Origin of the sequence: Microbacterium saccharophilum, assembly GCF_007992455.1 — a bacterium.
GTDB classification, from domain to species: domain Bacteria; phylum Actinomycetota; class Actinomycetes; order Actinomycetales; family Microbacteriaceae; genus Microbacterium; species Microbacterium saccharophilum.
The window spans coordinates 1-52,906 of sequence record NZ_BKAH01000015.1; the positions used below are offsets into that span (position 1 = coordinate 1).

55 protein-coding genes and 1 tRNA gene are annotated in these 52,906 nt (G+C 72.3%); 32 read left to right on the top strand and 24 right to left on the bottom strand.

What is annotated here, in order from left to right; all coding sequences use genetic code 11:
- Positions 1-101 precede the first annotated feature (101 nt).
- The 4 genes from MSA03_RS12415 to MSA03_RS12430 form a co-directional block, all read right to left on the bottom strand.
- Positions 102-920, bottom strand: a complete 819-nt coding sequence (locus tag MSA03_RS12415) for an SURF1 family cytochrome oxidase biogenesis protein (protein WP_028495811.1) — start codon at positions 918-920, stop codon at positions 102-104.
- Positions 917-1,120, bottom strand: a complete 204-nt coding sequence (locus MSA03_RS12420) for a hypothetical protein (RefSeq protein ID WP_028495810.1) — start codon at positions 1,118-1,120, stop codon at positions 917-919. Before MSA03_RS12420 ends, MSA03_RS12415 begins: the two co-directional genes overlap by 4 nt.
- Positions 1,121-1,130: 10 nt before the next feature.
- Entirely contained in the window at positions 1,131-1,478 is a 348-nt protein-coding gene (locus MSA03_RS12425) for a DUF3099 domain-containing protein (RefSeq protein ID WP_028495809.1), read from the bottom strand.
- Between the two features lie 61 nt (positions 1,479-1,539).
- A complete protein-coding gene (locus tag MSA03_RS12430; protein WP_244946422.1) occupies positions 1,540-1,989 on the bottom strand; it encodes a DUF4190 domain-containing protein in 450 nt (149 codons plus the stop codon).
- 108 nt (positions 1,990-2,097) lie between these two features.
- Between MSA03_RS12430 and fabG the strand changes: the two genes are divergently transcribed.
- Complete coding sequence (fabG, locus tag MSA03_RS12435) at positions 2,098-2,808, top strand: 3-oxoacyl-ACP reductase FabG (protein ID WP_028495807.1); 711 nt, start codon at positions 2,098-2,100, stop codon at positions 2,806-2,808.
- A gap of 15 nt (positions 2,809-2,823) precedes the next feature.
- Here the strand turns inward: fabG and MSA03_RS12440 are convergent, their stop codons facing one another.
- From MSA03_RS12440 to glgC, 3 genes are read right to left on the bottom strand one after another with little or no spacing between them, the layout of a single operon-like run.
- On the bottom strand, positions 2,824-3,531 hold the full coding sequence (locus tag MSA03_RS12440; protein ID WP_147051240.1) for an alpha/beta fold hydrolase: 708 nt from the start codon (positions 3,529-3,531) through the stop codon (positions 2,824-2,826).
- A 31-nt stretch (positions 3,532-3,562) separates the two neighbouring features.
- On the bottom strand, positions 3,563-4,198 hold the full coding sequence (gene serB / locus MSA03_RS12445; protein ID WP_028495805.1) for a phosphoserine phosphatase SerB: 636 nt from the start codon (positions 4,196-4,198) through the stop codon (positions 3,563-3,565).
- Between the two features lie 25 nt (positions 4,199-4,223).
- Complete coding sequence (glgC, locus tag MSA03_RS12450) at positions 4,224-5,468, bottom strand: glucose-1-phosphate adenylyltransferase (protein ID WP_028495804.1); 1,245 nt, start codon at positions 5,466-5,468, stop codon at positions 4,224-4,226.
- Positions 5,469-5,514: 46 nt separating this feature from the next.
- On the opposite strand from glgC, the gene glgA reads away from it, so the two are divergent.
- The 4 genes from glgA (at position 5,515) to MSA03_RS12470 (ending at position 8,412) form a co-directional block, all read left to right on the top strand.
- Positions 5,515-6,708, top strand: coding sequence for a glycogen synthase (glgA, locus tag MSA03_RS12455; RefSeq protein WP_028495803.1), 1,194 nt, complete (start codon positions 5,515-5,517; stop codon positions 6,706-6,708).
- A gap of 10 nt (positions 6,709-6,718) precedes the next feature.
- Positions 6,719-7,504, top strand: a complete 786-nt coding sequence (locus MSA03_RS12460; RefSeq protein ID WP_028495802.1) for an ABC transporter ATP-binding protein — start codon at positions 6,719-6,721, stop codon at positions 7,502-7,504.
- 86 nt (positions 7,505-7,590) lie between these two features.
- On the top strand, positions 7,591-7,842 hold the full coding sequence (locus MSA03_RS12465; RefSeq protein WP_028495801.1) for a type B 50S ribosomal protein L31: 252 nt from the start codon (positions 7,591-7,593) through the stop codon (positions 7,840-7,842).
- A gap of 69 nt (positions 7,843-7,911) precedes the next feature.
- Positions 7,912-8,412 (top strand): hypothetical protein, encoded by a 501-nt coding sequence (locus MSA03_RS12470; RefSeq protein WP_028495800.1) that lies wholly within the window; start codon positions 7,912-7,914, stop codon positions 8,410-8,412.
- Between the two features lie 160 nt (positions 8,413-8,572).
- On the opposite strand, the gene MSA03_RS12475 is transcribed toward MSA03_RS12470, so the two are convergent.
- Positions 8,573-9,340 (bottom strand): exonuclease domain-containing protein, encoded by a 768-nt coding sequence (locus MSA03_RS12475; protein ID WP_147051241.1) that lies wholly within the window; start codon positions 9,338-9,340, stop codon positions 8,573-8,575.
- A gap of 65 nt (positions 9,341-9,405) precedes the next feature.
- On the opposite strand from MSA03_RS12475, the gene MSA03_RS12480 reads away from it, so the two are divergent.
- Entirely contained in the window at positions 9,406-10,305 is a 900-nt protein-coding gene (locus tag MSA03_RS12480) for an alpha/beta fold hydrolase (RefSeq protein ID WP_028495798.1), read from the top strand.
- Here the strand turns inward: MSA03_RS12480 and MSA03_RS12485 are convergent.
- Complete coding sequence (locus tag MSA03_RS12485; RefSeq protein ID WP_028495797.1) at positions 10,265-10,825, bottom strand: CGNR zinc finger domain-containing protein; 561 nt, start codon at positions 10,823-10,825, stop codon at positions 10,265-10,267. The genes MSA03_RS12480 and MSA03_RS12485 overlap by 41 nt on opposite strands.
- Positions 10,826-10,972: 147 nt before the next feature.
- Between MSA03_RS12485 and MSA03_RS12490 the strand changes: the two genes are divergently transcribed.
- Complete coding sequence (locus MSA03_RS12490; protein ID WP_147051270.1) at positions 10,973-11,938, top strand: EamA family transporter; 966 nt, start codon at positions 10,973-10,975, stop codon at positions 11,936-11,938.
- Here MSA03_RS12490 and MSA03_RS12495 read toward each other — a convergent pair.
- A complete protein-coding gene (locus MSA03_RS12495; protein ID WP_028495795.1) occupies positions 11,886-12,359 on the bottom strand; it encodes an Lrp/AsnC family transcriptional regulator in 474 nt (157 codons plus the stop codon). The two genes, MSA03_RS12490 and MSA03_RS12495, sit on opposite strands and share 53 nt — an antisense overlap.
- 169 nt (positions 12,360-12,528) lie before the next feature.
- Here MSA03_RS12495 and pdhA point away from each other — a divergent pair, with 169 nt between their 5' ends.
- From pdhA to MSA03_RS12510, 3 genes are read left to right on the top strand one after another with little or no spacing between them, the layout of a single operon-like run.
- Positions 12,529-13,659 (top strand): pyruvate dehydrogenase (acetyl-transferring) E1 component subunit alpha, encoded by a 1,131-nt coding sequence (gene pdhA, locus MSA03_RS12500; protein WP_147051242.1) that lies wholly within the window; start codon positions 12,529-12,531, stop codon positions 13,657-13,659.
- Positions 13,656-14,666 (top strand): alpha-ketoacid dehydrogenase subunit beta, encoded by a 1,011-nt coding sequence (locus MSA03_RS12505; protein ID WP_028495793.1) that lies wholly within the window; start codon positions 13,656-13,658, stop codon positions 14,664-14,666. Before pdhA ends, MSA03_RS12505 begins: the two co-directional genes overlap by 4 nt.
- A complete protein-coding gene (locus MSA03_RS12510) occupies positions 14,663-16,048 on the top strand; it encodes a dihydrolipoamide acetyltransferase family protein (RefSeq protein ID WP_147051243.1) in 1,386 nt (461 codons plus the stop codon). Before MSA03_RS12505 ends, MSA03_RS12510 begins: the two co-directional genes overlap by 4 nt.
- 11 nt (positions 16,049-16,059) lie before the next feature.
- On the opposite strand, the gene MSA03_RS12515 is transcribed toward MSA03_RS12510, so the two are convergent.
- Positions 16,060-16,698, bottom strand: coding sequence for a TetR/AcrR family transcriptional regulator (locus tag MSA03_RS12515; RefSeq protein WP_147051244.1), 639 nt, complete (start codon positions 16,696-16,698; stop codon positions 16,060-16,062).
- Positions 16,699-16,808: 110 nt separating this feature from the next.
- Between MSA03_RS12515 and MSA03_RS12520 the strand changes: the two genes are divergently transcribed.
- Genes MSA03_RS12520 through MSA03_RS12540 form a run of 5 tightly spaced genes read left to right on the top strand, consistent with a single transcriptional unit; the run spans position 16,809 to position 22,785 of the window.
- Positions 16,809-18,413 (top strand): carboxyl transferase domain-containing protein, encoded by a 1,605-nt coding sequence (locus tag MSA03_RS12520; protein WP_147051245.1) that lies wholly within the window; start codon positions 16,809-16,811, stop codon positions 18,411-18,413.
- A gap of 4 nt (positions 18,414-18,417) precedes the next feature.
- On the top strand, positions 18,418-20,325 hold the full coding sequence (locus MSA03_RS12525; protein WP_147051246.1) for an acetyl/propionyl/methylcrotonyl-CoA carboxylase subunit alpha: 1,908 nt from the start codon (positions 18,418-18,420) through the stop codon (positions 20,323-20,325).
- Entirely contained in the window at positions 20,315-21,478 is a 1,164-nt protein-coding gene (locus MSA03_RS12530) for an acyl-CoA dehydrogenase family protein (protein ID WP_147051247.1), read from the top strand. The genes MSA03_RS12525 and MSA03_RS12530 overlap by 11 nt, the downstream gene beginning before the upstream one ends.
- Positions 21,479-21,496: 18 nt before the next feature.
- Positions 21,497-21,976 carry a MaoC family dehydratase gene (locus MSA03_RS12535; RefSeq protein ID WP_028495787.1) on the top strand — a complete coding sequence of 160 codons (480 nt, stop codon included), beginning with the start codon at positions 21,497-21,499 and terminating at the stop codon, positions 21,974-21,976.
- An 11-nt stretch (positions 21,977-21,987) separates the two neighbouring features.
- Positions 21,988-22,785 (top strand): HpcH/HpaI aldolase/citrate lyase family protein, encoded by a 798-nt coding sequence (locus MSA03_RS12540; RefSeq protein WP_147051271.1) that lies wholly within the window; start codon positions 21,988-21,990, stop codon positions 22,783-22,785.
- 378 nt (positions 22,786-23,163) lie between these two features.
- On the opposite strand, the gene MSA03_RS12545 is transcribed toward MSA03_RS12540, so the two are convergent.
- On the bottom strand, positions 23,164-23,769 hold the full coding sequence (locus tag MSA03_RS12545; RefSeq protein ID WP_147051248.1) for a histidine phosphatase family protein: 606 nt from the start codon (positions 23,767-23,769) through the stop codon (positions 23,164-23,166).
- A 34-nt stretch (positions 23,770-23,803) separates the two neighbouring features.
- Positions 23,804-24,661 carry a Sir2 family NAD-dependent protein deacetylase gene (locus MSA03_RS12550; RefSeq protein ID WP_147051249.1) on the bottom strand — a complete coding sequence of 286 codons (858 nt, stop codon included), beginning with the start codon at positions 24,659-24,661 and terminating at the stop codon, positions 23,804-23,806.
- Between the two features lie 61 nt (positions 24,662-24,722).
- Between MSA03_RS12550 and MSA03_RS12555 the strand changes: the two genes are divergently transcribed.
- Complete coding sequence (locus MSA03_RS12555) at positions 24,723-25,523, top strand: TrmH family RNA methyltransferase (protein WP_147051250.1); 801 nt, start codon at positions 24,723-24,725, stop codon at positions 25,521-25,523.
- 89 nt (positions 25,524-25,612) lie between these two features.
- Here MSA03_RS12555 and MSA03_RS12560 read toward each other — a convergent pair whose 3' ends face one another.
- Positions 25,613-26,473: an SGNH/GDSL hydrolase family protein gene (locus tag MSA03_RS12560; protein WP_147051251.1), complete on the bottom strand. Its 861-nt coding sequence runs from the start codon at positions 26,471-26,473 to the stop codon at positions 25,613-25,615.
- Positions 26,474-26,540: 67 nt separating this feature from the next.
- On the opposite strand from MSA03_RS12560, the gene MSA03_RS12565 reads away from it, so the two are divergent.
- The 5 genes from MSA03_RS12565 (at position 26,541) to MSA03_RS12585 (ending at position 31,932) form a co-directional block, all read left to right on the top strand.
- Complete coding sequence (locus MSA03_RS12565) at positions 26,541-28,361, top strand: DEAD/DEAH box helicase (RefSeq protein WP_244946425.1); 1,821 nt, start codon at positions 26,541-26,543, stop codon at positions 28,359-28,361.
- A 123-nt stretch (positions 28,362-28,484) separates the two neighbouring features.
- Complete coding sequence (locus tag MSA03_RS12570; RefSeq protein WP_147051253.1) at positions 28,485-29,558, top strand: VIT1/CCC1 transporter family protein; 1,074 nt, start codon at positions 28,485-28,487, stop codon at positions 29,556-29,558.
- A 72-nt stretch (positions 29,559-29,630) separates the two neighbouring features.
- Positions 29,631-29,715 (top strand) — tRNA-Leu (locus MSA03_RS12575).
- Between the two features lie 75 nt (positions 29,716-29,790).
- A complete protein-coding gene (locus MSA03_RS12580; protein WP_147051254.1) occupies positions 29,791-31,089 on the top strand; it encodes a M20/M25/M40 family metallo-hydrolase in 1,299 nt (432 codons plus the stop codon).
- A 9-nt stretch (positions 31,090-31,098) separates the two neighbouring features.
- Positions 31,099-31,932: an undecaprenyl-diphosphate phosphatase gene (locus tag MSA03_RS12585; protein WP_147051255.1), complete on the top strand. Its 834-nt coding sequence runs from the start codon at positions 31,099-31,101 to the stop codon at positions 31,930-31,932.
- A gap of 12 nt (positions 31,933-31,944) precedes the next feature.
- On the opposite strand, the gene MSA03_RS12590 is transcribed toward MSA03_RS12585, so the two are convergent.
- Positions 31,945-32,805 (bottom strand): PAC2 family protein, encoded by an 861-nt coding sequence (locus MSA03_RS12590; protein ID WP_028495778.1) that lies wholly within the window; start codon positions 32,803-32,805, stop codon positions 31,945-31,947.
- A 103-nt stretch (positions 32,806-32,908) separates the two neighbouring features.
- Here MSA03_RS12590 and MSA03_RS12595 point away from each other — a divergent pair, with 103 nt between their 5' ends.
- The 9 genes from MSA03_RS12595 (at position 32,909) to lnt (ending at position 42,798) form a co-directional block, all read left to right on the top strand.
- Positions 32,909-33,598 (top strand): HAD family hydrolase, encoded by a 690-nt coding sequence (locus MSA03_RS12595; RefSeq protein WP_147051256.1) that lies wholly within the window; start codon positions 32,909-32,911, stop codon positions 33,596-33,598.
- Complete coding sequence (locus tag MSA03_RS12600; RefSeq protein WP_147051257.1) at positions 33,595-34,608, top strand: tRNA (adenine-N1)-methyltransferase; 1,014 nt, start codon at positions 33,595-33,597, stop codon at positions 34,606-34,608. Before MSA03_RS12595 ends, MSA03_RS12600 begins: the two co-directional genes overlap by 4 nt.
- A gap of 4 nt (positions 34,609-34,612) precedes the next feature.
- Positions 34,613-35,560 carry an FKBP-type peptidyl-prolyl cis-trans isomerase gene (locus MSA03_RS12605; RefSeq protein WP_147051258.1) on the top strand — a complete coding sequence of 316 codons (948 nt, stop codon included), beginning with the start codon at positions 34,613-34,615 and terminating at the stop codon, positions 35,558-35,560.
- A 56-nt stretch (positions 35,561-35,616) separates the two neighbouring features.
- Complete coding sequence (locus MSA03_RS12610; RefSeq protein WP_147051259.1) at positions 35,617-36,609, top strand: helix-turn-helix transcriptional regulator; 993 nt, start codon at positions 35,617-35,619, stop codon at positions 36,607-36,609.
- Positions 36,606-37,565: a helix-turn-helix transcriptional regulator gene (locus MSA03_RS12615; protein ID WP_028495773.1), complete on the top strand. Its 960-nt coding sequence runs from the start codon at positions 36,606-36,608 to the stop codon at positions 37,563-37,565. The genes MSA03_RS12610 and MSA03_RS12615 overlap by 4 nt, the downstream gene beginning before the upstream one ends.
- 57 nt (positions 37,566-37,622) lie before the next feature.
- Entirely contained in the window at positions 37,623-37,889 is a 267-nt protein-coding gene (locus MSA03_RS12620) for a twin-arginine translocase TatA/TatE family subunit (protein WP_028495772.1), read from the top strand.
- A 66-nt stretch (positions 37,890-37,955) separates the two neighbouring features.
- On the top strand, positions 37,956-38,723 hold the full coding sequence (gene tatC, locus MSA03_RS12625) for a twin-arginine translocase subunit TatC (protein WP_028495771.1): 768 nt from the start codon (positions 37,956-37,958) through the stop codon (positions 38,721-38,723).
- Entirely contained in the window at positions 38,723-41,194 is a 2,472-nt protein-coding gene (locus MSA03_RS12630) for a DEAD/DEAH box helicase (protein WP_174799886.1), read from the top strand. The genes tatC and MSA03_RS12630 overlap by 1 nt, the downstream gene beginning before the upstream one ends.
- A 38-nt stretch (positions 41,195-41,232) precedes the next feature.
- A complete protein-coding gene (gene lnt, locus MSA03_RS12635; protein WP_147051261.1) occupies positions 41,233-42,798 on the top strand; it encodes an apolipoprotein N-acyltransferase in 1,566 nt (521 codons plus the stop codon).
- Positions 42,799-42,801: 3 nt separating this feature from the next.
- Here lnt and MSA03_RS12640 read toward each other — a convergent pair whose 3' ends face one another.
- The 4 genes from MSA03_RS12640 to MSA03_RS12655 all read right to left on the bottom strand — a co-directional run bounded on the left by MSA03_RS12640 (position 42,802) and on the right by MSA03_RS12655 (position 45,528).
- Positions 42,802-43,176 carry an RNA polymerase-binding protein RbpA gene (locus MSA03_RS12640; RefSeq protein ID WP_028495768.1) on the bottom strand — a complete coding sequence of 125 codons (375 nt, stop codon included), beginning with the start codon at positions 43,174-43,176 and terminating at the stop codon, positions 42,802-42,804.
- Positions 43,177-43,281: 105 nt separating this feature from the next.
- On the bottom strand, positions 43,282-44,055 hold the full coding sequence (locus MSA03_RS12645; protein WP_028495767.1) for a glycerophosphodiester phosphodiesterase family protein: 774 nt from the start codon (positions 44,053-44,055) through the stop codon (positions 43,282-43,284).
- Complete coding sequence (locus MSA03_RS12650; protein ID WP_147051262.1) at positions 44,052-45,059, bottom strand: SPFH domain-containing protein; 1,008 nt, start codon at positions 45,057-45,059, stop codon at positions 44,052-44,054. The genes MSA03_RS12645 and MSA03_RS12650 overlap by 4 nt, the downstream gene beginning before the upstream one ends.
- Positions 45,052-45,528 (bottom strand): NfeD family protein, encoded by a 477-nt coding sequence (locus tag MSA03_RS12655; RefSeq protein ID WP_028495765.1) that lies wholly within the window; start codon positions 45,526-45,528, stop codon positions 45,052-45,054. The genes MSA03_RS12650 and MSA03_RS12655 overlap by 8 nt, the downstream gene beginning before the upstream one ends.
- A 121-nt stretch (positions 45,529-45,649) precedes the next feature.
- Here MSA03_RS12655 and MSA03_RS12660 point away from each other — a divergent pair, with 121 nt between their 5' ends.
- Positions 45,650-46,414 (top strand): SDR family oxidoreductase, encoded by a 765-nt coding sequence (locus MSA03_RS12660; protein WP_147051263.1) that lies wholly within the window; start codon positions 45,650-45,652, stop codon positions 46,412-46,414.
- A gap of 2 nt (positions 46,415-46,416) precedes the next feature.
- Positions 46,417-48,399, top strand: coding sequence for a S9 family peptidase (locus MSA03_RS12665; RefSeq protein ID WP_147051264.1), 1,983 nt, complete (start codon positions 46,417-46,419; stop codon positions 48,397-48,399).
- Between the two features lie 12 nt (positions 48,400-48,411).
- Here MSA03_RS12665 and MSA03_RS12670 read toward each other — a convergent pair whose 3' ends face one another.
- The 5 genes from MSA03_RS12670 to MSA03_RS12690 all read right to left on the bottom strand — a co-directional run bounded on the left by MSA03_RS12670 (position 48,412) and on the right by MSA03_RS12690 (position 52,892).
- A complete protein-coding gene (locus tag MSA03_RS12670; RefSeq protein ID WP_147051265.1) occupies positions 48,412-48,963 on the bottom strand; it encodes an HdeD family acid-resistance protein in 552 nt (183 codons plus the stop codon).
- Between the two features lie 90 nt (positions 48,964-49,053).
- A complete protein-coding gene (locus MSA03_RS12675; RefSeq protein WP_147051266.1) occupies positions 49,054-49,974 on the bottom strand; it encodes an AEC family transporter in 921 nt (306 codons plus the stop codon).
- 414 nt (positions 49,975-50,388) lie between these two features.
- Positions 50,389-51,636, bottom strand: coding sequence for an RNA polymerase sigma factor (locus MSA03_RS12680; RefSeq protein WP_147051267.1), 1,248 nt, complete (start codon positions 51,634-51,636; stop codon positions 50,389-50,391).
- On the bottom strand, positions 51,633-52,052 hold the full coding sequence (locus MSA03_RS12685) for a YciI family protein (protein ID WP_147051268.1): 420 nt from the start codon (positions 52,050-52,052) through the stop codon (positions 51,633-51,635). The genes MSA03_RS12680 and MSA03_RS12685 overlap by 4 nt, the downstream gene beginning before the upstream one ends.
- A gap of 96 nt (positions 52,053-52,148) precedes the next feature.
- Positions 52,149-52,892, bottom strand: a complete 744-nt coding sequence (locus tag MSA03_RS12690) for a formylglycine-generating enzyme family protein (RefSeq protein ID WP_147051269.1) — start codon at positions 52,890-52,892, stop codon at positions 52,149-52,151.
- Between the last annotated feature and the right edge of the window lie 14 nt (positions 52,893-52,906).

Sequence of the window (52,906 nt, forward strand, 5' to 3'; positions counted from 1 at the left end):
GGTCCGGCACCCTGGCGTGACGCGGTCCGGCACCCTGGCGTGACGCGGTCCGGCACCCTGGCGTGACGCGGTCCGGCACCCTGGCGTGACGCGGCGCGCGGTCAGCGCGCGGAGTCGAGCAGGGCGTCCTCTTCCTGCATGTCGCGGTCGCGGCGGCGCTCCGTCCGCGCGGCGCGCTCCTCGGCATCCTCGCGACGGTGCCGGCGCTCGGTGCGGATCATGTACCAGATGAAGACGAAGCCCATGATGGCGAAGAGGATCCACTGGATCGCATAGGACAGGTGGGGTCCGGGGTCTTCCGAAGGCGGCTCCAGCGCGGACGGCGCGGTCGCCGGTGCCGGGTCCTCCGAGACGAGGAGGCCGTACGCGCTCGTGACGACGTCATCGCCCGGCATCGCGTCGGCGATGAGGGGGAGGTGGATGGTGGGCACCTGCCCCTCCGGCGCGGACCGGCCGGAGTTCGGCAGCGGTTCGCCGGGCTTCAGCCGTACCACGACCTCCGTCGTCCCGGTGGGTGCCGCCGGGACCTCGTCGGGCTCGGGCTGGTCGGCGCCCGGCGCGACCCAGCCGCGGTCGACGATGAAGACGCGGCCGTCGGCGGTGCGGAACGGCACGAGCACCTCGAACGCGCTCGTCCCGCCGTGCGCGCGGTTGCGGGCGAGCAGCTGGTCGTCCGGCAGGTATTCGCCCTGCAGGATGACGGGGCGCCATTGATCGTCCGGGTCGAGTTCGGCTCCGGCGGGGAGCAGCTCGGCGAGCGGCACGGGGTCGGCGTCGTAGTTGTCGGCGATGAGCCGCAGCTGGGTCGAGCGGCTGGCGTCGCGGGTGAACTGCCAGTTCGAGAGGAACCCGCACGCGATCGCGAACGCGACGGCGATGGCGACGTACCCCGACCATCGCAGCGCGGTCTGCCGGTTCACGAGGTCACCGCCTCATCGAGCGGGCGCACCTCGACCGGGAAGTCCCGGGTCGCGAGGAAGGAACGCAGGTAGTCGACGTGCTCGTCGCACGCCGTCCAGACCTTGCGGCGCTCCGGGCCATGGATGCGCGGATTCCGCCAGAGCACCTGCCAGTTCGCGCCCGCCCGGCAACCGGCGCGGGAGCAGATCGCCCCTGTCATGATTCGTCCGTCACGACTCGTCCGTGCGATCGGCTTCGCGGATGCGGATGACCGGCGGAGCGGCCGGCTCCGGCGCGGCGGGGGGTGCACCCGATTCGATCTGCCGCTCCGGCGGCACGAGCCGCGGCTCGTCCTGCCCCGAGCTGACGTTCGCGATCACGACGGCGAAGTACGGCAGGAAGATGGCGCCCGCGGCGAAGACCCAGGTGTACCAGGAGTACGGCGTCACCACGACCATGAGGATGAAGCACGTGAGACGCACCGCCATCATGGCGAAGTACTTCGTCATGCGGGTGTGGGCCTCGTCCCGCGGCGCGCGAGGGAGCGAAGTCGCCGATTGCGGCGTGTGCGGTTTCACGGTGTATCCCGACGTGTTCTGGTGCTTCCAGCGTACGCCTGCGCACCGGGCATGGCTCCGGTCAGGAGGTGGAGAAGCCGGTCGTCGAACCTGCCACGGCGATCAGACCGAAGAAGATGATGACGCCGATGATGACGAGCGCGAGTCCCGCCCAGCCGACGATGACGCCCGCGAGCGCCATGCCCCGACCCTTCTCGCCGGTCTGCTTGATCTGGTTCAGCGCGATGTGGCCCATGATGGCGCCGGCGAGCGATCCGACGAACGGCAGGATCCAGATGAAGCCGGCGATCGAGGCGATCAAGGACACGATCGAGAGCGTGTTCGTCTTCTGCGCCGCCGCGTACCCGCCGTAGGCGTACGGGTTGGCCGTGCCCGGGTAGGCGGGCGGCTGGTAGGCGCCGGGCGCCGCGTATGGCGGGGTCTGGGCGGCCGGCGGGTAGGCCGGCGGAACGTAGGCCGGGGGCGCGGCGGGCGGCTGTGTGTTCTGGGGCTGCGGGGTGGGCTCGCTCACGGGACTGCTCCTTCTGACCGGGATCTCCAGCGTACCGGTGGGCGCTCACCTGCGCCGCGCGGCGCCGCGGATAGGCTGGTGCGGATTCACCACGAGCAGGGAGCAGCCATGTCCACGGATCGCGTCGTCCTCGTCACCGGCGGAAACCGCGGCATCGGCCGCGCCATCGCCGAGCGCTTCGTCGCCGCCGGATACCGGGTCGCCGTCACCGCCCGCTCCGGCGAGGGCCCCGAGGGGACGCTGACGGTCCGCGCCGATGTCACCGACGCAGCCGCCGTCGATGCGGCGTTCACCGAGGTGGAGCAGCAGCTCGGCCCCATCGGCATCGTGGTCGCGAACGCGGGCGTCACGAAGGACACCCTCCTGCTGCGGATGACCGAGGACGATTTCGACTCCGTCCTGGCCACGAACCTGGGCGGCACGTTCCGCGTCGTCAAGCGCGCCGCGAAAGGGATGCTGCGCGCCAAGTGGGGGCGCGTCATCCTCATCTCCAGCGTCGTCGGCCTGTACGGCTCGGCCGGACAGGTCAACTACTCCTCGTCCAAGAGCGGACTCGTCGGCTTCGCGCGATCGCTGACACGTGAGCTCGGCGGCCGCGGCATCACCGCCAACGTCGTCGCCCCGGGCTTCATCGAGACGGACATGACCGCGGAGCTGCCGGAGGCGACTCAGGCGGAGTACCGGAAGAACATCCCGGCGGGACGCTTCGCGACCGCCGACGAGGTCGCCGGGGTCGTCGCATGGCTCGCGTCGGATGACGCCGCGTACATCTCCGGCGCGGTCATCCCCGTCGACGGCGGCCTGGGCATGGGGCACTGAACCTGCATCGTCGCCTCATGGGGTGTCGTCGTCGCCGATCGCGGCGATGATCGCCTGCGCCAGCCGCTCCGGCTGCGTGAACTGCGGCCAGTGCGCCGTGCCGAGCTTGACGACCCGTGCGTTCGCGATGGCGCCGAACTCCGCACCGTACGCTCCCCACCCCGCGACCGCCTGACGGAACTCATCCTCCGCCATCCCGCCCATCAGCAGGGTCACCGGGACGCCGAAGCGCCGATCGCCGGTCAGGGCGAGCGGATCGGTCGGCACCCGCGCGGGCACCGACCGGGTCCGCGGCGCCGTCGCGGCGCGGGTGGCCTCATCGATGTCCCACACGTCCTCGTCCTCGAAGAAGTCCCACCCCGGGAAGGGGATCACGCCGTCGACCACGGGGAACTCCGAGATCCCGGAGCCCGGCGGAGGCGGGACGGTGTCGACGAAGACGACCCGGTGGACGCGGTCGGGGCGGGCGTCGGCCGCGCCCCACGCGACGTTGCCGCCGCCGCTGTGACCGACGAGGACCACGGGGCCCGGCAGCGCGTCGATCTCCGCGACGACCGCCGCCACCCAGTCCGCGATGCCGATGCCGTCGCTGTCCGCGGCGGAGTCCCCCACGCCGGGGAGGGTGAGGGCGTGCGGGGAATGGCCGGCCGCGCGCAGGGGAGGGGAGACGTCGTCCCAGGATGATGCGTCGAGCCAGAGACCGGGGATCAGCAGGATGTCCATGACGGGACGTTACCGCCGACCGCCGACACCGTCAGGGCAGGAGCGGGATGACCTCGGCGAGGTCCACGCGTTCGATGACGAGGTCTGCCTGCGCGCGCACGGCGGGCTTGGCGTTGAAGGCCAGGCCGAGGCCCGCGGCGGCCATCATCCGCAGGTCGTTCGCGCCGTCGCCGATCGCGATCGTCCGGGCCAGGGGCACGCCGTACGCCGCGGCCCATCCCCGCAGCGCCGCTGCCTTGCCCTCGGCATCCACGATCCCGCCGTCCACGACGCCGGTGAGGGCGCCGTCCTCGGCGACCAGCCGGTTGGCGCGCCACACGTCGACGCCCAGCGACGGCGCGACGGTGTCGAGCACCTCGTGGAACCCGCCCGACACGACGGCAGCGACGCCGCCGCGCGCGTGGATCGCCTCGATCAGCGGCACGACGCCGGGTGTCGGTTCGACGCGGGCGAGGACCCGCGCGAACGCGGCCACCGGGACGCCCGCCAGTGCCTCGACCCGAGAGCGCAGACTCGTGGCGAAATCGACCTCGCCCCGCATCGCGGCCTCCGTCGCGAGCGCCACTTCGGCGCCGCGGCCGGCCTCGTCGGCGATCAGCTCGATGACCTCGTTGCGGATGAGCGTGGAATCGGCGTCGAACACGACGAGGAAGCGGGCGTCAGGCACCCCACCACGCTAGCGCGGCGCTCGCTCAGCCCGTGACGTGGACGTTCTTGCCGACGACGGTGATGCCGCTGTCGGTCACCGTGAACCCGCGGGCGAGGTCACGCGCGCGGTCGACGCCGACGGTCGCACCGGCATCGAGCACGACGTTCTTGTCGAGGATCGCCCGGTGGACGCGGGCGCCCGCGCCCACGTTGACGTGCTCGAAGAGCACCGAGTCGGTGATGGTCGACCCGCCTCCGGCGAGCGTCCACGGCCCGACGACGCTGCGTTCGAGGTGCGTCCCGGACAGCACGGAGCCGAGCGAGACGATCGAGTCGATCGCGTTGCCGATCCGGCCGACGCCGTCCCGCACGAACTTCGCCGGCGGCGAGTTGACGGACTGCGAGTGGATCGGCCAGTCGGTGTTGTACAGGTTGAAGATCGGCAGCGTCGAGATGAGGTCCATGTGGGCGTCGAAGAACGAGTCGATCGTCCCCACATCCCGCCAGTAGTCGCGGTCGCGATCGGTGGACCCCGGGACGTCGTTGCGCTGGAAGTCGTAGACGGCGGCCTCGCCGCGGTTCACGAAGTAGGGGACGATGTCCCCGCCCATGTCGTGGTTCGACGTCGGCAGCTCGCCGTCGGCCTCGACGGCCTCGATGAGCGCGTCGGTGTCGAAGATGTAGTTGCCCATCGAGGCGAGCACCTCGTGCGGGCTGTCCGAGAGTCCCGTCGGGTTCTGCGGCTTCTCCAGGAATTCGCGGATCGTCAGGTTGTCCGCAGGATCCAGATCGATCACGCCGAACTGGTCGGCGAGGGCGATGGGCTGCCGGATGCCGGCCACGGTGGCGCGCGCGCCGGAGGCGATGTGCGCGTCGATCATCTGCTGGAAGTCCATGCGGTAGACATGGTCGGCGCCGATCACCGCGACGATGTCGGGCTTCTCGTCGTGGATGAGGTTCAACGACTGCAGGATCGCGTCGGCCGAACCGGCGAACCAGCGCTTCCCCAGCCGCTGCTGCGCCGGGACGGAGGTGACGTAGGAGTTCAGCAGCGCCGACATCCGCCAGGTCTGCGACACGTGCCGGTCGAGGCTGTGCGACTTGTACTGCGTCAGCACGACGATCTGCTGCAGCCCCGAGTTCACGAGGTTGGAGATCGCGAAGTCGATCAGCCGGTACTGGCCGCCGAAGGGCACGGCGGGTTTCGCGCGGTCCGTGGTCAAGGGCATGAGTCGCTTGCCCTCGCCCCCGGCGAGGATGATTCCGAAGACCTTCGGCGCTGCGGGCATGCCCCCACCCTAGGCCCGGGTTCGCGCTCTGTACTAGTTTCGACACATGCGCGTCGACATCGTCACGAAGGAGTACCCGCCCGAGGTGTACGGGGGAGCGGGAGTCCACGTGACGGAGCTCGTGAAGGCGCTCCGCACCGCCATCGACGTCGAGGTGCGGGCCTTCGGCGCCGACCGCGACGAGCCCGGGACCACCTCCTACGGGGTGCCGGCGGAGCTGTCCGCAGCGAACGCCGCGATCCAGACGCTCGGCACCGACCTGGAGATCGTCGGCGATGTCGCCGGCGCCGAGGTCGTGCACAGCCACACCTGGTACGCGAACTTCGCGGGGCACGTCGCGTCGCTGCTGCACGGCATCCCGCACGTCGTCACCGCGCACTCACTCGAGCCGCTGCGGCCGTGGAAGGCGGAGCAGCTGGGCGGCGGGTACGCCGTGTCCAGCTACATCGAGAAGACCGCCTACGAGGGTGCCGCGGCCGTCGTGGCCGTCAGCGAGGGTATGCGGCAGGACATCCTCCGCAGCTATCCGGCGCTGGACCCCGCGAAGGTCCGGGTCATCTACAACGGCATCGACGTCGAGTCCTGGCGGCCCGTGTCCGACGACGCGCTGCTGGCGCAGTACGGCATCGACCCGTCCCGTCCCTCCGTCGTGTTCGTCGGCCGGATCACGCGGCAGAAGGGCCTGCCGTACTTCCTGCGCGCCGCCGAGCGCCTTCCGCAGGAGGTGCAGGTCGTCCTGTGCGCCGGCGCCCCGGACACCCCGCAGATCATGGCCGAGGTGCAGGAGCTCGTCCGCGGCCTGCAGCAGACGCGCGAGGGCGTCGTGTGGATCGACGACTTCCTCCAGCGCGACCAGCTGTGCGCCATCCTCACCGCCGCGACGACGTTCGTCTGCCCGTCGGTCTACGAGCCGCTCGGGATCGTGAACCTCGAGGCGATGGCCTGCGGCGCCGCGGTCGTGGGCACCGCGACCGGAGGCATCCCCGAGGTCGTCGTCGACGGCGTGACGGGTCGTCTCGTGCCCATCGAGCAGGTGCAGGACGGCACCGGGACGCCCCTGGATCCGGAGCGGTTCGTCGCCGACCTGGCCGCGACGCTCACCGAGGTCGTCTCCGACCCCGAACGCGCGCGCGCCTACGGCGCCGCGGGGCGGGAGCGCGCCGCGCAGGAGTTCAGCTGGGCCGCGATCGCGGACGCCACGGCCGCGCTGTATCGCGAGGTGACCGCCGCCGGCCGATAGGCTGGACGGCATGCCCCAGGTCCTCGATTTCGCCGACGTCGTCGTCCGCCGCAACGCCCGTAACATCGTCGATCACGTGACCTGGACCGTCTCCGACGACCAGCGCTGGGTCGTGCTCGGACCCAACGGGGCCGGCAAGACGACGATCCTGCAGCTTGCCGCGACCCTCATCCACCCGACCTCCGGCGCCGTCACGATCCTCGACGAGCGGCTCGGCCGCACCGACGTCTTCGAGCTGCGGCCCCGCATCGGCTTCGCCTCGTCGGCGATGGCCAAGCGCATCCCGCCGGAGGAGACGGTGCTCGATGTCGTCCTCACGGCCGCGTTCTCGGTGCTCGGCCGCTGGAACGAGGACTACGAGACGATCGACGAGCGCCGGGCGCGCCGCGTGCTGGCCGAGTGGAAGCTCGAGCACCTCGCCGAGCGCACGTTCGGGACACTGTCCGACGGCGAGCAGAAGCGCGTGCAGATCGCCCGCTCGGTCATGACCGACCCGGAGCTGCTGCTCCTCGACGAGCCGGCTGCCAGCCTCGACCTCGGCGCCCGCGAGGAGCTGCTCGGCCTCCTCGGCGGCTACGCGCAGGCCCCCACCACGCCCGCCATGATCATGGTGACCCACCACGTCGAGGAGGTGCCGGTCGGCTTCACGCACGCCCTGCTCCTGCGCGACGGCGCGATCGTCGCCGCCGGGCCCATCGCCGAGACGCTCACGGGGGAGAACCTCACCGCGACGTTCGGCGTGGAGATCGCGCTCTCCGAGGACGGCGGACGCTTCGCCGCGCGCGCGGCATCCTGAACCTGATAGAATCTCTCTTTGGTGCGTTCGCACCGCAGACTTTGACCGTCCTGGCCAAATCCAGGACACCCGGCTAGAGGACCATCATGAAGACTGACATCCACCCCGACTACCAGGCCGTCGTTTTCCGCGACCTGGGTTCCGGCGACACCTTCCTCACCCGTTCGACGGTGACCAGCGACAAGACCATCGAGCTCGACGGCGTGACCTACCCCGTCGTCGACGTCGAGATCTCGTCCGCGTCGCACCCGTTCTACACGGGCAAGCAGCGCATCATGGACTCCGCCGGCCGCGTCGAGAAGTTCAACCAGCGCTTCAAGAACTTCGGCTCCAAGTAAGCAGCCGTCCTCGAAGGCCCCGCTCCGGCGGGGCCTTCGTCGTGCCCGCGGTCCGTTAGCGTGGGCGGCATGGCCGTCCGTCGATCCGTGCTCCTCGTGCCTCTCCTCGCCCTGCTGGCGCTGACCGCCGGCTGCGCCGTGACGCTGGATGCCGCCCCGTCGGCGTCCGCGTCGCCGACCGCCGCCTGCCCGGAGCAGGACGGCGTGCCGCTCCCGGAAGGCTGCGCGGGCTACGATCCGGATGCCGCGATGGCCCAGAACGACATGTACCGGCAGCGCCTGGCGCTGGGGGCGGAGGCGCAGGCGGCGAACGAACGCCTCGTCGGGCCCATCACCCTCGCCCTCGAGGAGCTCCGCACGGCAGACGGGGGCTTCACCGAAGACGACGTGCGCGCCGCCCTGGCGGAGGCCGGAGCCGCGGCGATCCAGACCCGCACGGGGGCCGGCGACGTCCTGTTCGGGGCGGCGGGACCGGTCGGCGGCTGCGTCTACGGGGCCGTCGAGGCGGAGCGCGTCACCGTCGAGGTGGGCGGCATCATCATGGACGGCGGCTGCCTCCCGGCCCAGTGAGTGCGGGCGGCGGACGGCCGGGTTCAGTCGATCCGCCCGGTTCAGGCGGATTCGTGCCGGATCTGCCTGACTGCGGCGGAATGCCTGACTGCGGCTCGGAGCCCGACGACGGCCGGATGCGCGCCCGGCCGTGTGAGCGCGGGCGCCGGACGGCCGCCGGTCAGCGGATCGGCCAGCTGCCGTCCACGGCGTCCTCGGCGTCGAGCCGGCCGATGCGGATGAAGTACTCCGTCAGGCTCTCCGCCTGCGCCCGGGCCCAGCCGATCTGCTGCGTGTGCAGCTCGTGCACGGTCGGCGGCAGCGCGAAGCGTGCGGCGAGGGCCTGCGCCACCCGTCCCGCGGCGATCGCGTCGGCCGCTGCATCGTGCGCGCCCTCCAGCGTCACGGCGTAGTGCGCCGCGACCACCTCCAGTGTCCGCTTGCCGCGGCGGTACCGGTCGTAGGTCTTGTCCAGGACGAGCGGGTCGATGACCGGTGCGGGATCGAGGATCGGCGGGATGCCGTGCCGGAGCGCCTCGTGCTTGAGCAGGGAGAAGTCGTACGGCGCGTTGTACGCGACGACGGGGATGCCGGCGTCCAGGAGCGCACGGAGGGCATCCACGATCTCCGCGACCACTGCGGCCGCCGGTCGTCCCTCCGCCCGTGCGCGCGCCGTCGTGATGCCGTGCACGGCGGTCGCGCCGGCCGGGATCTCCACGCCGGGATCGGCGAGCCAGCCGTGCGCGCGCACGACGCCGCCGTCGGCGTCGAGCAGCCCGACGTGCGCCGTCACGATCCGGTCGGTCGTGACGTCGACACCGGTCGTCTCCAGGTCGAAGACGCCGATCGCCTGCGCCCAGCCGGGAAGGGCGGGGGCGGGAGCCGGCGCCTGGTCCTGTTCCCACGCGTCGTCCCAGAGGGCGAGCGGCTCGGGCTGCCACATGTCCATGCTCCGACGCTAGGTCCTGACGCCGACACGGCGGGGGAGCCGCGCCGCACTCGTAGACTCGACGGGTGACCGCTCCGCACCCGTACGCCGATCTGCTCGCCGCGATCCCCGTGCGGCGGCGCGAGGTCGCGGTGCTCGGCGGGACCACGGCGTACTGGGTCTACGGTCCGGAGGACGCCGCCGTCACCGTCGTCGCGGTGCACGGCTTCCGCGGCGAGCATCACGGCCTCGAGCCGGTCGTCGCCCACCTCGACGGCATCCGCGTCATCTCACCCGATCTCCCGGGCTTCGGCGAGACCGCACCGGTCCCGGGCCGCCGGCACACGCTCGACCTCTACGCCGAATGGCTCACGGCCTTCGCTGCCGCCGTCGCCCCGGGCGCGGAGATCCTCGGGCACTCCTTCGGCTCCATCGTCGCCGCCGCCGCCGTGGCGCGTGGGCTGCCGACGCCGCGCGTCATCCTCGTGAACCCCATCGGCGCGCCCGCCCTGGAGGGTCCGCGCGGGATCCTCACGCGCCTCGCCGTCTTCTACTACTGGGCGGGCGCGCGCCTCCCGCGTCGCCTGGGTGAGGCGGTGCTGCGCAGCCGCCTCGTCGTGCGGATCATGAGCGTCTCGATGGCCAAGACGAGCGACCGCGCGCTGCGCGCCTTCATCCACGACCAGCACGACACGTACTTCTCCCGGTTCGCCGATCGCGACGTCCTGCACGACGCGTTCGTGGCGTCGGTGTCCAACGACGTGCGCGCCTTCGCGCCGGCGATCGCGCAGCCGACGCTGCTGATCGCCGCCGTGCGCGACGACATCACGCCCATCGAGGCGGAGCGGCACCTGCAGACGCTGTTTCCGCAGGCCGAGCTCGTCGAGATCGACGACGTCGGCCACCTCATCCACTACGAGACGCCGCGGGTCGCGGCATCCGCCGTCAGGCGCTTTCTCGCGCCTTCCGGCGGCGGTACGCGTTGACGTTCATGCGGTTTCCGCAGTTGCCGGTGTCGCAGTAGCGCTTCGAGCCGTTCTTCGAGTAGTCCACGTACACCGATCGGCAGTCGTCGGCGTCGCACACCCGCACCCGGTCGTACATGTCCGAGCGGATGACGTCGACGAACGCCATGGCCGCCTCCACGAGGATGCGCGTGGCGAGCGGGGCGCCCTCGTCGGTGGCGTGGATGTGCCAGTCGTACGAGTCGTGGATGACGAGCTGCGGCAGCGCCCGCCCGTCGCGGAGCATCGCGTTCACGAGCGGGACGGCACCCGCCCGGTCGGCCTGCCACAGGGCGTGCAGGCGGGGACGGATGCCGCGCAGAGCCGCGAGCTCCTCCGCGTCGCGGCGCATCGACCCCGTGTAGGGGAACTCGGTGAGGAACGCGGCCAGATCGGACTGATCGGCGAGGTGGTCGACGCCCTCGAAATCGGTCTCGGGGAGCGTGTTCACGAGGGCGGTCGCGGCTCGGAGGGACAATTCCGTGTCACGGATGAAAACCATCTTGACTCCTGACGCTCGCGGGCAGTACCGTCACCAGTGTAAACACAGTTCACCCCTGACAGTCGAGGACCGACGGTGACCCAGACGGCAGCCCTGCCCCTCATCCCCGCCCCGGGCGCGCCCGCGGGCGCCGTCTCCGTCGCCACCTTGGTCACCACGGCGCCGGACCGCCGGGCGAGCGGCATCGTCCTCGCCGTCGTCTCGGCCCTCGCGTTCTCCTCCAGCGGGCCGCTGGTCAAACCCCTCCTGGAAGCGGGGTGGTCGTTGTCGGCCGCGCTGATCGTGCGGATGGGCCTCGCGGGGCTCATCCTCTCGCCCATGCTGGTCCGGGTCGTCCTGCGGGAGCGGTCCTTCCTGCGGCGGCACTGGCCGTCGCTCCTCGCCTTCGGGCTCATCCCCGTCGCGGGCTGCCAGCTGCTGTTCTTCTCCGCGATGCAGCGGATGCCGGTGGCCGTGGCGCTGCTCATCCAGTACCTCGCGCCGGTGTTCCTCGTCGCCTTCGTATGGCTGCGGACGCGGCGCGCGCCCTCCGCCCTGGTCCTCGCCGGATCCGCCGTCGCGGTCGTGGGGCTCGTGCTCGTCGTCGACGTCGTGGGGGCGCGGTTCGATCTCCTCGGCACCCTGTTCGCGCTCGCGGCGGCGATCTGCGTGTGCGTCTACTTCGTCATGTCCGAGCGCACCGGCGACGACCTGCCGCCGCTCGCCCTCGCCTCCGGAGGGCTGCTCGTGGGGGCGGTGTTCATGGCGGTGCTCGCCGTCACCGGCATCCTGCCCTTCGCCGCTCCCGCCGTCACGGTCGCCTTCCACGGCGTCGCGCTGCCCGGCATCGTCCCCCTGCTGTTCGTCGGCGCCGTCGGGACGACCCTCGGCTACGCGCTCGGCGTCGTCGCCGTTCCGCGCGTCGGATCGCGCCTGGCGTCCTTCATCGGCCTGTCCGAGGTGCTCTTCGCGCTCGCCTTCGCGTGGCTGCTGCTCGGGGAGGCGCCCGCGCCGATCCAGTTCGCCGGCGGTGCGCTCATCCTCGTCGGCGTCGTGCTCGTGCGGATGGATGCCGGGGGGGTCAGCGCTCCCGTCGAGCCTCTTCCAGCAGGGGCCGCACCCGATAGCCGATGACCTCGCCCATGACGAGCGAGGTCTCGGTGCGCTCGACGCCCTCGATCGCGAGGATGCGGGCGTCGACATCGAACAGGTGCTGTGTGTCGCGGGCGGCGACGCGGACCAGCAGATCGACCTGACCGCTGAGGCCGTGCGCCTGCAGCACCTCGGGGATGAGGGCGAGCTCCGTCGTGATCCGCGGGAGGTGGGCCTGGTGCACCGTGACGCTCAGCATGGCCTCGATGGGGAAGCCGAGCTCGGCCGGCGCCATGGCGCGCTCGAAGGAGAGGAACACGCCGGAGCGGTCGAGCTTGGCCATGCGCGCCTGCACCGTGTTGCGCGAGAGCCCGAGGCGCTCGCTGAGCGCGACCACGGTGGCCCGGTGGTCATCGGCGAGCGCGTTCAGCAGCTCCAGATCGACGTGGTCCAAAGATCCCATAGTGCGAAACAATAGCAGGCCTTGCGCGCCGCGCTTTGGCAACATGCTCAACCCCCGACGGGATGCTTGAGCTAGGTGCGATGCGGACGTACTCTCTGGTCAGCCGGCGACGATGCCGGCGCTCTGGATCGGCCGACGTCCACAAGACCCTCGGCCGGGAACAGGAGGGATGACGATGACGCACACCCTGAACCCCTCGGTCGAGACCTCGACCGACCTGGACGACCTCGCCCGGCTGCTCACACCCGACGGGCGGCGCATCTCCGATCGGCAGCTCGACCCGTGGGTCGAGGACCTCGACCCGGAGGCCCTCCGCGGCCTGTACCGCGACATGGCGCTGCTGCGCCGCCTCGACGCCGAGGGCGTCGCGCTGCAGCGTCAAGGGCAGCTCGGGCTGTGGGCGCCCGCGCAGGGCCAGGAGGCCGTGCAGATCGGGACCGCGCGGGCCTGCCGGGCCGATGACTTCCTCTTCCCGAGCTACTGCGAGCTCGGCGTCCAGCTGGTCCGCGGCGCGAAGCCGGCGGACTTCATCCTCGCCTGGCGCGGCGAGATGCACTCGACCTACAACCCCTACGAGCTCAACACCGCCACGCCGCAGATCATCATCGGCGCGCAGACGCTGCACGCCGTCGGCTACGCGATGGGCATCCAGCGCGACGGGGAGGATCAGGTCGCCGTGGCCTACTTCGGCGACGGGGCGACGAGCCAGGGCGACGTCAACGAGGCGATGGTGTTCGCCTCGTCCTTCCGCTCGCCCGTCGTGTTCGTCTGCTCGAACAACCAGTGGGCGATCTCGGAGCCCGTCACGGTGCAGGCGAAGTTCCCCATCGCCGGCCGCGCTCCCGGGTTCGGCATCCCGAGCCTCCGCGTGGACGGCAACGATGTCTTGGCGTGCCTCGCCGCCATGCGGTGGGCCCTCGACCACGCCCGCACCGGCAAGGGACCCGTCTTCATCGAGGCCGTGACCTACCGGATGGGTCCGCACACCACCTCGGACGACCCGACCCGGTACCGTTCCGCCGAGGAAGTCGAGGCCTGGCGCCGCAAGGACCCGCTGACCCGGCTCGAAGCGCTGCTGCGCTCCCAGGGGGCGTTCGACGACGAGTTCGTCGCCGAGGTGCAGGCCGACGCGGATCGGTTCACGGCCGGCATGCGGGAGGCGGCGCTCACCGCCGTCACCCGCCCCGCGATCGAGGTGCTCGACGACGTCTACGCCGAGCCGCACACGGGCCTGGACGAGCAGCGCACGCGGTTCGCCGCGTACCTCGCCGGCTTCGAGAGTGAAGGAGAGGCGTCATGACCCAGCTGACGATGGGCAAGGCCCTCGGCGCGGGACTGCGGCGGGCGATGGCCGACGACGACCGCGTCGTCGTGATGGGCGAGGATGTCGGCAAGCTCGGCGGCGTCTTCCGCATCACCGACGGCCTGCAGGCCGAGTTCGGCGCGATGCGGGTCATCGACACGCCGCTGGCGGAGTCCGGGATCATGGGCACGGCGGTGGGACTGGCCTTCCGCGGCTACCGGCCCGTCGTGGAGATCCAGTTCGACGGCTTCGTGTACCCCGCATTCGACCAGATCGTCTGCCAGGTCGCGAAGCTGCACTACCGCACCCGCGGCAACGTCACCATGCCGATCACGATCCGCATCCCGTGGGCCGGGGGCGTCGGGGCGGCGGAGCACCACTCCGAGTCGCCCGAGGCGTACTTCGTGCACACCTCCGGGCTGCGCGTCGTGGCGGTCTCCAACCCGCAGGACGCCTACGTCATGCTGCGCCAGGCGATCGCCTGCGACGACCCGGTCGTGTTCTTCGAACCCAAGCGGCTCTACCACACGAAGGGCCAGGTCGATCTCGACGGCGACATCGCCGACACCGCCCCCATGGGCGTCGCGCGCGTCGTCCGGGAGGGCTCCGACGTCACGCTCCTCACCTACGGCGCGCAGGTCGCGACGGCGCTGGACGCCGCCGAGGCGGCCGAGGACGACGGCGTCTCCCTCGAGGTCATCGACCTCCGCTCGATCTCGCCGGTGGACTACGCCACCGTCACGGCCTCGGTCCGCAAGACCGGGCGCGTCGTCGTCACCCACGAGGCGGCGCGGGAGGCGGGCGTCGGCGCCGAGCTCATCGCGAGCATCACGGAGAAGTGCTTCCACTACCTCGAGTCCGCCCCCGTCCGCGTGACGGGCCACGACATCCCCTACCCGCCGGCGAAGCTGGAGAAGCATCACGTGCCCGACCTCGACCGCATCCTGGACGGCGTCGACCGGGTGCTGGACCGCCCGAACAGTCTCTCGGAGGTGCCGCGGTGATCGTCGAGTTCCGCTTGCCCGACCTGGGGGAGGGCCTCCCCGAGGCGGAGATCGTGCAGTGGCACGTCGCCGTGGGCGATACTGTGACCCTCAACCAGACCATCGCCGACGTGGAGACCGCGAAGGCGATCGTCGAGCTGCCCTCGCCGTACGCCGGCACCGTCCGGGAGCTGCGGCACGCGGACGGCGACGTCGTCGCGGTGGGCGACGTGCTCATCGCGTTCGAGGTCGCCGGCGCCGAGCCGGATGCCGCATCCGCCGCCCCGTCCGCGCCGGCCGCCCCGGCCACCCCGGCGGAACCCGCCGCAGCCGCGTCGGAGGAGTCCGCCCAGCCGAACCTCGTCGGGTACGGCGCGGCGCCGCGCGGCGCCGCCCGCCCGCAGCGGCGTGCCCGCGTCGGCGCGCGCGCGGCGGCGACCGACACCGCGGTCCTCGAGGCCGCGCCGCACGACGTCGTGACGGCCTCGCCCCCGGACGACACGCGGCACGAGCGGCCCCGGTCGACCCCGCCGGTCCGGAAGCTCGCGAAGGACCTCGGCATCGACCTCGCGCTCGTCGAGGCCTCCGGCGCGACGGGGATCATCACGCGCGCCGACGTGGAGGCGTTCGCCGCCCGCACGGCGCCCGCGGAATCCGCCGCGACCGCCGCCCGCCCCGCCGCGCCGCGCGTCGAACGCGGCGAACGCGAGACCCGCATCCCGATCCGGGGCGTCCGCAAGCACACGGCGGAGGCGATGGTGCGGAGCGCCTTCACGGCCCCGCACGTCACGACGTTCCTGACGATCGACGTCACGGCCACGACGCGTCTCCTCGCCGGGCTGAAGGCCGACCGCCGGCTCGCCGACCACCGGATCGGCATCCTCGCTGTCGCGGCGAAAGCCGTCTGCCTGGCCCTCGCCGCGCACCCCGAACTCAACTCGCGGTGGGACGAGGCCGCCGGCGAGATCGTCCAGTACCACTACGTGAACCTCGGCATCGCCGCGGCCACCGAGCGCGGACTCGTCGTGCCGAACGTGAAGGATGCCGACGGGCTGACCCTCGTCGAGCTGTCCGATGCGATCGGCGACCTCGCCGAGACGGCGCGCGCCGGCAAGGCGGGTCTCGACGTCCTCACCGGCGGGACCTTCTCCATCACGAACTTCGGCGTGTTCGGGATGGATGCGGGAACCCCCATCCTCAACCCCGGGGAGGCCGGCATCCTCGGTCTCGGCGCCGTGCGCCGCCGCCCGTGGGAGCACAAGGGCGAGATCGCGCTGCGGGATGTGCTCACCCTGAGCCTGTCGTTCGACCACCGCCTCGCCGACGGCGAGCAGGGGTCGCTGTTCCTCCGCGACGTCGCCGACGTGCTGGGCGACCCGGGGCGGGCGATGCTGCTGCGGTGACCCGGGCCGGCTCAGTGCGCGGTGGCGAGTGCGGCGTGCGCCATCGTGGCAAGGAGCGCCCGGACGGCGTCGTCGTCCGGCGCGTCGCGGAGGCCGCGCACGCTGTGCGGCGTCGAGTTGATGAGGCCGAATCCGGCGTGCGCGCGCACGCGCAGGTCGCCGGGGGAGCGATGCGGATGCAGGTCCGACAGGACGTCGGTCCACACCTCGACGTACTCCCGCTGCAGGCGGCGGACGCGGTGGCGGTCCTCGTCGTCGAGGCGGGCGAGGTCGCGATCCTGCACGCGGATGACGTCGGCGGCGTCCAGCGCGAAGTCGACGTGGAAGGCGATGAGGCCGCGGAGCCGCCCATCCGCGTCGTCGTGCGCGGCGATGACGGCGCGGCCGCCGGTGAGCAGGTCCTCGCTCGCGCGCAGCAGGATGCGGCCGAGGAGCGCGCGCTTGCTCGCGAAGTGCCGGTACACGGCGGGACCCGTGATGCCCACGGCCGCGCCGAGGTCCTCCAGGCTCACGCCGTCGAACCCGTTCTCGGCGAACAGCGCCGCGGCTGCGCGCAGCAGCGCCTCGTGGCGGTCGGCCTTCGCGCGCTCGCGCGGGGTCGCGGTCACCGCGCCGGTGGCGGTGGAGGGGGACGGAGAACGCCTTGCCATGTCAGTTAATCCTCGCTAACCTAGGTGCTCTCAGTTAGTGCACACTAACCGATGGATCGGCTCGGCGCCACTGTCCGCCGTCCCGGTCCGCCGACATCGATGGAGATGCCATGGCCACTCTCACGAGCGCCCTCGTCCGCGACGCGCAGTTCGCGCGCCGGCAGGAGGCGCAGCAGGAGGCCGCCGACCGGCTGCGCGACCGTCTCGCCGCCGTCGCCCTGGGCGGTCCGGCGGCCTCCCGGGAGCGCCATGTCGCCCGCGGCAAGCTCCTCCCGCGCGACCGCGTCACACGGCTGCTCGACGAGGGGAGCCCGTTCCTCGAGCTGGCCCCGCTCGCGGCGGAAGGGCTCTACGACGGTGAGGCGCCCGCCGCCGGGGTCATCGCCGGTATCGGTCTCGTGCACGGGCGGCACGTCATGGTGGTGTGCAACGACGCCACCGTCAAGGGCGGCACCTACTACCCCATGACCGTCAAGAAGCACCTCCGGGCGCAGGAGGTCGCGCTGGAGAACCGCCTGCCGTGCATCTACCTCGTCGACTCCGGTGGCGCGTTCCTGCCGATGCAGGACGAGGTCTTCCCCGACCGCGATCACTTCGGCCGCATCTTCTACCACCAGGCGCGGCTGTCCGCCGCCGGTATCCCGCAGATCGCGGCCGTCCTCGGCTCCTGCACCGCGGGCGGCGCGTACGTCCCGGCGATGAGCGACGAGACCGTCATCGTGCGCGGCCAGGGCACGATCTTCCTGGGCGGCCCGCCGCTCGTGAAGGCTGCGATCGGTGAGGTCGTGACGGCCGAGGAGCTCGGCGGGGGAGAGCTGCACGCGCGCACGTCGGGCGTCGTCGACCATCTCGCCGAGGACGACGAGCACGCCCTGGAGATCGTCCGCGACATCGTGAAGACCCTCCCTGCACCCGCCGCGCCGGTCTGGGAGGTCCTTCCCACCGCACCGCCGGCCGTGGACCCGACGGAGCTGTACGGCGCCGTCCCCACCGACGTCAACCAGCCGTACGACGTGCGCGAGGTGATCGCGCGCCTCGTCGACGACAGCGCCTTCCACGAGTTCAAGCGCGAGTACGGCGACACGCTCGTCACCGGCTTCGCCCGCATCCACGGGCATCCCGTCGGGATCGTCGCGAACAACGGCATCCTGTTCCGCGAGTCCGCCCTCAAGGGCGCGCACTTCATCGAACTGTGCGATCAGCGGGGCGTGCCGCTGCTGTTCCTGCAGAACATCTCCGGCTTCATGGTGGGGCGGGATGCCGAAGCCGGCGGGATCGCGAAGGACGGCGCGAAGATGGTGACGGCCGTCGCGACGACCCGCGTCCCCAAGCTCACCGTCATCATCGGCGGGTCGTTCGGCGCCGGGAATTACTCGATGTGCGGGCGTGCCTACTCGCCGCGCTTCCTGTGGTCGTGGCCCGCGAGCCGCATCTCGGTGATGGGCGGTCCGCAGGCGGCCTCCGTGCTGTCCACGGTGAAGGCCGATCAGCTCGCCGCGCGCGGCGAGGAGTGGGATGTCGACGCGCGCGCGGCGTTCGAAGCCCCCATCCGCAAGCAGTTCGAGGAGCAGGGCGACCCGCTCTACGCCACGGCACGGCTGTGGGACGACGGCATCATCGACCCGCTCGACACCCGCGACGTGCTCGGGCTCGCCCTCGACGTCGTCTCCCGCGCCCCGCTGCCCGAACCGCGCTTCGGCGTCTTCCGGATGTGACGCGATGACCCTCTTCGACACCGTCCTCGTCGCCCACCGCGGCGAGATCGCCCGCCGCATCATCCGGACGCTCCGGGCCCTCGGCATCCGCTCGGTCGCCGTCTACAGCGACGCCGACGCCGGCGCCCCGCACGTCCGCGAGGCCGACGTCGCCGTGCGGCTGGGGCCCGCCCCGGCCGTGCAGTCCTATCTCGACGGGAAGGCGGTCCTCCGCGCCGCGCGCGAGACCGGCGCGCAGGCCATCCACCCCGGCTACGGGTTCCTCTCCGAGAACGCCGACTTCGCGCGGGCCTGCCGGGCGGCCGGGATCGTCTTCATCGGACCCGACGTCCGTGCCCTGGAGGTCATGGGGGACAAGATCCGCGCCAAGGCGCAGGTCGCCGGCAGCGGCGTCCCGATCGTGCCGGGGTTCAGTGCCGCGGGCCTGGACGACGCCGCGATCGCCGCCCAGGCGGCCGAGGTCGGCCTGCCCCTCCTCGTCAAGCCCTCGGCGGGCGGCGGCGGCAAGGGCATGCAGATCGTCGGGACGCTCGACGAGCTCCCCGAGGCCCTCGCAGCCGCGCGGCGCGTCGCGGCGAGCGCGTTCGGCGACGACACGCTGCTGCTGGAACGGCTCATCGAGAGGCCCCGGCACATCGAGGTGCAGGTGCTCGCCGACGCGCACGGCGGCATCCTGCATCTCGGCGAACGCGAATGCACGCTGCAGCGCCGGCATCAGAAGGTCATCGAGGAGGCGCCGTCGCCGCTCGTCGATCCCGCCATGCGGGCCCGGCTCGGCGCCGCCGCGTGCGCCGCCGCCGCGAGCGTCGACTACCGCGGCGCCGGGACGGTGGAGTTCCTCGTCCCCGGCGACCGGCCCGACGAGTGCTTCTTCATCGAGATGAACACGCGCCTGCAGGTCGAGCACCCGGTGACCGAGCTCGTCACGGGCATCGACCTGGTCGAGCAGCAGCTGCGGATCGCCGCGGGGGAGCCTCTCGCCTTCGCGCAGGATGACGTGCGGTTCCACGGCCACGCGATGGAGGCGCGCGTGTACGCGGAGAGCCCCGAGCGCGGGTTCCTCCCGGCGACCGGCGACGTGCTCACGTGGCGGGCGGCGGCGGGCGTCCGCACCGACGCCGGCGTGGAGTCCGGCTCCGCCGTCACGGCCGACTACGACCCCATGATCGCGAAGGTCATCGCGCACGGCGACGACCGCGCCGTCGCGCTGGACCGGCTCGATGCCGCCCTCGCCGACACGGTCCTCCTCGGCGTCGACACGAACATCAGTTTCCTCCGGCGCCTCCTCGCCGACCCCGCCGTGCGCGCCGGCGACCTGGACACGGGCCTCATCGACCGGATGCCGGCGCCCGAGCCCGACCCGCCGGCTGCGGATGCGCTCGCCGCCGCGGCGGCGGCCCTGCCGCAGCCGACGACGCCCGGGGTCTGGGGCGCGCTCCGAGGCTGGCGGGAGGGCGGGCGGCGCGAGCCCCGCACCGTGCTGCTGCGCGACGACGCCGATGTGCTGCATCGCGCGGTGGCCGGTGCGGACGCGGCGGCCGACGTCGCCGTGGATGCCGACGGCGCCGTCTGGGTCCACGCCGATGGTGCGACGCATCGCCTGCTCCCGGTGACCCGGGAGGCTGCGCTCGCCGAGCGCCTCGCCGACCGAGGCCGCGACGCGGGGGCGGAGAGCCCCGAGCTGCGCGCCCCCATGCCCGGGACCGTCGTGGCCGTGCACGTCGCCGACGGCGCGATCGTGGCATCCGGCGACCGTCTCGTGACGGTCGAGGCGATGAAGATGGAGCACTCCGTGACGGCGCCGCACGCCGGCGTCGCACGCGTGCACGCGGTCGTCGGCGCGCAGGTGCGCCGCGACGAACTGCTGGCCGAGGTGGCCGCCGAGACCCGGGAGGGAACCGATGACGATTGACCTGTCCACGTACGGACTCGAGGAGGAGCAGCTCGAGCTCGCCCGGCTCGTGCGCGCCTTCGCCGACGAGGTCGTCGCGCCCCAGGCGTATGAGGCCGACCGCACGAAGACGCTGCCCCTCGACGTCGTCGCGCAGATGGGCGACCTCGGCCTGTTCGGCCTGCCGTTCCCCGAGGAGGTCGGGGGACAGGGCGGCGACTACCTCACCCTGTGCCTCGCGATCGAAGCGCTCGGCCGCGTCGACCAGTCGGTCGCGATCACCCTCGAGGCCGGCGTCAGCCTCGGCGCCATGCCGGTGTTCCGCTTCGGCACCGACGCGCAGCGCGCCGAGCTGCTGCCCGACCTCCTCGCCGGCCGCGCGCTCGCCGGGTTCGGGCTCACGGAGCCGGAGGCGGGGTCGGACGCCGGCGCCACCCGCACGACGGCGCGGCTGGAGGGCGGCGAGTGGGTCATCGACGGCGCGAAGCAGTTCATCACGAACTCCGGCACGGCCATCACCCGCTTCGTCACGGTCACCGCCGTCACGGGCGAGGCCGGCGGGCGCAAGGAGATCTCCACGATCATCGTCCCCAACGGGACTCCGGGCTTCACGGTCGAGCCGGGCTACGACAAAGTCGGCTGGCACGCGAGCGACACGCATCCGCTCACCTTCTCCGGCGCCCGCGTGCCGGAGGCGAACCTGCTGGGCGAGCGCGGACGCGGGTTCGCGAACTTCCTGCACATCCTCGACGAGGGGCGCATCGCGATCGCCGCCCTCTCCACGGGGGCGGCGGAGGGATGCCTGGAGGCGGCCACCGACTACGCCCGCAGCCGCACCGTCTTCGGTGAGGCCCTGTCCACTCGTCAGTCGATCCAGTTTCTGCTGGCCCGGATGCAGCAGCGCGTGCATGTCGCGCGGCTCGCGTGGCTGCACGCGGCGCGCCTCCGGGACGCCGGGCAGCCGTTCAAGACGGAGGCCGCGATCGCGAAGCTGACCGCGAGCGACGCCGCGATGGACAACGCCCGCGACGCGACGCAGATCTTCGGCGGCAACGGGTTCATGAACGAATACCCGGTCGCCCGGCACTACCGCGACTCGAAGATCCTGGAGATCGGCGAGGGCACCTCCGAGGTGCAGCTGCTCGTCATCGCCCGTGCTCTGGGCGTCGTGTGAAACCGGTACGGTGACAGCGTGACCGAGATCCTGCAGCGCGGCCGGTACGTCGAAGAGCTCGAGGTGGGCGACGTCTTCCACCATCGGCCCGGACGCACCGTCACCGAAGCCGACAACGTCCTGTTCTCCGCCCTCACGATGAACACGCAGGCGCTGCACCTGGATGCCGCGTACGCGGCCACCCAGGAGTTCGGCGAACGCCTCATGAACTCGATGTGGACGCTCGCGACGATGGTCGGGGCCTCCGTCGCGCAGGTGACCCAGGGGACCCTCGTGGCGCAGCTCGGCCTGTCGGACATCTCCTTCCCGGCGCCGCTGCTGCACGGCGACACGCTGTACGTCGACACGGAGATCGTCGACAAGCGGCTGTCGCGGTCGCGGCCCGGTCAGGGCCTCGTGACGATGCGGCACACCGGACGCAACCAGCACGGCACGGTCGTGGCCACCGCGACGCGCGTCGCGCTCATGCTCTGCACGCCCGCGGAGGACGCGTCGTGACGGCCTTCGCGATGGGCCCGGCGCTGCTGTTCTGCCCCGCCGACCGGCCGGAGCGGTTCACGAAGGCGGCGGAGCGGGCGGACGGCGTCATCCTCGACCTGGAGGACGCCGTCTCGGCGGACGCGAAGGCGTTCGCCCGCGGCGCCGTCATGGAATCCGACCTCGACCCGGAGCGCACCGTCGTGCGCGTCAACGCGCTCGACGGCGCGCACATCGAGTCGGACCTCGCGACCCTGTCGCTGACGGACTACCGCACGGTCATGGTCGCCAAGGCCGAGTCCGCCAAGCAGATCGCGCGCCTCGACCCCCGCTTCGCCGTGATCGCGCTCTGCGAGACGGCGCGCGGCGTCGTCGCGGCCGAGAAGATCGCGGCGCTCGAGAACGTCGTGGGGCTCATGTGGGGCGCGGAGGACCTCGTGGCCTCGCTCGGCGGGACGTCGAGCCGCAAGCCCAAGGGCGGGTACCGCGACGTCGCACGGCACGCCCGCGCACGGGTCCTGCTCGCCGCCGGCGCGCGCGGCAAGGCCGCGATCGACGCCGTGCACCTGGACATCGCCGACCAGAAGGGACTCGCGCGGGAGGCTGCGGACGCGGCGGCCAGCGGGTTCGCGGCGACCGCCTGCATCCACCCCGACCAGGTGCCGGTGATCCGCGCCGCCTACCGGCCCGACCCCGGCGCGGTCGCCTGGGCGCGGGAGGTCCTCGCCGCCGCGGAGGGGCAGCGCGGCGTGTTCGCCCACGACGGGCGCATGGTCGACGAGCCTGTCCTGCGGCACGCCCGCACCCTCGTCCGCCGCGCCGACGCCTGACCCTCCGGCGCGCCCGTGACTTCCGGCGCGCCGGCGCGCCCTGTGCGCGGCGTACTGGCCGGCGCGCCTGTCCTGTTCGCGGCGCCTGTGAGCGGCGAACTGCAGGGCCGAGTGTGACTGGTGTGGCGTGGGAGGCGACATCCGTCCCTCGTGTCACACCGCATCCTGCGGTTCGCACCGCGCGGCGGCCGGCAGCCGACGAGCCCGGCCGGCGCGCCGACCCGCCGGCCACCGGGTGCGCGGCGCGCCGGTGCGCGGCGAACTGCAGGGCCGGGTGTGACGGGTGGGGCGTGGGAGGCGACATGCGTCCCTCGTGTCACACTCCATCCTGCAGTTTGCACCGCGCGGCGGCCGGCAGCCGCCGCGACAGCCCCGACGTCAGTGGATGACGCCGGCGTAGGAGAGCAGGCTCAGGCGGTCCCGCTCGACGAGGAACGTGTGCGTCGAGCCGTTCGCGAGCTTCTCGCCCTCGGCGGGGAAGGCGCCGCCGGTCGCATGTCGGATGAGCTCGCGGATCAGCGCCCCGTGCGACACGATCACGAGCGACGGTGCCGCCGGGGCCGTGAGACGCCGCGCGTCGCGCGTGACGCGCCGGAGGCCCGCCACGGCACGGGCGCGGACGTCGGCCCACGGCTCCGCGTTCGGGACCTCGGCGGTGCTCCAGTCGCCCCAGCGCTCCAGGAACTCGTGCACGCCGACCCCCTCGGCGTCCCCGTAGCCGCGCTCGCGCAGCTGCGGGTAGGTGCGCGGCGGGGCGGCGCCGAGCTCCGCCGCGATGATGCGCGCGGTCTCGTGGGCGCGGGACAGGTCGCTGGAGGCGACGACGAGCGGCGACTCCGCCGCGAGCTCCTCCCTCAGCCGGAGGCCGGTCGCGCGGGCCTGACCGCGTCCGGTGTCATTGAGCGGGATGTCGGTCGAGCCCTGGATGAGCCGGTTGAGGTTCCAGTCGGTCTCGCCGTGGCGCACGAGCGTGAGAGTCGTCACGTCTCGAGCCTACGGTCCGGGGGAGCGGGCGGGATCACGACAGCGCGGTCAGCGCCCGCGCGAGCACGGGGAGCGCCTCGCTCGTGCCGCCATCCACCTTGACGGTCGCCTTGGCGTCTGCCCGGGTCTCGCCGCGGTTGATGATGACGACGGGCAGGCGCCGGCGGCGTGCCCGCTCGACGAGCCGGATGCCGGAGTTCACGACGAGCGAGGATCCGGCGACGATGAGCGCGTCGCTCGTGCCGACGAGCTGCTCCGCCGCGCGGAACTTCTCGGCCGGGATGTACTCGCCGAAGAACACCACATCGGGTTTGAGCATCCCGCCGCACACGCTGCAGTCCGGGACGACGAAACCGTCGCTGGACTCCGGCAGCACGTCGCCGTCGGGGCCGAGCTTGACGTTCTCCGGCACCGTGATCCAGGGATTGTCGGCCTCGACACGCACGGCGAGGTCGCGTCGGTCGAAGACCTGCCCGCAGTGCGTGCAGAACACGCGGCGCATCGTGCCGTGCAGTTCGACGACGCGCCGGCTGCCGGCGCGCAGGTGCAGGCCGTCGACGTTCTGCGTGATGACGCCGGTCGCGATGCCGGCGCGTTCGAGGTCGGCGAGCGCCGTGTGCCCGTCGTTGGGGCGGGATGCCGCGAAGGCCTGCCAGCCGAGATGGCTGCCCACCCAGTAGCGGCGGCGGGCGGCGTCGCTGGAGAGGAACTGCTGGGCCGTCATCGGGGTGCGGGTCGGCGCGCCCTTGCCGCGGTAGTCCGGGATGCCGGAGTCCGTGGACACGCCCGCGCCGGTCAGGACCGCGACCTTCCGCCCCGCCAGCGCGTCGATCGCACGCCCCACCGCGGCGGTGACCGCCGGGTCGGGGTCGATGATCGTCTGCGCTGCCACGGCCCGAGCCTACGCGCCCTCGTTTTCGGGGATGTTACGCGGCCCGTGACAGCATGGAACCATGCCCATCCTGCGGATCGACGACGAGAACGATCCGCTGCTCGCGGACTACCGGAGTCTCACCGATGTGGCGCTGCGCCGCGTCCTGGAGCCCGAGGGCGGCCTGTACATCGCCGAGTCCGCGAAGGTCATCGCCCGTGCCGTCGCCGCGGGTCACCGGCCGCGGTCGGTGCTCGTGCAGGAGAAGTGGCTCGCCGACGCGGCAGAGGTCGCCGGGGACGCGCCGGTGTACGTCGTCTCCGACGAGGTCGCCGAGCGGGTCACCGGCTACGCCGTGCACCGGGGCGCCCTGGCAGCCATGCACCGGCCCGTCCTGCCGCCGGTGGCCGACGTCGTCGCCGGTGCCCGACTCGTCCTGGTACTCGAGGACATCGTCGACCACACGAAGGTGGGCGCCGCGTTCCGGGCGGCCGCGGGGATCGGCGCCGACGCCGTCCTCGTCACCCCGCGGTGCGCCGACCCGCTGTACCGCCGGAGCGTCCGGGTCAGCATGGGGACGGTCTTCCAGGTGCCGTGGACGCGGCTGCCGGCATGGCCGGAGGCCGGCGGCATCCTGCACGACGCGGGCCTGCACCTGGCCGCCCTCGCGCTCGCCGACGGCGCCGTCCCGCTCGACGTCTTCTCCGCGGCGCGGCCCGAGCGCGTCGCGCTGCTGCTGGGCGCCGAGGGCGACGGCCTGTCGCGCCGGGCCCTGCAGGCCGCCGACACCGTCGTCACGATCCCGATGGCGGGCGGCGTCGACTCGCTCAACGTCGCGGCGGCCGCCGCCGTGGCGCTGTGGGAGCTGCGCCCGGGGGACTGACCCGCGACGGCCGCGCGGCCGACCTGCGGCCGCCCCGCGGCCGACCCGCGGCCGACCGCGGGACTGACCGGCGGCGTGCCGCGCGGCCGTCACTGGTCGACCGGCGGCTCCTCGCCGGACATCCGCGGCTGCACGGGCAGCGCATCGGGGCGCTTGGCGGTGACGGCGTCGCCGGAGGACTGGTGCCGCACGCGCCGCAGCACCCAGGGCACGAGGTGCGTCCGAGCCCACACGATGTCGTTCGTGCGGGCGGCGCGCCACGTGAGCCGGGGGAGGGGCTCCGGCTGCATCGCCTGCAGGTCGTTCGGGACGTTGAGGGCGCGCAGCACCATCCGCGCGACCTCGTGGTGACCGAGCGCGTTGTAGTGCAGCCGGTCGTCGTCGAAGAACCGCATGTCCTGCACCTCTTTGAGCGCCCACTGGTCGGCGACGATGCAGTCGTAGCGCTCCGCGATCGCGCGGATGTTCTCGTTGTAGATCGCGACGCGACCGCGGATGCCGCGGAACACGGGGGTGAAGTTCGTGTCGATGCCCGTGAACACGACGACGGTGGCACCGTCGGAGGAGAGCCGGATGACGGCGTCCTCGAACTGCTCGGCGACGGCGTCCGGGTCGCTGCCGGGGCGGATGACGTCGTTCCCGCCGGCCGAGAAGGTCACGAGGTCCGGTCGCAGCGCGATGGCCGGCTCCAGCTGGTCGGCGACGATCTGGCCGATGAGCTTTCCGCGCACCGCGAGGTTGGCGTACGCGAAGTCGTCGACCGAGCCGGCGAGGACCTCCGCGACGCGGTCCGCCCAGCCGCGGTGACCGCCCGGGCGGAGCGGGTCGGGGTCGCCGATCCCCTCCGTGAACGAGTCGCCGATGGCGACCATGCGGCGCCACGGGTGCGACGTCTCGTTGGGGGTGAACGGCGGGCGCTCGGCGCTCGCAGCGGCCTCGTCTTCAGACATGACACTTCCTCGACTCGGGGTGCCTTCCACGCTAGCGCGTCGGACATCTCGCTTAGGGTTGTCACTCGTGTACGAGGACCAGCAGGAGCATTTCGGCAGCTTCGCCGCCGAGCACCTGTCGCCCTCGTTCCCGCAGCGAGCGCCGTGGGGAACGGCGCAGCGCCTGCGTGCCTGGCAGGCCGAGGCGCTGGACCAGTACTTCGGCATGGACGGCCCGGAGGGGATCGGCAAGGGCCCTCGCGACTTCCTCGCCGCCGCGACGCCCGGCGCCGGGAAGACGACCTTCGCGCTGCGCCTCGCGAGCGAGCTGCTGCGCCGCGGCGTCATCGACCGGATCGTCGTGGTCGCCCCGACGGAGCACCTGAAGACCCAGTGGGCGGATGCCGCGGCCCGCGTCTCGATCCGCCTCGACCCCCGATTCAGCAATGCGCAGCGGACACCCTCGCGGCAGTACCACGGCGTCGCCGTCACCTACGCGCAGGTCGCGGTCAAGTCCTCCGTGCACAAGCGGATCGTCGAGGAGTCGCGGACCCTCGTCATCCTCGACGAGGTGCACCACGGCGGCGACGCGCTCAGCTGGGGCGACGCGCTCCGCGACGCGTACGGGCGGGCCACGCGCCGCCTGCTGCTCAGCGGAACGCCGTTCCGCAGCGACACCGCGCCCATCCCATTCGTCGAATACCACCCGAACGACAAGGGCATCCGGCTCTCCCGCACCGACTACAACTACGGCTACGGCCGGGCGCTCGCCGACGGCGTCGTGCGTCCCGTCCTGTTCCTCGTCTACGCCGGCAAGATGCGCTGGCGCACCCGCGCCGGCGACGAGCTGGAGGCCCACCTCGGTCAGGACAACACGAAGGATGTGACGAGTCAGGCGTGGCGGACGGCGCTGGATCCGGAAGGCGACTGGATCCCCGCGGTGCTGCGGTCCGCGGACCGCAGACTCAGCGAGGTGCGCCAGGACGTTCCGGATGCCGGTGGTCTCGTCATCGCGACGGACCAGACCGCCGCGCGCGCGTACGCCGCGATCCTCCGCGACATCACGGGCGAGGCGCCCACCGTCGTGCTCTCCGACGACAAGGCCGCCTCCGGGCGCATCGAGACCTTCGGCCAGGGGACGAACCGGTGGATGGTCGCCGTCCGGATGGTCTCCGAAGGCGTCGACGTCCCGCGCCTCGCCGTCGGCGTGTACGCGACATCCGCCTCGACACCGCTGTTCTTCGCGCAGGCGATCGGCCGTTTCGTCCGCGCCCGCCGGCGGGGCGAGTCGGCATCCGTCTTCCTGCCGAACGTGCCGCAGCTGCTCAGCCTCGCGAACGAGCTCGAGCGCGAGCGCGACCACGCACTGGACCGCGGTGAGAAGGACGACGACGGCCTCGACGACAGTCTGCTTGACGCCGCCGAGCGCGAGGAGAAGGCGTCCGACGAGCTCGAGCAGGAGTTCAGCTACCAGGCGCTCGGATCCGTCGCGCACTTCGACCGCGTGCTGTACGACGGGCGCGAATTCGGCCAGCTCGCCGTGCCCGGCACGCCGGAGGAGGAGGAGTTCCTGGGGCTCCCCGGCCTCCTCGAGCCCGAGCACGTGCACGAGCTGCTCATGCAGCGCCAGTCCCGCCAGTCCCGGCACCGGCGCGTCCGGGAAGCGCGCGAGCAGACCGCGGGCGCAACGGAGGCTCCCGCTCTCCCGGCCCCGCTGCACCGGACGCTCCGCGAGCAGCGCCAGCTGCTGAACAGCCTCGTCGGGGTGTACGCGCGGCAGAGCGGCGAGCCGCACGGCGCCGTGCACGCGGAGCTCCGGCGCATCTGCGGGGGCCCGGCCGTCCCGCAGGCCACCGTCGCGCAGCTGCAGGCCCGCATCGACCTGCTGAGAGCCCGCGTCCGGTCCTGACCCCGGAGCGGGTTCGGAGCTCCGAAATGCTGGCAATCCCGGCATTCCGGCGGGCCCGTCCGCGCCCCGCCGGTAGCGTGAATCGACCGATCGAGAGTGTGGAGAAGCGTGAACGACCCCCGGATGCCGACTGCCGGCGACCGCCGACGCTGGGCGCAGTACCTCGTGGACGAACGCTCCGAAGCACGCGTGTACCGCGACCTCGCCGCCCGCCGGAGCGGAGAGGAGCGGGAGATCCTCCTCGCCCTCGCCGAGGCCGAGGGCAGGCACGAGGCGCACTGGCTCGACCTGCTGGGCGAGGAGCCGGCGCGCCTCCCCGCCCCGAGCATCGGCACGCGCCTCCTCGGCTGGATGGCCCGCCGGTTCGGGTCGATCTTCGTGCTCGCGCTCGCGCAGAACGCCGAGGACCGTTCCCCCTATGAGGCGGAGCCGTTCGCGACGGCCCGAATGGCCGCCGACGAGAAGATCCACCGCGAGGTCGTCCGCGGCCTCGCCGCGCGCGGCCGCCGCCGGCTCTCCGGCACGTTCCGCGCCGCGGTGTTCGGCGCGAACGACGGCCTGGTCTCGAACCTCGCGCTCGTCATGGGTATCGGAGCCACCGGGGTCGCGCCGCACTTCGTGCTCTTCAGCGGCATCGCGGGGCTCCTCGCCGGCGCGCTGTCGATGGGGGCGGGGGAGTTCGTCTCGGTCCGCTCGCAGCGGGAGATGCTCACCGCCACGGAGCCCAGCGACTACGCCGCCGACGTGCTCTCCGACCTCGATCTCGACGCCAACGAGCTCGCCCTCGTGTACCGCACCCGCGGGATGCCGCTGGAGGATGCCCTCGAGCGCGCGCGGCGTGTCGTGGGGGCGGCCCAGGGAGCCGACCTGCCCGCCCCGCACCGGACGACGGCGGCGGACGGCGACGACCACGAGGTCGTCGGCGGGGCCCTCGGCGCCGCCGTGTCGAGCTTCCTGTTCTTCGCCTCCGGCGCCGTGATCCCGGTGCTGCCGTGGATCTTCGGGCTCTCCGGCCTCGCCGCCGTGATCACCGCGCTCGTCCTGGTCGGCCTCGCACTGCTCCTCACCGGTGCCGCCGTCGGGCTCCTCTCCGGTGGTCCGCCGCTGCGCCGCGGTCTCCGCCAGCTCGCGATCGGCTTCGGTGCCGCCGGGGTCACGTATCTGCTGGGCCTGCTGTTCGGCGTGTCCGTCGCCTGACGCCGCCGATTCTGCGCGCCCGCCGGAACGTGATAATGTCGATCTTCGGTTGGAGACAACCACACACCCAATGCGCGGGTGGCGGAATAGGTAGACGCGCTAGCTTGAGGTGCTAGTGCCCGTATAGGGCGTGGGGGTTCAAGTCCCCCCTCGCGCACAGAGGAACAGGGTCCCGAAAGGGGCCCTGTTCTCGTTTTCGGAGCGCCCCGCAGGGAAAGGTAGCGTGGACGGCATGCCCGACACCGCCGACCTTCCCGAGGTCGCCCGCATCGCCCGCGACCTCATCCGGTTCGACACGACGAACTACGGCGAGGGCCGCGCGAAGGGCGAGCGTGAGGCGGCCGAATACGTCGGCGCGTACCTCGAATCGCTCGGGCTGCGGCCGGAGTACTACGAGCCGATCCCGCGGCGCACGAACGTCGCGGCGCGCATCCCCGGCCGCGACCGCGACAAGCCCGCCCTCGTCCTGCACGGGCACCTCGACGTCGTGCCCGCGGTCGCCGAGGACTGGAGCGTCGACCCGTTCGCGGGTGTCGTCCGGGACGGGATGCTGTGGGGCCGCGGGGCCGTGGACATGAAGGACATGGACGCCATGATCCTCACCTCGGTCGCCGACATCCTCCGCGCCGGTGAGCAGCCGGCGCGCGACATCGTCGTCGCGTTCTTCGCCGACGAGGAGAACGGCGGGGTGGAGGGCTCGCAGCTCGTCGTCCGCGACCGGCCGGAGTGGTTCGCCGGCGCGACCGAGGCCATCAGCGAGGTCGGCGGCTACTCGATCTCCGTCGGCGACCGCCGCGCCTATTTGCTGCAGGTGGGGGAGAAGTCCCTCGTCTGGCTGCGGCTGCACGCCACCGGCGTCGCCGGCCACGGCAGCCGGCACCACCCGGAGAACGCCGTCACGCGCCTCGCCGAGGCCGTCGCCAAGCTCGGGCGCACCGCGTGGCCCATGGAGCTCACGGCCACGACCCGCGAGCTCGTCGAGGCCCTCGCCCGCCTCAGCGGCGGCGACCCCGCCGACCCCGATGCCCTCGCCGACGCGACCGGGCCGGCAGCGGCGTTCCTGCGCTCCACCTTCCGCACGACGGCGAACCCCACGGGGCTCACCGCCGGGTACAAGCACAACGTGATCCCGGACGCCGCGACCGCCGCGATCGACGTCCGCACGCTCCCCGGTCAGGAGGATCTCGTCATCGCCGAGATCCGGCGCATCGTCGGCGACGACATCCGGCTCGAAGTCGCGCACCGCGACATCGGTCTCGAGGTGCCCTTCTCGGGCGCGCTCGTGGATGCGATGGTCGCCGCGCTCGGCCGTCACGACCCCGGCGTCCCCGTCGTGCCGTACCTGCTGGGCGCGGGCACCGACAACAAGGCGCTGGCCGAGCTCGGCATCGCCGGCTTCGGCTTCGCCCCGCTGCAGCTTCCCGCCGACATGGACTTCACCGGCATGTTCCACGGCGTCGACGAGCGGGTCCCCATCGAATCGCTCCGCTTCGGGCAGCGCGTGCTGACCGACCTCCTCCGCACGTACTGAAAGGCGAGAATGCACCTCCTCGAGGCGATCATCCTCGGACTCCTGCAGGGTCTGACCGAGTTCCTCCCGATCTCATCCAGCGCGCACCTGCGGATCGCGGGAGAGTTCCTCCCGTCGGCCCAGGATCCCGGCGCCACCTTCACCGCGATCACGCAGATCGGCACGGAGCTCGCGGTCCTCGTGTACTTCTGGCATCGGATCGTGCGCATCATCACGCAGTGGTTCCGCTCGCTCACCGGGGCCGTGCCGCGCAACGACCCGGACGCCCGCATGGGCTGGATCGTCATCATCGGGACGATCCCGATCGGCGTGCTCGGCTTCCTCTTCCAGGACGTCATCCGGGACACCTTCCGCAACCTCTGGCTCGTCGCGATCGTCCTGATCGTCTTCGGCCTGATCCTCGGTGGCGCCGACGCCCTCGGTCGCCGCACCCGCACCGAGGCCGACCTGACCTACCCGCACGGGCTGGCGCTCGGCTTCGCGCAGGCGCTCGCCCTCATCCCGGGCGTCTCGCGCTCCGGCGCGACCACGACGATGGGCCTCGCCCTCGGGTACACCCGCCCCGCCGCGGCCGAGGTCGCGTTCCTCCTCGCCGTGCCCGCCGTGTTCGGCAGCGGACTCTACGAGCTGCTGCAGGCCATCCGGGAGCCCGGCGCAGCGGTGTTCACGCTGGGGGAGACCGCCGCCGCGACCGTCGTCGCGTTCGCGGTCGGCTTCGCGGTCATCGCGTACCTCATGCGCTACCTCAAGAAGGGCAGCTTCCTGCCGTTCGTGATCTACCGGCTCGTGCTGGGCGTCGTGCTCATCGTGCTGCTCGCGACGGGCGTCCTGCAGGCGTTCTGACGACAGGCCGGGTCAGCGGCGCGGCTCGTCGCGGCCCGGCTTCGACGGGCCGTCGCCGCCGCGCCGCAGATACTTCTCGAACTCCTGCGCGATCGCGTCGCCGGACGCCTCGGGGGAGTCCCACGTGTCGCGGGTGCGCTCGAGCTGGCGGATGTACTCCGTCATCTCCTCGTCATCGGCGGCCGCGGCATCGATCGACGCCTCCCAGGCGAGCGCCTCGGCGGGCAGCTCGCCGCGCGCGATCGGGCTTCCGGTGAGCTCGGTGAGCTTGTCCAGGAGCGCCAGCGTCGCCTTCGGCGACGTGGTGTGCCCGGCGACGTAGTGCGGGACGCTCGCCCAGAGGGCCGCCGTCGGGATGCCGGCCTCCTCGGCGGCGGCTGCCAGCACGCTCAGGATGCCGACGGGCCCCTCGTAGGTGGAGCGCTCGAGTCCGAGCTCGGTGCGCAGCCGCTCGTTGTCGCTGCCGGCGAAGACCGAGATGGGGCGGGTGTGCGGAACGTCGGACATCATCGAGCCGAGTGCGACGAGGCCGGTGATGTCCTCGCTGAGCGCCGCATCGATGAATTCGGCGGCGAACGCCTGCCAGGCGCGCGCCGGCTCGACCCCGTTCAGGAGCCACAGCCGGGTGCCTTCGCCCGGCGCGGGACGCCACAGGGTCGCCTCCGGCCAGACGAGCGACCGCGTGCCGTCGGCATCCAGCCGCGCCTGCGGGCGGGTGTACTGGTAGTCGAAGTACAGCTCCGGGTCGACCGAGAGGACCGGCTCGTATTCGTTCGCGGCGCGCAGGCGCGCGGCGGCGGCCGAGGCCGCCTCTCCGGCATCGTTCCAGCCGTCGAAGGCGACCACGAGGACGCGCTGACCCAGACTGTCCACCCCGCTCCTTCCGTCGCTGTGCGGTCCACCCACGATACGCCCGGGGAGGCTCATGCGGGCCCGGGCGCGGTCGCGGCGCGACCGCGCTGGGTAGCATGGGGCAGTGACCTCCCCCCTCCCCGCCGCCGTCCTCTGGGACATGGACGGCACCCTCGTGGACACCGAGGCCTACTGGATGGCTGCCGAGACCGCGCTGGTGGACAGCTTCGGCGGGGAGTGGTCGCACGAGCAGGCGCTGAGCCTCGTCGGGATGGGGCTGGAGGGGTCGGCTGCGATCCTGCAGCAGGCGGGTGTGCGGATGAGCGTCGGCGCGATCGTCGACCACCTCACCGATGCCGTGACCGACCAGCTCGCCGAGCGCGGCAACCCCTACCGCCCCGGCGCCGTCGAGCTGCTGCGCGACCTGCGCGCGGCGGGGATCAAGACCGCGCTCGTCACGATGTCGCTGCGCCGCATGGCCGAGACGGTCGTCGCGCAGCTGCCGTTCGACGCGTTCGACGTCGTCATCGCCGGCGACGACGCGACGCGCCCCAAGCCCTTCCCGGACGCCTACCTGCAGGCGGCCCGGATGCTGGGAGTCGACCCGGCCGACGCCGTCGCGATCGAGGATTCGCCGAACGGCATGCGCGCGGCCGTCGCGTCGGGAGCCGTCACGCTCGGGGTCCCGCTCATGGTGTCCCTCGTCGGCACCGGCGCCGACGGGCTCTGGCCGACCCTCGAAGGCCGCACCGCCGCCGACCTCCGCGACTTCCACACCGAACACGCCGCACGCCGGCAGAGAGCATCCGCATGAGCGCCGACCTGCGACCGAGCGGCCCGTTCCGCTACGGCGACCGCGTCCAGCTGACCGGCCCCAAGGGCCGGCTGCACACCGTCACGCTGCGCGAGGGCGGCGAGCTGCACACGCACCACGGCGTGCTCCGGCACGAGAACATCGTCGACCAGCCCGACGGCTCGGTGGTCACCAACAGCGGCGGCCACGAATACCTGGCGCTGCGCCCCCTGCTCCGCGACTTCGTCATGTCGATGCCGCGCGGTGCCGCGATCGTCTACCCGAAGGACGCCGCGCAGATCCTCACCGCCGCCGACATCTTCCCGGGCGCGACGGTGGTCGAGGCGGGCGTCGGGTCGGGTGCGCTGTCGCTGTGGCTCCTGCGCGCGATCGGCGACGCCGGGCGGCTGCTGTCGTTCGAGCGCCGCGAGGAGTTCTCGCAGGTCGCCGAAGCGAACGTCGAGACCTTCCTCGGGCACTATCCGGCGGCGTGGCAGGTCGTCGTGGGTGACCTCGTCGAGCAGCTGCCGCAGGTCGTCGAGCCGGGATCGGTCGACCGGGTCGTCCTTGACATGCTCGCGCCGTGGGAGTGCATCGACGCCGTCGCCGAGGCCCTCACCCCCGGCGGGGTGGTCCTGTGCTACATCGCCACCGCGACGCAGCTGAGCCGGGTCGCGGAGTACATCCGGGGCACCGGACTGTTCACCGAGTCCGAGGCGACGGAGACGATGGTCCGCGGCTGGCACGTCGAGGGCCTGTCGGTGCGCCCCGACCACCGCATGGTGGCCCACACCGGCTTCCTCCTCACCGCCCGCCGGCTCGCGCCCGGCGCCGTGCCCCCGGACGTGCGGAAACGGGCGCTCAAGAAGCCCACGTACGCGGATGAGGACGTCGAGCAGTGGACCCCCGGCGCCGTCGGCGACCGGCAGATCACCGACAAGAACCTCCGCAAGCGGGTGCGCGACGCGCAGCGCGCGGCGGAGGGAGCGCGGCGGGCGGCGGGGGAGAGCACCGGCGACGCCGTAAACTGATCGGATGCGCAGGATCCCCGCTGTCGTCGCCGTTCTCGGCCTGTCCGCCCTGGCCCTCGTCGGCTGCTCGTCGTCGGCCCCGGCCGCCTCGTGCGACCGCCCCGACGCGGACTCGTCGGCCCTCGACCTCATCGACGTGACCGGTGCGCCGGGCTCCGCCGCCGTGACGATCGCCCCGCCGGTGTACGTGGACGAGACGGTGTACACGGATGCCGAGGTCGGCGACGGCCTGGCCGTGACCTCGCGTGCGCAGGACGTGCAGTTCACTGCGACGATCGTCGACGGAGAGTCCGGCGAGACCCTCGTCTCCGCCGGCACGCAGGTCCAGCGGGTCTCCGAATGGGCGAACTACTACGAGGGCATCGCGAAGATGCTCGACTGCGCGACGGAGGGTTCCCGCATCGTGGGCGCCGTCGCACCGGACGACCTCTCCGAGGAGGCCGCCACCAACCTCGGGCTCACCGACGGGCAGGCGGCCGTCATCGTCCTCGACCTGCAGCGCGTCTTCCTCGCCGCGGCCGACGGCACCCCGCAGTTCAACGACCGGACGGGGATGCCGTCCGTCGTGCTGGCCCCCGACGGTCGCCCCGGCATCATCGTCCCCGACGCCGAGGCGCCCACCGACCTCGTCGTGGAGGTGCTGAAGAAGGGCGACGGCGAGCCGGTCACCGGCGACACCGCGGCCCGCATCCAGTACACCGGTGTCACGTGGGACGACAACGAGGTGTTCGATTCGACGTGGGAGAAGGGCGCATCGGCGACCGTCACCCTCGAGGGCGTGGTCCCCGGCTTCGCGCAGGCGCTCGAGGGTCAGACGGTCGGATCGCAGCTGCTCGTCGTCATCCCGCCGGAGCTCGGCTACGGCGAGGCCGGCAGCGGCACGATCCCCGGCGGCGCGACCCTCGTCTTCGTCATCGACATCCTCGGCCTCGACGACACCGCGACGCAGTAGTCCGCGACACGGCGCCACCCGGGGAGCGCGGCGACGCACCGGCCTAGGATGGTGCGGTGGCCAAGGATCCGACCCGCAGCGCTCCCGAGGAGCGGCTCGTCAACCTCGTCGTCGCGCTCATGGCGACCGAGCAGGGGTTGACGAAGGACACGATCCTCACGTCCGTCTCGGGGTACCGCGAGCAGAGCGAGGCCGGCGCCAAGAAGGACGCGCTGGAGAAGATGTTCGAGCGCGACAAGGAGAACCTCCGTGCGCTCGGCGTCCCCATCGAGACGATCGGCGACTACGCCGACCCGGACGACCTGCGCGAAGCGCGCTACCGTGTGCCGACGGCGGAGTACGAGCTGCCCGCGGACATCGACTTCACGCCGGCGGAGCTGGCCGTGCTGAACCTCGCGGGCGGCGTCTGGAGCGAAAGCTCGATGTCGGCCGACGCGCGCGGCGGCCTCCGCAAGATCCGCGCCCTCGGCAACGAGGTCGACGCGCCCATCATCGGGTACTCGCCCCGCATCAACCTGCGCGAACCCGCCTTCACCCCGCTCCAGCGTGCCATCGAGCAGGGCCGCGTCGCTGAGTTCGAGTACCTCAAGGGCGGCGACGACACCGCCCACACCCGCCGCATCCAGCCGCTCGCGCTGCTGGAGTACGAGGGCCGCTGGCACGTCTACGGGTTCGATCTGATCCAGGACGCGGAGCGCACCTTCCTCCTGTCCCGCATCGTCTCGGACGTGCGCTCGACCCGCGAGACGTTCGACCTCGCGCTGCGCGACGGGGCGGGCGACAAGGCCCTCCGGGGCCTCCAGGAGGTCGCGGCCAGGCAGCGCGCCCTCGTGGAGGTGGCGCCGGGCACGGAGGCCGCGCTGCGGCTGCACCGCCGCGCGATCCCCGCCGACCAGGGCATCCACGTGCCGTACGTCGACGTGCACATCTTCGCCGACGAGCTGGCCTCCTACGGGCCCGAGGTGCGGGTCGTGGAACCGGCGCAGCTGCGCGACGAGGTCATCGCCCGGCTGGAGCGCACGCTCGCCGTGCACGGAGGAGCCGCATGAGCGCGAAGCCCCTGCTCGCCACCGATCGCGCCGCACTCATCCTGCAGCTCGTGCCCTACCTCATCGGCAAGGGCGAGGTGTCCGTCGCTGAGGCGGCAGACGCCTTCGAGGTCACCCCGGAGCAGATGCGGGAGATGGTCGAGAAGCTCACGGTCATCGGCCTCCCCGGCGACGGCGGCTTCTGGCAGATGGCGAACGACCTGTTCGACATCGACTGGGACCTCCTCGACGAGCAGGGCATCATCTCCATCACGAACAGCGTCGGACTGGAGCGCACGCCCCGCCTCACCGCACGGGAGGCGGCCGCGCTGCTCGCGGGTCTGCAGCTGGCCGCGTCGCTTCCCGGCGTCGGCGACAGCGGCGTCGTGCAGGGACTCCTCGCCAAGCTGGCACGCGGCGCCTCCGCGGCCCCCGCCGACGTGATCGTGGCCCCGGACGCCGTGGACGATGTCCGCGTGCGCGTCGCCGAGGCCCTCCGCCACGGCGTCGCCGTCTCCTTCACCTACCACGCACCCGACCACGAGCCGACGACCCGCACCGTCGACCCGGTGAAGGTCCACATCGCGGGCGGGCAGTGGTACCTGCAGGGCTGGTGCCACCTCCGCGAGGCCATGCGCACCTTCCACCTCGAGCGGGTCAGCGACGTGCGGCTCACCGACATCCCCATCGCGCACGGTTCCGACGCCGTACCCGACCTCTTCGAGCCGAGCGAGACGGATGCCGTCGCCGAGGTGCGCTACCGCGCGACGATCGCGACCCTGCTGGCCGACTTCCTCGACCGGGCCACCGTCACGGGCGACGGCGAGTTCCGCGACGCGCGGCTGCGGGTCGCGGACGAGCGCAGCCTGAAGCGTCTCGCCGCCCGCCACGGCGGCGACGTCGAGATCCTCGCGCCCGAGTCGGCGCGCCGGGCCGCCGCCGCCTGGGCCGAGGCCGGGCTCGCCCAGTACCGCTGACCGGTCCCGGCGTCCGGCCAGGTAGACTGATCGAAATCTCGCGACGAGGAGCCGCCCATGGGAAATCTGTTCGCAGGTCCACACCTGTGGATCCTCCTGATCGTCATCCTGCTGCTCTTCGGGGCGGCCAAGCTGCCGGCGCTGGCGAAGAGCATGGGGCAGTCCGCCCGCATCTTCAAGGGCGAGATGAAGGCCATGAAGGAGGATGACGTCGCTGCGGGGACGGCATCCACCGTCGAGAACCCGGCGTCCCCGACCGTGGCGCCCACGGCCCCCGCCGACCCGACGCCCGGACCGACCGGCCCCGACACCACCAGGCCGTAGCCGGTCGTGGCCACGGCCTTCCGCCCGCGGGTCGGTGAGGACGACAACCCGCAGCGCGACAAGCGCATGACGCTGGCCGAGCACCTCGTCGAGCTGCGCAAGCGCCTCATCATCGCCGGCATCGCGCTCGTCGTCGGCATGGTGCTGGCGTTCTTCCTCACGGATGCCGTCATCTGGGCCATGACCGAGCCCATCCGGCTCGTCGCCGAGCGCCGCGGGAACGACGAGCTCGTCAGCCTCATGTACCAGAACGTCACGGGTCCCTTCGACATGCGCCTGCGGATCGCCTTCGCGGTCGGCATCATCATCTCGGCGCCGGTGTGGCTCTGGCAGATCTGGGCGTTCCTCGTGCCGGGGCTCACCCGCAAGGAGATCCGCTACACGATCGGCTTCGTCGCCGCCGCCGTGCCGCTGTTCTTCGCCGGCTGCTACGTCGGCTGGCTCGTCATGCCGCACATCGTGGAGATCATGGCCGGCTTCACCCCCGAGGGCGCGTCGAACATGTTCGAGGCGCGGTACTACTACGACTTCGTGTTCAAGCTCCTCGTCGTCATCGGCGTCTCCTTCGTCCTGCCGGTGTTCCTCGTCGCGCTGAACCTCGCGGGCGTCATGAGCGGGCGCGCCATCCTGGGCGGCTGGCGGGTCGCGATCCTCGTCGCCGTCGTGTTCGCCGGCCTCGCGACGCCGGCCGCCGACATCGTGAGCATGCTGCTGCTCGCCGGCATCCTCGTCGTGCTGTTCTTCGCCGCCGCCGGCCTGTCGATGATCTTCGACCGCCGGCGCGCCAAGCGCGACGCCGCCATGCTCGCCCAGGCCCCGGGATCCCTGTCGTGATGGATCCGGCCGAGCGGTTCGCTCGGGCCGAGGCCACGAAGTCGCATCCGCTGTCGGCCGCCTTCGCCGCGGGACAGCGGTTCGACCTCGACCCGTTCCAGATCGCGGGCTGCCACGCGCTGGAGGACGGCAAGAGCGTCCTCGTCGCCGCGCCCACCGGCGCCGGGAAGACGATCGTGGGGGAGTTCGCGATCCACCTCGCGATGCTCGAGCCGGGCGACAAGGCGTTCTACACGACGCCCATGAAGGCGCTGTCGAACCAGAAGTTCCGCGAGCTGCAGGACGTGTACGGTCCGGACGAGGTGGGCCTGCTCACCGGCGACACCAACATCAACGGCAACGCCCGGGTCGTCGTCATGACGACCGAGGTGCTCCGCAACATGCTCTACGCGGACTCGCCCGCGCTCCGCGGTCTCCGCTTCGTCGTGATGGACGAGGTGCACTACCTCGCCGACCGGTTCCGCGGGGCGGTGTGGGAAGAGGTCATCATCCACCTGCCGCCGTCCGTGCGGATCGTGTCGCTGTCCGCGACCGTCTCCAACGCGGAGGAGTTCGGCGACTGGCTGGACACCGTGCGCGGCGACACGGAGGTCATCGTCTCGGAGATCCGGCCCGTGCCGCTGGAGCAGCACGTCCTCGTCCGCGGCGACCTCCTGCCGCTCTTCGACGACCGGGCCGGCATCGCGACGGCACAGGTCAACCAGGAGCTCATGCGCATCCGCTCGGTCAAGGGACCGAACTTCGAACGCAACCGGCAGGTGCAGCAGCAGCGCAGCGCCGGCGGGTTCGAGGGGACGCACCGGCGTCCGCACAAGGGCGGGAAACGGCCCGTCCGCGCCGCGAACGTGCAGCGCATCGAGCGCCTCGACCGGCCCGACGTCGTCGAGCTGCTCGCCCGGAACAACCTGCTGCCGGCGATCTTCTTCATCTTCAGCCGGGCCGGCTGCGACGCCGCCGTGCAGCAGGTGCGCCGGTCGGGGGTCCGGCTCACGAGCCGGGAGGAGCGCGACGAGATCCGCCAGATCGTCGACGAGCGCACCCGGACCATGCTCGACGAGGATCTCGGGGTGCTCGGGTATTGGGAGTGGAAGGAGAACCTCGAACGCGGCGTCGCGGCCCATCACGCCGGGCTCCTGCCGGCGTTCAAGGAGATCGTCGAGGAACTGTTTCAGCGGAAGCTCGTGAAGGCCGTCTTCGCGACGGAGACGCTCGCGCTCGGCATCAACATGCCCGCGCGCACCGTCGTGCTGGAGAAGCTCGAGAAGTTCAACGGGGAGGCGCGGGTCGCCATCACCTCGGGGGAGTACACGCAGATCACGGGCCGCGCGGGGCGGCGCGGGATCGACGTCGAAGGGCACGCCGTCATCCAGTGGACGGAGGGCATGGACCCGCAGTCCGTCGCGTCCCTGGCCTCGCGGCGCACGTATCCGCTCAACTCCAGCTTCCGCCCCACCTACAACATGGCCGTGAACCTCATCGACCAGTTCGGCCGGCCGCGGGCGCGGGAGATCCTGGAATCCTCATTCGCGCAGTTCCAGGCCGACCGCGCCGTCGTGGGCCTCGCCCGCCAGGTCAAGGAGGCCGAGGAGTCGCTCGCCGGCTACGCCGCCTCGATGACGTGCGACCGCGGCGACTTCGCCGAGTTCGCCGCCCTCCGCCGCGACCTGAGCGATCTGGAGAAGCTCAACCGGGCCGACCGCACGGCGACCGCGAAGACGCGGCAGCACCGGCAGAACGAGATGCAGGCGCTGCGCCGGCGGCTGCAGCGGCACCCGTGCCAGACCTGCCCCGACCGCGAGCACCACGCGCGGTGGGCGGAGCGGTACACGAAGCTGCGCCGGCGCACCGACAAGCTCCGGCAGCAGATCGAGACCCGCACCGGCACCGTCGCGCGCATCTTCGACCGGGTCGTCGACGTGCTCGCCGCCCTCGACTACGTCGCGGTGGCCCCCGACGGCGCCGTCACCCTGACGGATGCCGGTGCCACGATGCGCCGCATCTACGGCGAGCGCGACCTGCTCGTCGCCGAGTCGCTGCGCCTCGGCCTCTGGCGCGACCTCGACGCGCCCGGGCTCGCCGCCCTCGCCTGCTGCCTCGTCTACGAGCCGCGGCGCGACGAATCCGGCCCGGGGGAGCGGGGCCTGCCCCGGGGCGCGTTCCGCCAGGCGCTCAGCGAGACCCAGAACCTGTGGGCGCGGCTGGACGATCTCGAGCGCGACCACCGGCTGCCCGGCTCGGAGCCGGTCGCCACGGGGCTCGCGCGGGCCATGCACTCCTGGGCGCGCGGGATGCCGCTGGACATCGTGCTCGACGAGGCCGACCTCGCCGCCGGCGACTTCGTGCGCTGGGTGAAGCAGACCATCGATCTGCTCGATCAGCTCTCGATCGTCGCCGACGCGGACGTCGCGGGGACGGCGCGGCGCGCGCTGGAGTCCGTCCGCCGCGGCATCGTCGCGTACAGCTCGGTGTGAGCGCCACCGCCGCGGAGCGTTCGCCTAGGCTCGAAGCCGTGCCCGAACGTCCCCGCCCGTTGCTGCCCCTGTGGGCCGCGCTCCTCGCCGCGGCGGCCGGCGGGCCCGTCCTCGACCTCGCCTTCCCCGATGTGGGCTGGTGGCCGCTCGCGTTCGGCGGGGTGGCGCTCTCGCTCGTCTCCCTCATCGGGCGGACGGCGTGGGGCGCGTTCGGCGTCGGTCTCGTCTTCGCGGCGAGCTTCTACCTCATCCACATCGTCTGGATCACCCGCTACCTCGGCGTCGTGCCGTGGTTCGCGCTGGCCGGGCTCGAGACGCTGCTGAGCGCGCTCGGCGCCATCCTCATCGCGCTCGCCTACCGGTGGATGCCGCAGGTCGCGCCCGGACGCTGGGGCCGCCTGCTCGCCCTGCCGGCGCTCGTCGCGGGACTCTGGACCGCACGGGAGCTCTTCCTCGGGTCGTGGCCGTACACCGGCTTCCCCTGGGGGCGGATCGGCATGAGCCAGTCCGAGAGTCCGCTCGCCCACCTCGCCTCGTGGACCGGGGTCACGGGGCTCACCTTCGTCATGGTGTTCCTCGTCGCCGCCGTCATCGAGTGGGTGCGGCTCGGCGCGTGGCGGGACATCCGCTCCGCGCTGCCGGCGGCGCTGGCCGTGCTGCTCCTCGTCGCGCTGCCCGCTTTCCCGACGGTGGATGCCGGATCGGCGCGCGTCGGCGCGGTGCAGGGCAACGGCCCGGCGGGCTACTTCGACGAGCGGGAGCGGTACGCCGTGCTGCAGGCGCAGCTCGACGCGACGGCGCCGCTGATCGGGGAGGACCTCGACATCCTGCTGTGGCCGGAAGGCGGGATCGACGCCGACCCGACCGCGAACGCCTCGGTCGCCGGGACGCTCGACCGGCTGTCCGACACGGTCGGCGCGCCGCTCGTCGTCAACGCCGCCACCGAACGCGGCGAGGACGTGTTCAACACCTCGATGGTGTGGGAGGCCGGGCAGGAGAACCCCGTCGCGCTGCACGACAAGTCGCATCCCGTGCCCATGGGGGAGTACGTCCCCGACCGGTGGTTCTTCGAGATGCTCGCCCCCGACCTCATCGGCCTCATCCAGCGCGAATACACCCCCGGGACGAACCCGCCGTTCTTCGATGTGGCCGGGATCGGGGTCGGACTGGCGATCTGCTTCGACGTCATCTACGACGACGTCATCTGGTCCGGTGCCCGTGACGGCGCCGAGGTGTACATGTTCCAGACCAACAACGCCGACTTCCGCGACACCGACGAGAACCTGCAGCAGCTGGCGTTCGCGCGCATGCGCGCCATCGAGACCGGACGGTCGGTGGTGAACCTGTCGACCGTCGGGACGAGCCAGGTCATCGCACCGGACGGCGCCACGCTGGAGTCGCTCCCGGCCGGCGAAGCCGGCGCGATCGTCGCGGACGTGCCGCTGCGGACCGGGCTGACCCCCGCCGTCATCATCGGGCCGGCGGTGCAGCTCATCCTCGGCTGGGGGAGCGTCCTCGCGGTCGCCGCGGTCGCCTGGGCGGTGCGCCGTCGGCGCACGACGAAGACGCCGGCCTCCGAAGAGGCCGGCGTCTCGGTAGTCTGAGCGTCAGGCGGAGAGGCGGGCGTTCTCGCCCGAACCTCGCCGCGCGCGCAGGAGAGCGAGGCGCTCCTCGAGGAGCTCCTCCAGCTCGGGAAGGCTGCGGCGCTCCAGGAGCATGTCCCAGTGCGTGCGGGCGATCTTGTCGCCGGAGTGGTCGACCTCCACCAGGGTGTCTCCGACACGGAGGACGGCTTCGCCGCCGCACGTGCGGCATTCCCATGCCTCGGGGACCTCGGCGTCGGCCGCGAAGGTCAGGACGGTCTCCCGGCTGCACTGCGTGCAGACGTAGGTGTGATTGGCGCGCTCGTGGAACACGACGCCTTCCTCGCTCTGTAGGCTGGAAGCGCCGAGTCGGATGCCGCGCAGGCTGCGATCTGCCATCGTATGGTCCTCTCGTCGTCCTCAGGTATAACGTCCCCACCTGGGTGGATCATCCGAACGGCGGCCTCCCGGCGGCCTTTCACAGCGGATCCCCAGGGGATCGTGTCAGGCGCGGCCGGAGAGCACGTCGAGCGCCGTGTCGGCGCGGTCGGTGACGAGTCCGTCGACCCCCATCTCGAGCAGCCGCCGCATGTCGCCGGCGTCGTTGACCGTCCAGACGTGCACCTCGACGCCGGAGCGGTGGGCGGCGTCCAGGAGGCGGCGGGTGACGATGCGGACGCCGCGGTGCCGCTCCGGCACCTGCAGGGCATCCACCCCGGCGAGCGCCCGCCGGGCGAGTCGCTCCGACCGGCTCGCGACGGCGCCGAGGACCCGCGCGATCGTCCGCGTGCCGCCGGAGGTCGCGGGGGAGCCGCCGCCGTCCGCCGCGGACCGCAGGGCGACGCGCCGGCGCTCGTCGGAGAAGCTCGTCAGGAGCACCCGCTCGGCATGCGCGGCCACCGCGCGGCCCACCGGCGCGGCGGCGGCTTCAACCTTCACGTCAAGGTTGAACCTCAGTGTGGGGAACGAGTCGAGCGCTTCTGCGAGGGTCAGGAGGCCCCCGCGCGTGCCCATGATGGCCTGCAGCTCGCGCAGCCCGACATCCGCGACGCGGCGCGGGTCTCCCGCGACGCGGACGAGGTCGTCGTCGTGGAAGAGGATGACCTCGCCGTCGGCCGTGAGATGGCAGTCCGACTCGACATACGTCGCGCCGGCGGCGTGCGCGGCGGCGAAGGCCGCGAGCGTGTTCTCCGCCACACCCTCGGCGTCCGGCGGCACGAGCCCGCGGTGAGCCAGCACCCGCGGTGCCGCGGACGCCTGGAACCACGGATGCGTCACGGGGCGGGAGCCGAGGGCGGGGGCGGAGGGATGTGTGCGGCGGGGGCATCCGGGGTCGAGTCGGAGGCCGTGGGGGTCGCGGGCCGCGGCGCATCCGCGGCATCCGTCGTCCGTCCCGCGAAACCGGCGCTGAAGCCCTTGAGCGCCTCGGTCATCTCGCTGGGGATGATCCAGAGCTTGCTCGACGCGCTCGAGGCGATCTTCGGCAGGGTCTGCAGGTACTGGTAGGCGAGCAGCTTCTCGTCCGGACGTCCCGCGTGGATGGCGTCGAAGACGTTCTTGATGGCGGCGGCCTCACCCTCCGCACGCAGGATCGCGGCGAGCTTGTCGCCCTCCGCGCCCAGGATCGCCGCCTGGCGGCGGCCTTCGGCTTCGAGGATCTGCGACTGTTTCGAGCCCTCCGCCGTCAGGATCGTGGCCCGGCGCTCGCGCTCGGCGCGCATCTGCTTCTCCATCGAGTCCTGGATCGAGTGCGGCGGGTCGATGGCCTTCAGCTCCACCCGCGAGACCCGGATGCCCCACTTGCCGGTGGCCTCGTCGAGGACCACCCGCAGCTGCCCGTTGATGTTGTCGCGGCTCGTCAGGGCCTCTTCGAGGTTCAGCCCGCCGACGACGTTGCGGAGCGTCGTGGTGGTGAGCTGCTCGACGGCGCCGAGGTAGTTCGCGATCTCGTAGGTCGCTGCGCGCGCGTCGGTGACCTGGAAGTACACGACGGTGTCGATCGAGACGACGAGGTTGTCCTCCGTGATGACCGGCTGCGGCGGGAAGGAGACCACCTGCTCGCGCATGTCCACGAGCGGGCGGACCCGGTCGATGAACGGGACCAGGAGGTTCAGCCCCGGACTCAGCGTCCGCTGGTAGCGGCCGAGACGCTCCACGACGCCGGCGTAGGCCTGCGGGATGATCCGGATGGAGCGGAACACGACGACGATGACGAAGATCGCCACCACGACGAGCAGCACGACGATGAAGATCTGGCCGATGAAGGCTCCCAAGTCACCCATGGTCGGTGGTCCTTTCTTCGGGGGCGACCTCGACGGTGGCGCCGCGCACGGCGCGGACGACCACGCGGGCGCCGACATCGAGGCCGGCCGGGTCGCCGACGAGGCGCGCCGTCCAGGTCTCGCCGTTGTCGAGGCGGACGGAGCCGTCGCCGCCGACGAACGGGGTGACGACGCGGGCGCCGATGCCGTACAGGGCGTCGACGTTCGAGGGGATGAGGGCGCTGCTGCGACGCAGCGCGCGGAGGAGGAGCGGCCGGATGGTGAACAGTAGCAGGGCGGACACGGCCGCCGCCGCGAGCACCTGCAGCCACCACACGCCGCCCAGCAGGTTCACGCCGAGGCCGCCGATGAGGGTGCCGGTGCCGAGCATGAGGAAGGTGAACTCGAGGGTCAGGAGCTCGATGATGACGAAGAGGATGGCGAGCACGAGCCACGCGATCCAGAGGTACTCGGTGAGGTCCGGCAGCATCGCCCACTCCTTCCGCGTGGTTCTGTTCGAACCCTACACCGGGACCGGAATGCCCCGGTTGGTAGGCTCGCAGAGGCCCGCGGCGGATGCCGTGGGCGACTCGACGCAGCAGGAGCAGCACATGTCCCAGCCCATTCCCGCCGGATCGCTCACCGGGCGGACCGCCCTCGTCACGGGCTCCTCGCGCGGCATCGGCGCCGACACCGTCCGCTACTTCGCGCAGGGGGGCGCGAACGTCGTCATCAACTTCCGCAACAAGGCCCCCCGCGCCGAGAAGCTCGCGGGCGAGCTGCGCGACCTCGGCGTCGAGGCGCTCGTCGTCGGCGCGGACCTCACCGACCCGGCATCCGTCGAGGAGATGTTCGCGGCCGTGAAGGAGCGCTTCGGCGGCCTCGACATCCTCGTGCTGAACGCCTCCGGCGGCATGGAGAGCGGGATGGCGGAGGACTACGCCCTGACGCTCAACCGCGACGCCCAGATCGGCGTGCTCGAGGCGGCCCTGCCGCTCCTGCACGACGGATCCCGCGTCGTGTTCGTCACGAGCCACCAGGCCCACTTCATCCGGACCACCCCGACCATGGCCGAGTACGACGTCGTCGCCCAGTCCAAGCGCGCCGGCGAGGACGCCCTGCGCGAGCGCATCCCGGCGCTCACCGAGCGCGGCATCGACTTCGTGGTCGTCTCCGGCGACATGATCGAGGGCACGATCACGGCCACCCTGCTCGAGCGCGCCAACCCCGGCGCGATCGCGAACCGCCGCGAATCGGCCGGCAAGCTCTACAACGTCTCCGAGTTCGCCGCCGAGGTCGCGCTCGCGGCTGTCGAGCCCGTCCCCGCCGACAACACCCGCCTCGTCGGCGACGTGAGCTCGTTCGGCGGAGAGTGAGCATGCGCGCGACCGACATCGACAAGCTGATCAGCGTCGGGCGCCCCACGATCGCGCCCGACGGCGCGTTCGCGGTGTTCGCCGCATCCCGTCCCGACCCCGCGGCCAACCGCCCCGTCGGCCAGCTGTGGCGCGTCGAGCTGCCGGACGGCACGCCGCGGCGGCTGACCCGGGGCGTCGCGGACAGCACGCCGCGCCTCTCGCCCGCCGGGGACCTCGTGGCGTTCCTGCGCGCCGACGCCAAGAGCAAGGCGCAGATCTTCGTCGTGGCAGCGGGGGGAGGGGAGCCCGTGCAGGTCACGGACGCGCCCGCCGGCGTCGGCTCATTCGCATGGTCGCCGGACGCCGCCCGCCTCGCCTTCACCGCCCGCGTCCCCGAGGGGGGCCGGTACGGCACCGTCGAGGGCCTCGAGCCGACCGCCGAGGCGCCGCGGCGGATCACCGGCATCCGCTGGCACGCCAACGGGCTCGGCTACCTCGCCGACCGGCCCGCCCACGTCTTCGTCGTCGACGTGCCCGATCCGGGCGCCGAGCCGTTCTACGAGCCGGCCCCCGCCGTGCGACCGGAGGGCTCGGAGCCGCCGAAGAAGCGGCTCGTCGCCGCGGATGCGGTGCCCCTCACCGAGGGCGATGCCTCGTACAGCGGCGTGGTCTTCACCGCCGACGGGAGCGAGATCCTCGCGGTGGTCGACGAGATCGAGAACGACCGGCGCGACCTGAGCTCGCGTGTCGTGGCGCTGCCCGTGGACGGGGGACCGGCGCGCGAGGTGCTCGCGCGGACCGCGCTGCTCTCCGTCGACGAGATCGCGGTCGCCGCGGACGGGACCGTCGCGATGCTCGCGAGCGGCGTCGGCGAAGGGCGGGTCGACTTCATCGCCCCCGCCGTCGGCCTCTACCTGCTGGACGCCGCCGGACCGCGCCTGCTGACCGACCCGGACGCCGTCGACCTCGGTGAGGCCGGCTCGCACATCAGTGCGGTCGGCGACGACTTCCTCGTGCAGAACCGCTCGCGCGGGACGGTGACCCTGGTCCGCGTCGCGCGGGACGGCGCGACGACCCCGGTGTTCACCGGCGCCGTCGAGGTCGTCGGGCATGCCGCGGCGGGGGAGCGGATCGTGGTCGCGTACACGACCCCGGACTCCTTCGGCGAGCTCGCTCTCGTCGGCCGGGGCCCCCTCACCGACTTCGGCGCACCCCTTCGCGGGGCGGGGCTCGTGCTCCCGGAGGAGCGGGAGATCGCGGGCCGGGACGGCTATCCGATCCACGGCTGGGTCGCCGCGCCCGCAGGGGAGGGGCCGTTCCCCGTCATCCTGCAGATCCACGGAGGACCGTATGCCAGTTACGGCATACATGTCTTCGACGAGACGCAGGTGCTCGTGGATGCCGGCTACGCCGTCGTGTACTGCAACCCGCGGGGGAGTGCCGGCTACGGCCGCGCCCACGGTCGCAGCATCCGGCAGGCGATGGGCACCGTCGACTTCCACGACGTCATCGACTTCCTCGACGGCGTCGTGGCCGCCGACGCGCGCCTCGACGGGGAGCGCGTCGGGGTGATGGGCGGCTCGTACGGCGGATACCTGACGGCGTGGATCATCGCGCACGAGCACCGGTTCGCCGGCGCGATCGTGGAGCGCGGGTTCCTCGACCCGGTGAGCTTCCAGGGTACGAGCGACATCGGCTCGTTCTTCGGCGACGAGTACGTCGGGGTCGATCCGGAGCAGATGGCGGCGCAGAGCCCGATGGCCGTCGTCGATCAGGTGCGCACCCCGACGCTCGTGCTGCATTCCGAACTGGACTACCGGTGCCCCCTGGAGCAGGCGACCCGGTACTACTCGGCGCTGAAGCGGCAGGGGACCGAGGCCGAGATGCTCGTCTTCCCGGGCGAGGACCACGAGCTCACCCGGGCCGGACAGCCGCGGCATCGTGTGCAGCGCTTCGACGCCGTCCTCGAGTGGTGGACGAGGCACCTGCCCGTCGCGGCCTGATGAGCCCGGTCGTCAGCGTCCGTAGGTGACGGCGCGGACGATGTTCGTGATGCCGAGCACCACCGCACCGATGCCGAGCAGCCACCACAGGACGACGGCGCCCCAGAGCGGCGAGAACAGCAGCATGATGCCGGCGATGATGGAGAGCACCGCGAAGATCACGGTCCAGATGCGCGACCCGGAGGCGCCCAGCGTGGACAGCGACACGACGCCCTCGATGATCCACATGATGCCGACGAGGATGCCGAGGAACGCCGCGAGCCACACCGCGGTCGCGGTGAGGTTGGCGAACGCGACGATGCCCGCGACGATGAAGATGAGGCCGAGAACGACGTGGCCGACACGCGCCCAGCCGCCCTTGTTACGCGAGAAGAGGCCCAGCGCGGCGTACGCGAGGCCGGACGCGATGGCGTAGATCGCGACGATGCCGGCGACCACCAGCGCGGTCTTGCCCGGCCAGATGAGGATCAGCAGGCCCGCGATGAGGGCGAGGATGCCGCTGATGCCGAGGGCGGCGCGGAGGGTGTCGGTGGCGGGTCTGCCGATGTCGGTGTCGGTGGTCATGGAGGCCCTTTCTGCGAGGTCTCGGGCACGAAGGTGGCACCAGGGTAGACCCGTGGGCTTCCTCGGTGCTACGGCATCCCGCGGGCGCCGTCAGCCGAGGAGGAGCGTGATGCCCAGCAGGACCGGCACGCAGCCGACGGTGGTGAGCAGGATGGTGTCGCGGGCGATCGTCTCGCCGACGTCGTAGCGCTGCGCGTAGTTGAAGACGTTCTGCGCGGTCGGCAGGGCCGCCAGCACGGTCACGATGAGGACATCCGCGGGTCCGAGGCGGAAGACGAGGGCTGCGACCGTCCACGCGACGAGCGGCATGACGAGGAGCTTCAGTGTCGTCGCGAGGAGGATGTCGCGGCGCCGGCCGGACGGGGACAGGACGCGCTGGCCGTGCAGCGACATGCCGTAGCTGATGAGCAGCACGGGGATGCAGGCGTCCGCGACGAGGCTCGCCGGCTCCATGACGATCGGTGGCAGGCGGATGCCGGACAGCGACACGACCACGCCGAGCACCGATCCCACGACGATCGGGTTCGTCAGCGTCCGCCGGAGGATCGGGTTGACGCGCCGCTGACCGGTCGAGATCGCCTCGAAGGCGGCCATCGACAGCGGCGTGAAGACGAGGAGCTGCAGGAGGATGACGGGTGCCGGGAACGCGGCGCTGCCGAGCAGGTACAGCGACAGCGGGATGCCCATGTTGTTGGAGTTGACCTGGCCGGCCGAGAGCGTCCCGATGAGGGTCTCTCCGGCATCCCGTCGCCAGACGAACCGCGCCACGACGGCGTGGATGACGAAGACCGCCGCCGCGGCGATCGCCGAGACCGGCAGCAGCGCGGAGAAGAGCGTGTGCACGTCGGCCTGCGCCAGCACGACGAACAGCAGGAACGGTGACAGGACGAAGAACGTGAGCCGGCCGAGGACGTGGCGCGCATGCGGGCCGAGCAGATCGATGCGGGCGATGATCCAGCCCACGAGGATCGCGACGCCGACGACGACGAATCCGGTGAGCGAGTCCAGCACACCTCGAGCCTAGGCGCCCCGCCGCAGCCCTTCTGACCCCGTGACAACCATTAGCCGATAATGCACATTATGTCAGTTCACCTGAGGGTGGAGCCTCCCCGCCTGGGTGTCGGCGCGCTGCGGCGCGTCCCCCGCGTGCGCGCGAACTGCAGGTTCGGATGTGACGCGTGGGGCGGATGACCGCTCATGCGTCACACAGGTCACACCGGATCCTACCGTTCGTCGCGGCGACGCGCGCGGCCGCACCCAGCCGATCACCCGGTGAACGTCTGGCGGCCCTGACCGCGGCGAAATGCAGGACCGGGTGTGACGCGTGGGACGTACGAGGCGACTTCTGTCCCAGTGGTCACGGTCGGTCCTGCAGATGCGCGCGCGGACGGAGCGTCGGGACCTGCTGCGGTCGCCGACTGAGGGTCAGTCCAGAGCCGCCGCCTTCGCCTCCAGCAGCGCGCGCTGCGGCGCGCTCGCGGTGCGGGATGCCGCCTCCTCGAACTCCGCGCGCGCCTCGGCAGCGCGTCCCAGCCGGGCCAGCAGCTCGCCGCGGACGCTCGGCAGGAGCGGCGACCCGCGCAGCTCCCCCGCCGCGGCGAGGTCGTCCACGATCGCGAGCGCCGTCGCCGGCCCCGTGGCCATCGAGACGGCGACGGCCCGGTTCAGCTCGACGACGGGACTCGGCGCGATCCGGCCCAGCGCCTCGTAGAGCACCACGATCCGCTCCCAATCGGTCTGCTCGACGCTGGGCGCGACGCAGTGGCACTCCGCGATCGCCGCCTGCAGCGCGTAGGCGCCTCTCCCCTGGCCGCGGGCCGCGGCCTCCGCGTCGGCGCGGCGCAGGGCGGCGCGTCCGCGCGCGATCTGGCCGTGGTCCCATCGACTCCGGTCCTGGTCGGCCAGCAGGATCGGGGCTCCGGTCCGCGATTCCCGTGCCGCGAACCGCGACCGCTGGAACTCCATGAGCGCGACGAGCGCGTGCGTCGCGGGTTCCCGCGGCAGCAGGCCCGCTAGCACGCGCCCCAATCGGAGGGCCTCGTCCGCAAGGTCGGGGCGGGTCCACCGCTCCCCCGTCGTCGCGGAATAGCCCTCGGTGAACACGAGGTACACGACGCTCAACACGCCATCGAGTCGCTGCCGCCACTCCGACGGGTCGGGCGTCTCGAAGGGCACGTGCGCCGCGGCGAGCGTCCTCTTGGCCCGGGTGATGCGCGCCTGGACCGTCGCGACCGGGACGAGCAGCATCCGCGCGATCTCGACCGTGGTGAGCCCGCCGACGACCCGCAGGGTCAGCGCGACCTGCGATTCCCGCGACAGCGCCGGGTGACACGCCGTGAACACGAGGCGCAGCAGGTCGTCGTCGATGGGCTCCCACTCGTCCTCGACGGCCTCCGCGAGGTCGTGCGCGATCGCGCGGTGGCGCTCGTCCAGGCGCTCCCGGCGCCGCCAGGCGTCGATCACCCGGCGTTTCGCGACCGCGGTGAGCCAGGCGCCGGTGTTGGCGGGGATGCCGTTCTCCGGCCAGGACGCGAGCGCCTCCGCCACCGCCTCCTGGGCCACGTCCTCCGCGAACCCGAGGTCACCCGTCATGCGGGCGAGGGCCGCGACGATGCGCGCGCCCTCGATGCGCCAGACGGCGTCGATGGCGCGCGCGGCGTCCGCCGGCGTCATGGCTGCGCGAGCTCGTCCCGCCAGCCGGCTTCCTTCTTCACCAACTCGTTGTCGGCGTAATCCGCGAAGTCGGTCTCATCGGTCACGCGGCGCACCTCCAGCTTCGACCCCGGTCCGAGCGGGCAGCGCTTGGCCCATTCGACGGCCTCGTCGGCGGTGGCGGTCTGGATGATCCAGAAGCCGTTGAACAGCTCGTGCACTTCGCCGTAGGGGCCGTCCGTGACCAGCGGCGGGTCGGCGGAGAAGTCGACGACGTAGCCAGGCTCGGGCGCGAGGCCGTCGCCGGCGACCATGACGCCCGCCTTCATCATGGCCTCGTTGTATGCGCCCATCGCGTTGATGACGGTCTCGAAGTCCATCTCCTCGTACGCCGCGACCGCGTCGGCGGTGGCCCGCATGATCAGCATGTGCTTCATGTGCTCTTCTCCCTGCGTGTGTGGGGATGCCGTCGGCTCCCTCTCACTATGACGTCGAACGGCCGGGAGCGGAATCGACATCGCTCGGAGAATCGGTCACCGCAGCGGGGTCCACCCCGGCGGCAGCGGGCCGTCGATGTCTGCGCGCGCCGCATCGTCCGCCGCGGACCACCCCTGCGCCGCCCCCGGTGTGTCGAATCCGCCGCGGGCGAGGCGGAACCCGACATCCTCGTGGTGCATGCGCGGCGCACCGCCGCGCCGCGTCGACGCGCGCACGCTCGCGGCATCGTCGGCGAACCCGCCGCCGCGGAAGACCCGGTAGTCGCGATACCGGGCGGGGTCCAGCAGGTCCCAGCACCACTCCCAGACGTTCCCGAGCGTGTCGAAGAGACCGTTGAGGTTCGGCAGCTTGCCGCCCACGTTCTGCGGCGCGTCCACGCCGTCGGCGCTCGTCCACGCGACCTCCCGCAGCGGCCCGTAGTGCGCGCCGGTCGAGCCGGCGCGGCACGCGAACTCCCACTCGGCCTCCGTCGGCAGGCGGTAGCCGTCGGCATCCACATGCCAGGTCACGTCCTCCCCGTCGAACGCGTACACCGGGTCGAGGCCCTCCCACTCCGACGCGGCGTTGCAGAAGTGCACGGCTCGCAGCCATGCGACCTCCACCGCCGGACGCTGCGGATGCGCGGCCGTGATCCCGAGGACCTCGGCCAGCTGCGCCTCGGTCACCGGGTACACGCCGATCTCGAACGGTGCGAGCTGCACCGTGCGACGCAGCCGGCGCCGCGCGTCGTGGAGCTCGACGCGCCCCGCGCCGATCCGCGCCATCTCGATGTCGACCATCCGGGCACTCTAGC

Coding starts and splice junctions, on each gene's coding strand:
- MSA03_RS12640 (WP_028495768.1), bottom strand. CDS start 43,176: ATGGCAGATCGCAGCCTGCGCGGCATCCGACTCGGCGCTTCCAGCCTA.
- MSA03_RS12525 (WP_147051246.1), top strand. CDS start 18,418: ATGACCCTCTTCGACACCGTCCTCGTCGCCCACCGCGGCGAGATCGCC.
- glgA (WP_028495803.1), top strand. CDS start 5,515: ATGCGCGTCGACATCGTCACGAAGGAGTACCCGCCCGAGGTGTACGGG.
- MSA03_RS12580 (WP_147051254.1), top strand. CDS start 29,791: ATGCCCGACACCGCCGACCTTCCCGAGGTCGCCCGCATCGCCCGCGAC.
- MSA03_RS12440 (WP_147051240.1), bottom strand. CDS start 3,531: ATGGACATCCTGCTGATCCCCGGTCTCTGGCTCGACGCATCATCCTGG.
- MSA03_RS12520 (WP_147051245.1), top strand. CDS start 16,809: ATGGCCACTCTCACGAGCGCCCTCGTCCGCGACGCGCAGTTCGCGCGC.
- MSA03_RS12570 (WP_147051253.1), top strand. CDS start 28,485: ATGCCGACTGCCGGCGACCGCCGACGCTGGGCGCAGTACCTCGTGGAC.
- MSA03_RS12655 (WP_028495765.1), bottom strand. CDS start 45,528: ATGCTGCCGGACCTCACCGAGTACCTCTGGATCGCGTGGCTCGTGCTC.
- MSA03_RS12460 (WP_028495802.1), top strand. CDS start 6,719: ATGCCCCAGGTCCTCGATTTCGCCGACGTCGTCGTCCGCCGCAACGCC.
- MSA03_RS12505 (WP_028495793.1), top strand. CDS start 13,656: ATGACCCAGCTGACGATGGGCAAGGCCCTCGGCGCGGGACTGCGGCGG.
- MSA03_RS12665 (WP_147051264.1), top strand. CDS start 46,417: ATGCGCGCGACCGACATCGACAAGCTGATCAGCGTCGGGCGCCCCACG.
- MSA03_RS12495 (WP_028495795.1), bottom strand. CDS start 12,359: ATGGGATCTTTGGACCACGTCGATCTGGAGCTGCTGAACGCGCTCGCC.
- MSA03_RS12680 (WP_147051267.1), bottom strand. CDS start 51,636: ATGACGCCGGCGGACGCCGCGCGCGCCATCGACGCCGTCTGGCGCATC.
- MSA03_RS12475 (WP_147051241.1), bottom strand. CDS start 9,340: ATGGACATGTGGCAGCCCGAGCCGCTCGCCCTCTGGGACGACGCGTGG.
- MSA03_RS12660 (WP_147051263.1), top strand. CDS start 45,650: ATGTCCCAGCCCATTCCCGCCGGATCGCTCACCGGGCGGACCGCCCTC.
- MSA03_RS12420 (WP_028495810.1), bottom strand. CDS start 1,120: ATGACAGGGGCGATCTGCTCCCGCGCCGGTTGCCGGGCGGGCGCGAAC.
- MSA03_RS12615 (WP_028495773.1), top strand. CDS start 36,606: ATGAGCGCGAAGCCCCTGCTCGCCACCGATCGCGCCGCACTCATCCTG.
- MSA03_RS12690 (WP_147051269.1), bottom strand. CDS start 52,892: ATGGTCGACATCGAGATGGCGCGGATCGGCGCGGGGCGCGTCGAGCTC.
- MSA03_RS12630 (WP_174799886.1), top strand. CDS start 38,723: ATGGATCCGGCCGAGCGGTTCGCTCGGGCCGAGGCCACGAAGTCGCAT.
- MSA03_RS12555 (WP_147051250.1), top strand. CDS start 24,723: ATGCCCATCCTGCGGATCGACGACGAGAACGATCCGCTGCTCGCGGAC.
- MSA03_RS12470 (WP_028495800.1), top strand. CDS start 7,912: ATGGCCGTCCGTCGATCCGTGCTCCTCGTGCCTCTCCTCGCCCTGCTG.
- fabG (WP_028495807.1), top strand. CDS start 2,098: ATGTCCACGGATCGCGTCGTCCTCGTCACCGGCGGAAACCGCGGCATC.
- MSA03_RS12605 (WP_147051258.1), top strand. CDS start 34,613: ATGCGCAGGATCCCCGCTGTCGTCGCCGTTCTCGGCCTGTCCGCCCTG.
- MSA03_RS12600 (WP_147051257.1), top strand. CDS start 33,595: ATGAGCGCCGACCTGCGACCGAGCGGCCCGTTCCGCTACGGCGACCGC.
- MSA03_RS12465 (WP_028495801.1), top strand. CDS start 7,591: ATGAAGACTGACATCCACCCCGACTACCAGGCCGTCGTTTTCCGCGAC.
- MSA03_RS12560 (WP_147051251.1), bottom strand. CDS start 26,473: ATGTCTGAAGACGAGGCCGCTGCGAGCGCCGAGCGCCCGCCGTTCACC.
- MSA03_RS12650 (WP_147051262.1), bottom strand. CDS start 45,059: ATGGGTGACTTGGGAGCCTTCATCGGCCAGATCTTCATCGTCGTGCTG.
- MSA03_RS12620 (WP_028495772.1), top strand. CDS start 37,623: ATGGGAAATCTGTTCGCAGGTCCACACCTGTGGATCCTCCTGATCGTC.
- MSA03_RS12540 (WP_147051271.1), top strand. CDS start 21,988: ATGGGCCCGGCGCTGCTGTTCTGCCCCGCCGACCGGCCGGAGCGGTTC.
- MSA03_RS12685 (WP_147051268.1), bottom strand. CDS start 52,052: ATGAAGCACATGCTGATCATGCGGGCCACCGCCGACGCGGTCGCGGCG.
- tatC (WP_028495771.1), top strand. CDS start 37,956: ATGACGCTGGCCGAGCACCTCGTCGAGCTGCGCAAGCGCCTCATCATC.
- MSA03_RS12530 (WP_147051247.1), top strand. CDS start 20,315: ATGACGATTGACCTGTCCACGTACGGACTCGAGGAGGAGCAGCTCGAG.
- glgC (WP_028495804.1), bottom strand. CDS start 5,468: ATGCCCGCAGCGCCGAAGGTCTTCGGAATCATCCTCGCCGGGGGCGAG.
- MSA03_RS12585 (WP_147051255.1), top strand. CDS start 31,099: ATGCACCTCCTCGAGGCGATCATCCTCGGACTCCTGCAGGGTCTGACC.
- pdhA (WP_147051242.1), top strand. CDS start 12,529: ATGACGATGACGCACACCCTGAACCCCTCGGTCGAGACCTCGACCGAC.
- MSA03_RS12670 (WP_147051265.1), bottom strand. CDS start 48,963: ATGACCACCGACACCGACATCGGCAGACCCGCCACCGACACCCTCCGC.
- MSA03_RS12515 (WP_147051244.1), bottom strand. CDS start 16,698: ATGGCAAGGCGTTCTCCGTCCCCCTCCACCGCCACCGGCGCGGTGACC.
- MSA03_RS12485 (WP_028495797.1), bottom strand. CDS start 10,825: ATGGTTTTCATCCGTGACACGGAATTGTCCCTCCGAGCCGCGACCGCC.